Genomic DNA, 57,671 nt, shown 5'->3' with positions numbered 1-57,671 from the left:
TTTATGGATTTATTCAAGGATACGCAGAAGAAAATCAATAAATTATACAACGCAACTTCTGATTACTACTCATTAGTTGTATCTGGCTCTGGAACATCTGTAAATGAATGTGTATTGTCTTCTATATTCAATAAAGAAGATGCTGTTTTATTAGTTAGCAATGGTGTTTTTGGGGAAAGACTAGAAGAAATATTATCTGCTTATAGTGTAAAAACATATAAGCCAAAATTTGAATGGGCAGAATATCCAGATATAGACATTTTAGAAAAATACATAACTGAGAACCCTGATATAAAAGTAATTGCCATGGTATTTCATGAAACTAGCTCAGGTATGATAAATCCAGTTCCTGAACTAGGAAAACTTGCTAAAAAGTACAATAAAATATTCTTTGTGGATGCAATAAGCGCTTCTGCAGGAGAATATATTGATGTGGATGAGTTCAATATAGATATAATAACTGGTGTTGGTGGTAAAGCCCTTGGTGCATTTCCAGGATCTGCATACATTTGTGCTAAAGAAAACATTTTACAAAATATTAAAGAATATCAATGTAAAAATGTGTACCTTAGTCTTTATAAACACTACAAACTTGCAAAATCATCCTCTCAAACACCAAATACACCTAATGTCACTTTAATATTTGCTCTTAATGAAGCTTTAACTGAGTTTTTAGAAGATGACAATAAAATAGAAAGATATAGAGAATGTTCTGCTATTTTAAGAAATGGAATGGAAGAACTAGGTCTAACATTTTTACTTCCAGATAAGTATATGTCTAATACAGTTACCTCTGTGTTTTTGCCTAAAGAAATAGATATAAATAAGTTTATATTGGATTTAGAAAGGGAAAATGGTTATGTAGTATATCCTGGAAAAGGCAAATTCTTAGATGCTAATATCTTCCAAGTCGCAAACATGGGAGAAATATATCCAGAAGATTGTTACAAATTTTTAGATGTCTTAAAATCAAAACTAGAAATTAAAAAAGCTATGTAAATATTTATAAAATTGACTTATATTACTGTTTAGAATTATTGCAAAATCCTGTTTTATCATAATAGAAAAATTTATTTCAGCATGGAGTAAACATTTAATACCATTTCGTTTTAATGCTCTTTAATCTTTATTGATTAAATTCTATAGTATATCAGTACGAATCAAATAGACTGATTTTTTTTAATTTTCATTCAATAAATTAGATTTTATATTTTCTATAAGGGTGAACTCTAAATATATAAAGTTCACCCTCACATTAAATTTTATATTTTTAATACAATCATTTTTAGATTTAGTTATCTTATGTTTTTAATACAATAGTTTTAGATTTGGTTATCCTATATTTTTGATACAACATTTTTACATTTAACTATTTTATATTTTAATATAATCGTGTTTACATTTAATGTTATTTTTCAAGCTCATCAAAGTAATTATATACAACAACTTTACCTGTTTCTTTATCTGTTGTCTTTATAATTCCTTTCGCTCCATTTACTTCTTCTTTTGTAAATTCATCATCTAACACAACTTTAAATTTATCTTCCTTCCCATATCCTTGTTGGAATTCGTCTCTTAAAATTGCATTTTTTTCTTCTTTTGGCTTCAATTCAAATTCGATTCCAGATTTCATCTCATCAAAATAGTTTAATACTACTACTTCATTATTCACTTTATTAGTAGTCTTTATAATCCCTTTTGCTCCATTCACTTCTTCTTTTGTAAATTCATCATCTAATGTTATATTGAATTTGTCTTCTTTTCCATACTCCTCTTGAAAATCTCTTTTCATCTCATTGTATTTAGTCTCAAATTCCTTATTATCATTTAATTCCATAGCTGATACATTTGTCAATGATACTCCTATCATCATAATTGTTAATGCTGAGACTACACCAGTTTTAAATTTTTTTACTTTCATATCTTACCTCCTAAATTAAATATTCTCAATGCAATTATATAAAGAAAGTCATAAGTTTTACAGTTTCATTCTTGTAACTAAAATTACTATTATGTAACCAAACTTTTCATTTCAACTATTCCTTAAAAATCACTTTTTTGAGGAATAGTTGAAATGAAATAATAAGATTTTTGTGTTTATTAATATCCTTAAAATTAGATTAATCAAATATCTTTTTAATAAAATAAAAAGTTTGTATATACTTCAAGCCAACTTATTTACTTAAAATCTTATAATAATCAACTCTAAAATATCTATCTATTCTAGCAACAATTCATTTATTTTTACTATACAAAATATATCAAACATACTAAGCATAATCTTCTAAATATTCATAAAATACATACCCCATCTTAGTATATATATTTACATTTTCAAAAAAAGTTTTAAATAACGTTATATTTTTTACAACAGTTTTGTAATTAAAAACATATTGAAGCTAAAATTAAATGTACTATATACTATAAATATGTCGACAAAATAAATTAAAAAAGGAGAGATATAAGTGAAAAAAAATCTATTAATAGTAATATGCTCAGTTGTCTTAGTGTTATCAAGTATAATTACTATATTTGCATACTCCAATATCAAGAATAATAAACTAGTTTATTCTAATATGGTAGATAAGAAAATTCAAAATAATGTAAAAGAAGTTTTAGAAGAAAATAAGGTTAGTAAACAAGACATAGATACATTCATTAAAGCGATTAATAATTATAACAAACATCAAGTTAAAATACTCCAAAATAATATAAACATATCTAAATCAGGATATTCTTCAACTGATGAAAAGCAAGTTCCATACAACCTTGAAAAACTACAAGATAATTGGATGAAAAAATACACTGATTATATGGACGTAAATTGTAGAATAACAGCTTTTAGACTTTTCAAAGATTTTATAAATTCAAATAAGAAATTTACTGGAGACTCTATTGATTTAAATATAGACTTAGATACTATAACGAACAATAAAGATGCTAAATTTAGTCCCAAAGATGTAGAAAAATTTATTAACTTTTTTTCTGCAATACCAACTAAAGACACAGATGACATAAGCAAAAATGCAGAACAAATAAAAAGTGAATGGAAAAAGAGAAAAATATCTTTTAGAGATAATAAAAATATGTCTATTATATGTGGATTTATTCGCTATCCAGAAACTAAGAATGTATTTATAGGTCATACAGGTATATGTATTAAGACTAGTAATGATATTTTATTTATAGAAAAGTATGGAGTTACAGCTCCTTATCAAGTTACTAAATTTAAAAGTAAAAAAGATGTAAAGAATTATATGTTCAATAGATTGAAAATGTCAGAAGGAGGAGGAGAATTACTTGACCCAATAATAATGGAAAATGATAAACTTATGAAGTAATTGCTTTAAACACAAAATAACATTTCTAATTACTAAATTAACATAAGAACATACAGATAAAATATATTAGTTTTAATTTCCATTATTATTTTAAATTAGTCAAACTTACAAAAGACTGTAGATAAATTTATTTTATACAAACTTATCTACAGTCTTTTATGTGAATATCGCTAAAAAATATTATAGTTATTTATTTCCTCTGCACAATGAGAATCTGACCCTAGAACTAGCGGAATATCATATTCTTTTACTAATTTTAATAAGTATCCATCTATATAAGGTTCTTTACAGTACTCTTTTCTATTACCAGAAACATTGTAGTCAAGTTCATATCCTTTTTCTTTGACTAACTTTATTAAATCTTCAAGAATCTTATTTCCTTCATAATCATATGGAAATACTTGATTAAACTTTCTAACTAAATTTAAATGCCCTATTCTTCTTGGCTTATATATTCCTAAATCCGAATTTACAGCTTTTATCAACGTCTCATAATACTTATTATAAACATCTTCAATACTTCCTAGTTTGTCAATCAAATTTTGAAACTCTTCCACACTATAATCCACACAATAATAACCATCATCAATCTTAATTATATGTACTGATAAAAGAGAATCCTCTAATTCTTCTCCATATTTATCTAAGTTTTGTTTTATTCCTTCTTCATACCCTTCTATAAAATCTACTTCCGACCCTACATTTATCTTAATTTCATCCTTATATTTTTCCTTCAATTTCTTAACATCATTGAGATACTTTGGTAAGTCTTCAATACTCATACAACTATCATTTTCAGGAGCAGGGTCTTTAAATCCATCTGCATATGGAAAATGCTCTGTAAATGTCATTTCTGTTATGCCAACAGCAATTGCTCTTTGTATATATTTTTTAAAATCATCCTTACTTCCATGAGGACAATAAGGCGAATGTATATGACCGTCTTTCATAAATAACTCATCTCCTTTTTAAATAAAAACTTCTTATAAACATATAAATTCTTTAAACTCTAAAATAAAATCTTTTAATCATACTAATCTTTATTATATCTAATATCGAAGTAATTTTAAACAGTCTTAAGAGTATCTTAACATTAATATTCGTTTTAAATAGTAATACACAGTATATTAACATTGAACACCCCAATTTTACAGTAAAATTTACTCATTAAGATATATTACAAATTTAACAGAAATTTCAATAATTAAATATCAAAAACGTAAAAATCGCCTATATCAAATATATAAGCGATTAATCATATTTACATATGTTTTTTGGCCTCTAGCAACATCTTATTAGCTTCTTCCATACACTCTATAGCTTTTTCAATACTCTTTGCTGTCTCTTCTTTTCCAATTGCTCTAGCCTTTTCAACCCACTCTCTAAATCCTTCTTCATGAGTTTCATTGTGATTTATCCAATGTACTAAAAGTATTTTTAAAGTTTTTTCATCCTTAGACTCTGATGATTCCTCATGACTATGTTCGTGGTCGTGGTCATGAGCATGGTCATGTGGATGTTCATGACATATATCTCCATGAATATGTTCGTGGCAGTGGTCATGGTCATGATTGCCATGATGATATCTTACAATCTCTCTATCAAAAATCATTAGTTATTCCCCCTGTTATTTTATATTAAATTCTTTCTTTATAAGACTTACAGAATCTTTTACAAGTAGTGCTAATGGTTTACCTTCTAATCCAACTAACTCTATATTTTCAGGCATAATAGGTAACAGTATCTTTAGTGCCTCACTATCTGCAATAGCTTCACTTATATTACAAGTAACTTCTCCCATCATAGAATTAGGTATTATTACAGAAATAGGTGCAACTACTATATTTGCTTTTTTGGCTGACACTACTATAGCATTTTCCCCTGTAGCTCCTTTATTAGCATGAGCTTTCATCATAGAACTAGTTGCTATAGAATTAGTCCCTAGTGCATAAATTTCTACATATGTAGGTAATTCTTCTCTCAGAGAAGAAACTATCTGGGCTCCAATACCTCCACCCATTCCATCTATCACTGCTATTATCATATGAAATTCCCCTATTAATTAATTTTCTTGTATTATTATCTTATGGTCCATCAATCTTATTTCTTTAATTATCCCATCTATTATCTTTTGCTCTCCTAATAAATCAGTTAAATAAATCTTTCCATCACAAGGGTCTATATTAACCACATTTTCCATAACCTTTTCTAACTCATTATTACTTTTACAAATGAAAGCTGATGATTCACACATATAAATCTCCTCCTAATATGATTTTTATTAAAAATCAAAAAAAGATTTCCTTAGGTATTTCAATACACCAAAGAAATCTTCATGATTTCAATTTTCGTATATTATTATACCTTAAGTATAGCACTTTAATTTATATAAAGTCAATTAAAGTTAACGCTTTTTATTGTACTCTTCATTCTTATATTTTTCATATAATTCTTTAGCTAATTGCTTCTCATAATCAGTCAAATCTTCCTCTACAAATTCAACATTAAATTGGTCAGCTAATCCTTTTACTATGTTTTCTTGCAGAGTATCTATGTCTATTTTTTTGCCAAGTTCATTTTCTATTCCACTAGCCTTCTTAGCTGTAAACTTCATAGCCCTTTCCTTGAGTTCTGGTGTTTTAGTTTTTATTAATTTGAATAATTTTTCTACATCGAAATTCAATATTATTGAGCCATGTTGCAATAAAACTCCATCTTTTCTGCTTTGAGCACTTCCAATAACCTTCTTATTATTAATAGTAACTTCATATGATGCATGTGCATTAAAACATGCAGCTGATATATTTTCCCTACTTATTCTCTCGCCTTTATTTAAATTATCAGTTTCTATACCACCCAAATTCAAGCCTTTAACTAGACCTTCACTTATATATCTATAAGATAGATTAATACTCTTATCTATTAAAGGGTTCTCTTCTCCTATAATTATACTATAAGTTAGCTCATTATCATGTAATACAGCCCTTCCCCCTGTAATTCTTCTGGTGTAATCTATATTCATACATCTACACTTATCCAAATCTATCTCATCTTCCAATTTCTGAAAATATCCTATACTTAAACAAGCTGGCTTCCATGTATAAAATCTAAGTGTTGGCTTATTATGTCCTTTCTTATATGCAGTAAATATAGCTTCATCAATTGCCATATTCATTGCACCATCATATGATTTATTATGTATAACTCTCCACTGATTCATGATTATTACGCCTCCATCTTTAGTACAAATATATCCTAGAAATCATTTATAAATTTATTTCTTTTATAGCTAAATCTATCTCACTTTGATTTAAAGGTCTTGAATAGTTGTATATAGTACTTCCTGGTCTTTCATTATAATATGGTCTATTGCAATCCTTACATCCTCTTATTTCAAAAGGATAACCTTTGTTTATGTCTTTTATAATATCATTATCAAGTTTGATATTATCTAAATATCCATTTTTAAATTCAAAACATTCTTTTGAGTAGCCTTTATTTATCATATAAGACATTAATTGTACTCTTCTATAACTTTCTATATTTGGTTGGCTTATTTTTTCCATTTTAGTTCCTCTAACTGGAGTAAATGCAAATAAGCTAATCGTTATGTTATTTTCCTTTAAATAATTATATAGATTATATATATCCTCATGACTTTCACCCATACCAACTATTATATGAGTACTTATTTTATTAGGATATGATTTTGACATCTCAGTTATAAACTTTAACTTCTCATCATAATTATTTCCTTTTATTTTTTCATACAATTCTTTATTTGCTGCATCTATTGCTATTCCTATTTTATCTACTCCTGCTGAAAAAAACTTATTTATTTCTTCATCACTCTCTAACTTTGCAGACAATGAAATCGGCATATCTATTTTTTCATTTATATAATTTATAAAATCTAAAACAGACTTATGAGCTTCTTCACTTGCCATTGATTGAATACATATTCTCTTTATATTTTTCTTTTTATAAATTCTTAAAGCATCCAATATTTCTTCTTTAGAAAACTCTGGCCAAACTACTCTTGATAACTTATCTTTTCTAGTGCTACTTTCTATTGATTGAGAACAAAAACTGCATTTGTTTATACACTTTTCTCCAATCATTATATATGCTGTAGTAGGAGGTATATCGCTTTTTTTGTTTAATATCCCAAGTTCTATCGCTGTCCCAGATGATAGTCTAATCATAAAACGCAACACTCCTTACATTCAGTTATTATCATATTCATTTCTATAGCCTTATTCTTAGCAGATTTTGATGGTAATACTATTCTATTAACTCCACACATTATAGATAACTGGTCTAACTCTTTTCTATATGTTCCTCTTGGTCTCATACAACCTAGATTAATTTCAGTATATGGCAAATTAATTCTAGCTTCACATAAGATATCTGCTACTTCTTCTAGCTCAGGAGGCTCTACATTCTCATACTCAGTCCCTTTTGTTGGAATAAGTACTATAAATGTAAGTTTATTAGGAGGATTTTTTTGTAGGTATTCTATAATTTCATATTCACCCTTTATTTGCCCTCCTTTTAAACCAATACATATATGTGGTGCTACTTCTGTATTTTCTCTTATTGTATTGTAAGCTTCAATGTAGTCTTCTTTACTCTTTTCAATCTTATAAACTTCTCTTATTGTTTCTCTATCAAATACTAAATCAAAAGAAACTACATCTAAATACTTACACAACTCTATAATTCTATCTTTGTCCATAAGCCCTAAATGAGCATTCAATCTATATCCCTGCTCTTTTAAATCTTTAATAGCCTTGATATGAGTATTTATTGGTACATCTCCTTCATAGCTACAACCACCACTTAATAAAAAACTAGTTATATTTCTTGATTGTACTTTTTCTTTATAATCTTCTATTGGCACCATATTGTTTAAGTAGTGACCATTACAATGAGCACACTTTAAGCTACATTTATTACTTGTAGTACTAAGTGCTAATGTCTGATTAGGATAGGCAAAATCTATTTTATTACCAAAATTATTTAGTCTAATATCAAAAGCGATTTTCATTTTTTCAGATAAATTTTTATTCATAATTTATTCCTTTTAAGTTATGTTTTACTCTTCAAGTAATCTTTTTGCTGTTGGGAACTGCTCTATATTTGTATGTGGTAAGAAGCATGCAGATATAAATTCATCCATATAGCTTGGATATACACTAAGTTCAACATAAGTCATCTGATTACCTATTTCTTCAAGCTTATTTTTTGCATCTTTACTTATAAGAGCTAAGTAGGAACCAACAAGCGAACTATTTCCAATATAAGTGAATTTTTCTCTGTCAATATCAGGAAGTAATCCTATAATTATTGAGTTTTCTATGTCTAAGTTATTTCCTATACCACCTGCTATATAAACTCTATCTAATATGCTAAAATCCATACCTAAGCTATCTACAAGAGTATATGCACCTGAATATATAGCTCCTTTAGCTCTTATAAAGTTATCTATATCAACTTCATTTACTACTATATCATTTTCTAAGTCAAATTCTTCTTTAAATGCTAATACATATTCTCCTATCTCATGCTCATTAAATCTAACTCTCTTATTATCCAAATCTCTGTATATCTTACCTCTTCTATCTATTACACCTTTAGTAATCATTTGGCAAATTAAATCGATTATACCAGAACCACATATACCAACTGGAGCACATTCATCAATAATCTTTAGTGTTGGCTCTAGAGTTTCTTTATCAATAGCTACTTTTTCTATTGCTCCTGCTGATGCTCTCATTCCACAGCTTATACCTCCACCCTCAAAGGCAGGTCCTGCTGAACATGCACAACTCATCATATAGTCTTGATTACCAAATACTATCTCTCCATTAGTTCCTAAATCTATAAATAAAACATTTTCTTCACTTGACCATATACCTGCTGATAATACACCTGCTGTTATATCTCCTCCTACATAACTTGCAACAGATGGAGCTAAGTACACATATGCACTATCATTTACGAAAAGACCCACATTTTCACCCATAAGTTTTGGAGATTTTAAAAATGGAGGTATGTAAGGCTCTTGTCTTAAGAAGTCTGTATACACACCTAAGAATAAACTTGTCATGGTTGTATTTCCAGCAGCTACTAATGTAACTACATCCTCTTTATTTATGCCATTTCTTTCGTATATTGTTTTCAATAGAGGATTTATAGTTTCTTCAACTATAGCCTTATTAAGTGTCTCTAACCCATTTTTCTTAGTTGAATATATAATTCTATTTATAACATCTGCCCCATATTTTATCTGTGCATTTCCAGAAGAAGCTTTATCTACTACTTCTTTTGAATATAAGTCAACTAGGCATACAACTACTGAAGTTGTACCAATATCTATTGCAACTCCATACAATGAATTTTCTTTGTTGCCTTCTTCTATATTTATAATTGTAAGCTTCTTTTGTTTTTGGACATAAGTTATTGTAACTTTAAAATCACTCTTTCTAAATATTGTTGGCATCTTTCTAAGTATATCTAGTCTAAAATCGATTTCATTATATCCTAGATTATTTCTAACATATCTCTCTAATCTATCTACATCACTTATATTATCGTCTAAGTTCGGCTCTTCCATTTCTATGTATTTCTTTTTTATATTTGTTTTAAATTGAAGATTATGCTCTTCAATTATCTTTTTAGCTCTTTCAAAAATTTCTCTATCTTCTTTTTTATTACTACCTTCTATCTTCATACCATGCATAGAAGATGATAGTTTAGAAGGAACTTCAATTTCTATATCTGAAACTACTTTTGTACAACAAGCTAATATATAACCTTGCTCCCACTCGTCATCCGTTATATGTCTTGTTTTTTCTGTATCAACTTTCCCATTCAATAATTTTACCTTACATTTACCACAGGATACATTTCCATTACAAGGAGCATCTATAAATACATCTGCATTTCTTGCAACCTCTAATAACACATCCCCCTCATTGCAATAAACTTCTTTATTGTTTGGTGTAAAAGTTACTTTTATCATACTATCCCTCCCAATTTGTTCTATATATTATAAAAGGAAAGTATAGCTAAATTTGCGTGCACTCAAATTTTACTATACTTTCCCCAATTATAATAATATACTAATCTTTAATTATTCTAATCCAGCCTCGTATTCTTTATCACTTAATAACGTATCAAGTTCAGCAACATCAGCTAGTTTTACTTTTAATATCCAGTTTTCATATGGGTCTTCATTTATACATTCTGGCTCATCTTCTAATTTTTCATTAACTTCTAATACCTCACCATTAACAGGAGATATTAAGTCAGAAGCTACTTTAGAAGATTCAACTACTCCAAAATCTACTCCCTTAGTTACAGTATCTTCTACTTCTGGTGTTTCAACAAATAATATTTCTCCTAATTGATCTTGAGCATAATCTGTTATACCTATATATACAACATCTCCATCAATTACTTTCACCCACTCATGATCTTTAGAGTATTTTAATTCTGGTAATAATTTCATTTCGATAGACCCCCAATATTATATTATTGATTAAATTATTTAAATCATATTAATATTATATCACACTATTTTAAATTTTCCATCAATTACATTACACTTTCCATAGCTAATGCTGGATGACCTTTTTCTTCTAAGAAAGCTAATACGCCTTCAGAATCGTCAGCTATAGTTTCATCACAAACCATATCACAGAAGTTTTCTATTCCAGTCATTTCTTTAACTGTAGCATTTAATTTATCAGCTACATAATCTTTTAATTCTTTTGGCATCCAAACTATTCTTTCTGGTCCACCTTCTGCATAAGCAAACTTTTTAGAAGATATGAAATGTCTTCCATGTCCCATGAATCCTGGAGTTTGAACTCCTCCACCTGTCATAGAAGCAAGTTCTCCGAAAGTCATACCAACTGGAGTAACACTTGGGAACTCTCTATTAACTACAACAAATCCATTTGCTTCTGGCATTATACCACAGATACACTCGAAGCATCCACAAGAAGTCATAGGGTCTTCTAATATAGAGTATAATGTAACAGCTTCAACTGCACCTTGAGATATTTGGTTTACAGTTTCATTTACTGAATTCCATACACCTGTTCTATCGTCTAAGCACTCGCCTTTTTCTATTGGTTGACAAGGACCTGTTGGGTCTAGTTCTTTAGTAGCCTTAGCATCTAACCAGCTAACTGCTCCACAAAGACCAAGTCTTTCAGGAGTAACAACACAAACGTGAGCTGGTGCAAATGATTGACATAAGTTACAAGAATAGAAAGTATCAACACTTTCATCAATTAATGAAGCTAATCTTTCATCTCTAGCATTGTACTTAGCTATTGCTTCACCTTTTAATTCAGAAACTTTTTCAGCATCTGTAATTATAGTTATTTCACACTTATCAACTACTGATTCAAATTCATCTAACATTTTAGCATATAAAACTTCTCCTATATGCTCAAGTCTAAATCCTTTATCAAATGCATCTTTAGATATTCTTACCCAAGCCATATCTCTTTGTCCAACGTGCATTACACCTTCTATATAGTTTAAGAAGTAGTGGAAACGTCTCTCAAGAACTGGCTCGAAATCTTCTTGCATGTTTTTACCAGCTATCTTAACTATTACAGCAAGTGGTAATCTCAATACACCATCTGCCTCAACTTCATCTATATTTGGTCCTATTATTTCTATCTTATGGTCTTCAACTTCTGCTGCTTCTTTCTTAACAACAAGTTCCCAAGCTTCAGTTCTATTTCCACCAAACTCAGCAAACATATCGCTCTTTCTAATTCTCTCACCTTCAAATGCTGCTGCAAATGAAACTGGTATAGGTATTTCAGTAACTTTTATTTTTATTCCTCTAGCTTCTAATGAAGTAGCTACTATCTTATCGTAATCTTTTTGAGTTAATAAGTTCATTGGAACTTCAAGAACTGTTTGGTCAGTTACAACTGGGAATCCTAAAGCTATTGCTCCAGCACCTGCAGATACAACTAATTCACTTAATGGTCCAAATGCATTAACAAATGCAGGAACTCTATTAGATGTGTACTCTAATAATCCATTTAAATCACCAGGAGTTAATCCACCGAATATTAATGCTGCTCTTACTGCAACAGATACAACGTGTATAACAGAAGTTACATCGTATCCTAGAGGTATAACTCTTAGTTCAAGACCCATTTTTACTCCAGCTTCTATAGCTTGGTCTATAACTTTACCAACTAAGAAAGTTAATAAACCTTTAGATTGGTAATCTTTTATAACTTTTGCTGCTGATTCAGCATCAGGACATTCACCAAGAACAACTGCAACACCAGGTATATCTCCTGTAACTAGTGGTACACCAAGTGATCTGATTATAGGGTCAGTTATATGACCTGCACATGGCTCACTATATGGAGCATCCATAGTTGAGTATTTTAATGCTTCAATTACTTCTGCGGCTAAAGCTGTAGCTAAACCAGCATTAAAAGCATGTTCTAATAAATGAGTTCTGTTTATTAAAGATTTTACTACTTCTAAAGCAGCTTCTAAGTCCCCTAAAGTGTTCATTTTTTGTCCTGTTGCAGCATATATACAAGGTAATGAATATGCTGTATCAGGGAAAGCAACTTTATGTTCTTTTCCGTTTTTTTCTATAGCTTCAGCTAGCATAGCTTGAGCTGCACCTAAAGCTTGTTCTGACCCTGTAAAGATTATATTATATAGATTCATTCTATTTCCCCCTTTAATATTTACACCTATTTTTTATTAACTATACCCTAAAAACCCTAGAAAGCAAATCCACCTTCATTTAACTCTAAGAAAGAGTCTGCATATAAAGATGCCCCATTGATTATGTCACAAGATTTTACAGTTTTCATTAATTCTGGGTCACATGGATTCATTATAGCTGAACTAAATCCATTAGCCATTGCCATTGCTAAGAATGCACTATCTAAAACAGGTCTAACATGTTTAGGACATCCATTAGATACGTTAGATAATCCTCCTGTAGTTAAAAGTCCCATTTCAGTCATCATTTTTATAGCTTCTAAAACTTCTACTTGTTTTTCTTGCATACCTTTTATAACTAAGCATAATGGGTCGAATAATATATCAGTTGGTTCCATTCCTAACATTAAGCCTTTTTCTAATATTTCTTGGCAGTAAGCCATACGCTCATCATTATCTCTTGGGATACCTTCTTTTGCACATAAACCTATAACCATTGATTCATATTCAGCTGCTATATCTATTAAATCAAATCTTGAGCCAGCATCAGCAGAGTTTATTATTGGTTTTGCATTAGTTCTATCATAAACTTTAAGTCCAGCTTCGATAGCTTTTTTATTAGCTGTATCTAGAGCTATAGGAACATTGTTGAACTCAGATTGAAGTAATTTGATTCCCCATGTCATTATTTCTTCGCCATCTCTTTCAGCAGGTCCTATGTTGAAATCTATATAATGTGCTCCTGCTTCTAATTGTTCTTTTGCTCTTTTTAATATTGGAGCTGGATCTCTTTCTGCTAATGCCTTTCTTATTGAAGGTGAGATACAGTGTATTCTTTCACCTATAATCATAAATTTTTCCATTTATAATGTCCCCCTTTAAATTTAATATTAATAGTTAGTTAATATTTTATTAGTTTGTTTGGCATGCTTTTTCTTGGTATCCTTTTAAGAACTTAGGTAATTCCATAGATTCTTCTGGTCCTATAACTACACTCCATCCTGGTAAGTTGTCTTCTATATCACCTTTAAGTACTGCAACTTTTCCTGGAATGATAAGGTCTTTACAATTAGTTACTTCTTCTACTTTACTTTCTTTAATGAAAGCAGAGATTGAATTTCCACCAAATTTACCAGCAGCCCAAGATGTAAGAACTGAATATCCACCTGCATCTGGTATTACTAACCATACTGGAACTTTTGATCTTTCTATGTCTCCAGCAACTATGAAGTAAGTTAATGCAAAGTCAACAGTAACTAATACTGGAGAATTTTCATCTGGGTTATTGATTGGGTAAATCTTTGGTTCAACTCTCATTGGTCTTTGTGGGTCAGTGTATATATTTTGTCTTAGTGCAAATAATGGTAACGCCTTAGCGTAACTGATATCATCTATTACTATTATAGAACCGTATTTTATAGTAAATATTGATGATAAGGCAATTTCCATCATAGGGTTAGAATTAGATAATCTATTTGCAAATACTATTGAAGGATATCCAAATGTTCTATCTTGCTCTTTTAAAGCTATTCTTCTAACTTGTATAGCATTAGTGTAAGTATCTTTTATGTTTTCTCCAGTTACATCTAATACTAATTCTTTATATCCAGCAGCTTGAACTAATTCAACTGTTTCATATAATTCTTCTAGGCTACCAGCTTTTACACCTAATGGTAAACTTGCTCCTTTAACTACTTCTATCATATCTTTGTAGTTCTCTTTAGTTGCTCCATATACCATTGGTCTAGCATCTTTTAATACTTCAGCAGCTTCTTTAACTACTTGCGCATCATCACAAGCTAAAATGTAAGCTACTTCTAATCCACTGCCTTTTATCTTATCTATTAATTTTAAGTATGCATCTTTATCTCCACAGTACTCTAAAACAACCATTTCAACTTTCATTTGTTCACCAATTCTTACATAGTCAACTTTTTTCATGTTAGCTATTTTAGAATCTACTGCCTCATCACTCATACAAGTACAGAATGAAACTGCATATCTATTTCTACTTACTAATGTTTTTTCATGTCTAAATAATACTGTTTCTCCACCTAGTTCATATTCAGATGCACCAGTACCAACTTTTAAAGCTTTCATTAAAGGTGCTGTAGCTTCTGATAATTTCGCTATAGCGTCATCAGACATGTGTGGGCATTTACCTACTTCTACAGCTCCTGAAGCAACCTTCATAGAGAAAGCCATACAAGTTGGGAATCCACAATCCTTACAGTTTTTCTTTGGTGTTAATTTAAATATATCTAAAGCTTTTAATGCCATTATTTTTTCCCCCTAACCTTAACAATTTAATTAAGCTAATGCGTTAACCAATTCTTTTATAGTTTCTATTGATTTTGGATGACGAAGTATAACTGCGTTTGAACCACCTACTAAAACACTTGCTGCAGTTGAAACTTCCATTGCTATAGTTCTTTCTTCTGGACAACCCCAATCTGGCTCATCTTCTATTGGAGCTATAGCTTCTTTAACATGACCTACTTCAAAAGCTACTGGTGTTATGATAGGCATTTGTAATGTCTTATCATTTTGACCAAATGCTGCAAGTCTAATTCTATCCATAGTAGATGCAACATACTCATATCCATAACCAACTGCTGAACATCCAACATTCATAACTATATTTTCACCTTTAACGCCTAATTGAGTTAACAGTACGTTTAATTGTTTAGCTAGGTTTATATCAACAGAAGATTCAGCTCCAACTTTGTGTGCATAAGCCATACCAGCTGATGCTCCTACTCCTTTGTAGTTATCTTCTACTGCTGACATAAATAAGCAGTTATGCCCATCTAATGTTTGAGCTAATTTTTCAAACAATTTACCATCTTTTTCATGATTTCCTGAACCTGCTACAACTAAAGGTAATTCTATTGCTTCAATTACTGCTTTAGCTACATCAGCACATTCATCAACTGACTTATCTAATCCATTTGGGTCAGAACCATCAAATTTTAAGCAAATAAAGTCTGCTTGTGTATTAGCTTCAACATATTTAGCCCATTCTACCGGACACTTAGCTACATCTTTGTATAACTCTTTATATGAATCAGTCCAGCTTTCAGGATAAACGTCTGATATTTCTATACCTATTTTTGGAGAATGCCCTACTTCTCCATCAAAACTATAAAAAGGTAATACATTTTCCCCACCTAATTTAATTGCCTTTTCCCCTATTCCTACTTCAACTTCTGATATTTTTCCAGAATATTTTTGAGTAGACATTTTAAATGCCATATTTTTTTCCCCCTTAAACCTATTTTAATTCTAATTTAGCAAAAATCTCTTTCATAGCCACTTTAGATTTTGAATCTTCAGGTAAATTAACTAAAGGAATACCTGTAGAATCATATTCATATATCAATTCATCCATAGGTACAACACCGATTAACTCTAGGTTATGTTTTTCAATTTCTTCTTTAACACCATCATTCATAACCCCATCTGGAACTTTATTTACAATTAGAAGTATTCTTCCAACATTTAACTTTAGTTCCTCAGCTAAATCTCTTATTCTAGCAACAGCTTGTATGCTACGTCTTGAGCAATCACTAACCAATAAAAGTGTATCAACATGTCTAGTGACTTTTCTACTTAGATGTTCCATACCAGCTTCGTTGTCCATGACTAAGTATTTGTAATGACCAGATATTTTATTTACTTGTTCTCTAAGTATTCCATTTACAAAACAGTAACATCCTTCACCTTCTGATCTACCCATTACTAATAAGTCATATCCTTCGCCTTCTTCAATTATAGAGTTCAATCTAAATTGTAGATATTGTGCTTTTGTCATACCACCAGGGAATGCATTGCCTAACTTTTCTCTTTGATTTACTTCTTCTCTTATTTCTCCTATTGTTGCTTCAACTTCGATACCTAATACTTCATTTATGTTAGCATTAGCATCAGCATCTACAACTAATACTGGTCCCTTATTGTCCTTAACCAAATAATCAATCAAAAGCCCTGTGAGACTTGTTTTACCAGTTCCACCTTTTCCTGCAACAGCTATATTGTATCCCATTTTAAGACTTCCCCCTTAAATCAGCCACAGAGCCTTATGTACTCTGTTTACGTATTATAATTTAGGTACAGAATGAACACATTCACCATGTACATCATGAAGAGCTTCCATTAGTCCTTCTGATAAACTTGGATGTGGATGTATTGCATCCCCTACTTGTTCTACTGTTAATCCTAGATGAACAGCTAGTGACAACTCAGTTAATAAATCTGTAGCATGAGGCCCTACTACTGCTGCACCTATTATTTTATCTGTTTCTTTATCAGCTATAATCTTTACAAATCCTTGGAAATGTCCTATAGCTTGTGCTTTTCCAAGACCTCTAAAGTCAAATTGACCTACATTGTATTCTACACCTTCAGCTTCAAGTTGCTTTTCAGTTTTACCAACACCAGCAACTTCAGGCTCTGTATAAACACATCTTGGAATTGCTCTATAATCTACTACCTTAGTCTTACCTAAAGCATTTTCAACTGCTACGATACCTTCCTTAGAAGCAACATGTGCTAAGAAAGGAGTATCTATTATATCACCTATTGCGTATATACCTTCTACATTAGTTTCAAGATGCTCATTAACTACTACTTTTCCTCTTTCCATTTCAATTCCTATATCTTCTACTCCAGAATTATCAAGGTTAGGTCTTCTACCAACACATACTAGTGCATATTGTGCTTCTATAACCTTTCCATTAGAAAGAGTTGCAACAGCTTTGCCATCAACTACTTCACAAGTTTGTACTCCAATACCTGTGATAACTTTAATTTTATCTTTCTTAAATTGTCTAAGCAGTTGTTTAGCTACATCTTTATCTTCATTTAATAGTATTTGGTCAACCATCTCAACTATAGTTACTTCTGTTCCTAAGGCTCTAAAGAACTGCCCTATTTCACATCCTATAACTCCACCACCTACTATTAACATAGATTCAGGTATCTCTTCAAGTCCAAGAACTTCATCACTAGTTATTACTATTTTTCCATCATATGGGAACATTCTTGGTACAACTGGAACAGAACCATTTGCTAGTATTATCTTGTCAGCTTTTATAGTCTCTACTGTTCCATCTTCTTTTGTTACCTCTATAGTATTCTTATCAATTAATTTTCCAAAACCATTAACTAGTTTTACTCCTCTTTTTTCAAATAGGAATTCTATACCACTTATTAATTGATTTACAACTTTATTTTTTCTTTCCATTATGGCAGTGAAGTTTGGTGTAACTGTTCCATCTATTTCTATACCAAAATCTTTTGCTTCTCTTACAGTGTTTAATACTCCAGAAGAAGCAAGAAGTGCTTTAGTTGGTATACATCCTGCATTTAAACAAGTTCCTCCAACTCTTCTTTTTTCAATAACTGTTACCTCTGCACCAAGCATAGAAGCTTTTATAGCTGCTACATATCCACCTGGTCCACCACCTACTACTACTATCTTCATCCTTAATTCCCCCAAACCTTATATAATCTATAATATTACAATACTATAAACCTGCGGCATCTAGTATAGCAGGTATATTCTCTTCTGCCCCAATTGCCATTATATGAACACCATCACATAAATCTTCTTCTTTTAATTGTTTGATAAGTTCTCCTGCCATTTTTATTCCTTCACTTACCCAGTTTTCTTTTCCAACTGCTCTTAATCTTTCGATTTGTTCATCTGGAACAAATATTCCTGGTACATTTGCAGTCATAAATTTGGCCATTCCTGGTGATTTTAAAGGTACTATCCCTGCTAATACCTTGCAATCCATATCCCTTGTTAATTCTCTAAACTTTCTCATTGTATTTATGTCATAAAGTGCTTGAGTTTGGAAAAATTTAGCTCCTGCTTTTATTTTCTTTTGCATTTTTAATAATTGAACTTCTATTGGAGAATATTCTGGAGTTACTGATGCTCCTAGATAAAAATCTGGAGAACCCTTTAATTTATTACCAGCCATGTCCGTACCTGCCATTAAAGTCTCAGCAGTTTGAAGTATCCCTACAGAGTCTAAATCAAAGACTCCCTTAGCTTGTGGATGGTCTCCTACGCTAGTATGGTCTCCTGTTAGTGCCAACAAATTGTTTATCCCAAATACACCTGCTGACAACATTTCCCCTTGTATAGCTATTCTATTTCTATCTCTCCCTGTTATTTGAATAACTGGCTCTAATCCAGCATCTTTTAGTAATTTACATGTAGCAAGAGAAGTTGCTCTCATAACTGCTGATTGAAAGTCTGTTACATTTGCTGCATGAACCCTTCCAACTAATGGCTTTGCACATTCTATTAAATGTGAAAGGTCAGTCCCTTTTGGAGGAGCCATTTCAGTAGTAACTGCAAATTTTCCACTTTCTAATGTTTCTCTTAATAAGCTCATCTCTAATCCCCCTTTTAACCTTCTAAAAAAAACTTTTATGAATTTGCTGCTGCTTCTTTCTTTTTCTTTGCACTTAAACTTCTTGGATTATTTTGCTTAGAATAGTCTTTTGGTGGTCTTATTTCTGCTAAGTTGCCTAATTGTCCTATAGCTTCTAATCTTTCATATATCTTTATCCAAGCACAATCATTCTCTGCATTTACTTCACACTTACCATTTTTAGCTCCACCACAAGCTCCATTCATAAGACCTTTAGCACACATAGTTACTGGACATATCCCACCTGTCCAACCAAGTTCGCAATCTCCACAAGCTTTACAAGCTTCTTCATATTCTCCAACCCTTTGTACTTCCCCTATGAACAAAGTATTGTTCGCTGGATAAACTGGTTTATCTTTTAGGTTCTTAACTATTGTCTGTGTACCATCTCCACATGCTAAAGATAAAACTGCATCAGCTTCTTTAGTCTCTTCTTTTAGAGCCTTTAAATCCTTTTTAGACTTTAAAAGGTTACAAGCAGGGTCAAGCATTACATATCCTAAGATTTTTTTGCCTTCACCTTCAAGAGTTTCTTTCATTTTTAGAACTTCTTCTTCTCCACCACTTTTACAAGTCGCTGCACATTGATTACAACCCACTAAAACTAGCTTGTCAAAATTCTTTAAGTACCCTAGTACTTCTTCTAATGGTTTATTTTCAGAAATTATCATATCTACTTCCCCCCTAAACCTTCCACTTATATATATCTATTTATTATTTTGTAATTTACAAGCTTTAACTACATGTTTTGCAAGTATAGATGTTGTAACTGAACCAACCCCCGCTGGAACTGGAGTTATCATTGATACTTTATCTAAAACTGCATTTGTATCAACATCTCCACATAAATTTCCTTCTTCATCAACATTTATACCAACGTCTATAACTACTGCCCCATCTTTAACAAAAGTTTCATCAACCATCTTAGCTCTACCAATAGCTGCTATTAATACATCCGCGTCTGCTGCTACACCTGATAAATTTTTAGTCTTTGAGTGACATATTGTAACAGTTGCATGTTCACTTAATAAAAGCATTGATACTGGCTTCCCAACAACCATTGATCTTCCAAGAACTGTTACCTTACTTCCTTTTAAATCAACATTATAATGTTTTAATATTTCTACTACTGCTGTAGGAGTACATGGTGGGAATCCACTCTTATCACCTTCCATGACTTTAGCAGAGTTTATTGGACTAAAACAGTCTACATCTTTTTCTGGTGCAATAACATATTTTATAACTTCTTCATTTAAGTGTTTTGGAAGAGGTCTAAAACATAATATACCATTAACATTTTTGTCATCATTAACTCTCTTTAATACATCAATGTATTCTTCTTGAGTTATATCTTCAGCTAACTCTAACACTTCTGTTGTTATACCAATGTTTTGACATCTTTTTAATGCGCCTCTTTCATATGACAAATCGTCACTTCTTGCTCCAACTCTAACTATTGTTAGTTTAGGATTTATACCTTCTTTAACTAATAACTCAACTTCTTTTATTAACTCTTCACTAATCTTATCAGCTACAGGTTTTCCTTTTATAATTTGTCCTTTAGTTGACATTCCTTCCATATATTCACAACTCCCCTACAAGCAAACTTAAATTAATTTATTCTATATACTACATATTAACAACATAGTATTTACTTTCGTCATTTAAAAATTATTTTCCAAGAGCTTTTTCAACCTTAGCATAAACTTCATCACAAGTTTTTACGCCTTCTTCAACTAATTTATCTACTTCTGTTTTTACTTTATCAACATATTCCTTGTCTTGTATAGAATTTATATTTATAACTACATTTAATTGTCCACCAAGTATAGCAGCTCTTAGACATTGAACTCCTACACCAACATCGCTTATAGCAAGTCTTGAACCTTTATCAACTAAATCTTCATGTAACTTAATAGCTTCATAGCAAACTCTTACTATATTTAATGGTACTTCACAAGCAACTTTAAGCGCTTTTTCCATTGTCTCTGCTTTTATTCTTTTTTCTTCTTCAGTTTCTTTAGGAAGCCCATAAGCTTTTGATAATGGTAAGAAACATTCTGCATCATCATCTATCATTTTTAACAAATCTTTTTCTAGTTTTCCAGCTTTACTTAATATCTCTTTTACGCTTTCTTCATACTCAGCATACTTTTTCTTTCCTATTGTAAGATTACATACCATACTGCCTAGAGCCATACCAATTGCACCAACTAGTGCAGCAGCTCCACCGCCACCTGGTACTGCTTCTTTAGAAGATAGTACCTCTACAAAATCAACACAAGTTTTATCTGCTATTTTCATGATAATCCTCCTTAAAAGGATGTAGGAAAATATCTCAAATTATTCGAGATATTTTACGAACTATTTTAAGATATCTCCTACTCTTTATTTATAAATTAATGTGTTTAGAATAATCCAGCTATTACTCCATTTTCATCAACATCTATTTTTTCTGCTGCTGGAACTTTTGGTAATCCTGGCATCTTCATGATTTCTCCAGTAAGTGCAACTATAAATCCAGCTCCTGCTGAGATTGCTGCTTGTCTTACAGTTATTCTAAATCCTGTTGGTCTACCTAATTTAGTTTGGTCATCAGTTAAAGAATACTGAGTCTTAGCCATACATACTGGAACCTTAGTAAATCCAAGTTTTTCTAAGTTAGCTATTTCTTTATCAGCTTCTGGAGTATAATCTACACCATCTGCTCCATAAATCTTAGTAGCTATAGCATTTATCTTGTCTTTTATAGATAAATCATCTTCATAGCAGAATCTAAAGTTATTTTCTTCTTCATCTAATAATCTTAGAACTTCTTTAGCTACTGCAACTCCACCTTCTCCACCTTTTGCCCATACTTCAGAAAGAGCAACATTTACACCTAACTCTTTACACTTGTCTTCAACAAGTTTAAGTTCAGCTTCAGTATCAAGTGGGAATCTGTTTATTGCAACAACTGCTGGTAATCCATATACTTGAGTTATATTTTCAACATGTTTTAATAAGTTTGGAAGTCCTTTTTCAAGAGCTTCTAGGTTTTCGTTATTTAAGTCTGCTTTAGCAACTCCACCATTGTATTTTAATGCTCTTACAGTAGCAACTATTATAACAGCATCTGGTTTTAAGTTTGCCATTCTACATTTTATATCTAAGAATTTTTCTGCTCCAAGGTCAGCACCGAAACCAGCCTCAGTTATTACATAGTCTGCAAAGTGCATAGCCATTCTTGTAGCTATAACAGAGTTACATCCATGAGCGATATTTGCGAATGGTCCACCATGTACAAATGATGGTGTTCCTTCAAGAGTTTGAACTAAGTTTGGTTTTAAAGCATCTTTTAATAATGCAGCCATAGCACCATTAGCTTTTAATTGTCTAGCTGTTACAGGGTCACCCTCATAGCTATATCCTACTATTATGTTTCCTAATCTTTCTTTTAAGTCAGATATATCACTTGCCAAACAGAATGCTGCCATTATCTCAGAAGCAACAGTTATATCAAATCCGTCTTGTCTAACTGCTCCATCACCTTTTTTACCCATACCATCAACGATATTTCTAAGTTGTCTATCGTTCATGTCTACACATCTTCTCCAAGTTATTTTCTTAGGGTCTATTCTAAGAGTATTTCCTTGGTGAATATGGTTATCAAGCATAGCAGCTAAAAGGTTATTAGCAGCTCCTATAGCATGGAAATCACCTGTAAAGTGTAAGTTTATATCTTCCATAGGAACAACTTGTGCATATCCTCCACCAGCTGCTCCACCTTTAACACCAAATACTGGTCCTAGAGATGGTTCTCTTAAAGCAACTAATACATTTTTATCTAATTTTGCAAATGCATCAGCCACACCTATAGTAGTAGTAGTTTTTCCTTCACCTGCTGGAGTTGGGTTTATAGCTGTAGTTAATATTAACTTAGCTTTTTTACCAGTGTCTCTTTTTAGTAGATTGTAGTCAACTTTGGCTTTGTATTTACCATAAAGTTCTACATCATCTTCACCTAGTCCTAATTTTTTTGCAACCTCTCTAATATCTTGAGGTTTAGCTTCTTGAGCTATTTCAATATCAGATTTAAATCCCATAACTGAATCTCCTCCCACAACCTAAATAGATTTAAAATATAATTTTTGTAAAAATTGTATTAATATGTAAAAATTATATTTTATAAGATAATTATACATGTAAAATTGCTTAAAAACTAGCTACTAAGCTATTAAAATATTCAAACTTAATAGCTAGTTATTTATCTAATTACTTATTTATTACCTATCTATTACCTATGTCTAACCTTTAACCAACCTAAAATCCCAAATCAAAATTCTATTTATCTTTAAGTGACATTAATTTATCTTTTATTGCTTTAATTTGTGCTTTTGTTGTTTCACTAGAATCATATGGAGATTGATTTGCTCTATCAGAATCTATAACATCTTGATTGTAATAAATAAATCCTAAAGATTCTCCATCTTCTAAGTTTTTGATTATAAATTCTTCATCTTCTTTGTTTCTAATTTTATTTCCTACAACAAATACCTTATTTACTCCTATATCATGTCCAAGTTTTTTTACTTTTCTATAAGTCTGTAAACTTCTTTCTCCTGGTTCTACAACTACTATAAAAGCATCTACACCTTGGGCTGTTCCTCTTCCTAAGTGTTCAATTCCTGCTTCCATATCCATAACAACTACATCTTTATTTTGTAGTATTAAATGTGAACATAATCTTTTTAAAAGAACATGCTCTGGACATACACATCCAGTGCCACCAGAATCTACTGTCCCTAATGTAAGTAATCTTACTCCATTATATTCTTTACAGAAATTTTCAGGGATATCGTCAACTTTAGGATTCATCTTAAACATTTTTCCAAATGAACCTACAGAAGCAGCTGTTCTATCTGAAACTAATTTTTTCATTTCTGATATAGGTACTATTGATTCATATACTTCTTTTGGAAAACCTAGTGCTAAAGCTAAATTAGCATCTGGGTCAGCGTCAACAGCAACAACTCTGTATCCGTCTTCAGCAAACATTCTAGAGAGCATTGAAGAAAAAGTCGTTTTACCTACTCCACCTTTACCTGTTATTGCTATCTTCATAATCCCTACCACCTTTATTACTATTTGCTTTTTATGCAGTTAATTTTATAGTTGTTTATTTTTTGTACACTAAAAATAAACTACAGCTAGTCCTTACAGGAACCAATTACATTTACCTTACTAGCTTTTCAAAGCAGCATGTATAGTTTTATTATTCTTCATTATATTGTTTATATTTTATTTATTCAGTATATTCGTTATATTTCGATGTTCTTTGCCTTAACATTTGACTTTATTCACCCATAAAATTTCTTGTAAAATCGTTTTTTCTATGGTTTCTATCTTTCTTAAGCTTCAGCCTTTTCTGCCATTTTTTCTTCAACTAATGCTTCAAAGTGAACACGTTTTTTCTCTATATCTTCTATTATTGTAGCTGCTAATTCTTTTGGATTAGTATTTACAGTAAATGTTGCTCCAACTTTATCTTTTAATTCGCTAGTTAATATGTCTACTGTTCTTGAAGAACCAGTTATTGGAGGCATTATTCCTAAATAAGTGTCTATACCAGAAGCTACAACATAACATCCTATAGCAACCGCTTTTTCTGACATCCACTCTGGAGCTATACCTACAACTGGAAGGTCACACATATCCATATCTAAGTAATTAGCTGCTGCTCCAACTAAATCTAATATACGGCTTATATCAACGCAAGAACCCATATGTAGTACTGGTGGGATTCCTACTAGTTTACAGACAGTTGCAAGACCTTTACCTGCATATTTTTCTGCTGCATCAGTTTCCATTAAACCAAATTTAGCTGCTGCTGAAGCACCACATCCTGTAGTAACTACTATTATGTCATTTTTAATTAATTCTTTCATTATTGTTACGTGAGCCTCATTTGAAACTCCTTTAGCATTGTTACATCCAACTACACCAGCTGCTCCTCTTAATACTCCAGATTTTAAACAGTCTGTTAATGGCTTAACTGTTCCTGCTGGGTCTATATGAGAGTTTACAACTCTATCTAATTGGTTTACTACTGCTTCTACACTATACCCAACTGTTGCCCCTGATTTTAATTCAGGTATAAGTACTTTTGATTTATCTCTATTTTTAAAGTTTAAAATAGCTTCTTTAACTATTGCTTTAGCATCATCAAGTGCTTGTTCTTCTCTAAATTCAATATAAGTTGAACCTGTTATTTTAGCTTTTGGAGAAGTTGTTACAAATTTAGTATGGTAACAATCTGCAACTCTAGCTAATGCAGGGAATATACATTGAACGTCAACTATTACAGCTTCAACTGCTCCAGTTATTATTGCAAGTTCTTGTTGATGGAAGTCTCCTGCTATTCTTACACCATGTCTCATTGTAATCTCATTACCTGTACAACACATACCAGCTAAGTTTATTCCATCAGCTCCAACTTCTTTAGCTAAAGCTACTAAGTCTGGCTCTTCTGAAGCTAAAACTATCATTTCAGATAATGCTGGCTCATGTCCATGTAATATTATATTAACTTTATTTTCTTCTAATACTGCTAAGTTAGCCTCTGTTCTTCTTGGCACTGGAGTTCCAAATAAGATATCGCTTAGACGAGTACCTATCATAGAACCTCCCCAACCATCAGCCATAGAAGTTCTAAGACTCATGTGTATTAAACTATCTATATCACCAGTACATCCGATATGAGTAGAGTGCATTATTGTTGCAATTTCTCTATCTATAGCTCTTGGTTCTATAGCGTATTCTTTCCATATTTTTTGTCTTGGTTCTGGTGCATTTTTTATAAATCTTAATGTTCCAAAAGGCTTCCCAAACTCCATTAATGCAATTTCTGCCACTTCATGTGCTACATCATAGATATCTCTACCTTCTGTCTCTACATCCCATTCTTTAGCTAAAGTTATTAACTTAGCTTCATCTCTTATTTTATAGTTTCCATTTGGATCAGCTAATGCTAATGTATGTGCGATATCTCTAGCATGGTCTGAATGGGCAGCTGTCCCACCAGCAACCATTCTTGCAAAGTTTCTACCTACTATAGTGTGTTCATCTGCTCCACATAACCCTCTTGGAGTCTTAGGACTTATTCTACATGGTCCCATTCCACATATTCTACAGCAAACACCTTGAAGACCAAAACCACATTGTGCCTTGAAGCCTTCTTTTCTATCATACATTGTTTCTACGCCTTCTTCTCTAGCTTTTGCTATCATTTTCTGGCTGTTTAAATCAATTGTTAACATTTTTTCATCCATATTCCTATCCCCTTTTTTTGATTTTTAAAATCCCCCAGGTGACTGACTTCATGTCATAAAATAATAAAATAAATGCTTTCTAAGTTGATTATATACTAATTTCCAACACTTTGCTTTAGATTTAAATATTTTTTTAACAAAATTAGATAATACATAAAAATTTAATTTTTGGTACCTAATTTAAGTTAATTTTACTTACTGTTTTTGGCTATTTTTTAATACTTAAACCTATTTTTTGATACTTTAGTTTAATTAAATTATGTTTTGATTTTTTTTAAATCAAGTTTGAATTATTTCTAGTCATTTTTTCGTTTTTATATGTTGATTGTGTATTTATTATTTTTCATTACTTTTAGACTTGTTACAGATTTTTACTCCCTAAACTTAATTAGTAAAAACTTCTTAGAATAGCATTTTTTGGACTAATTTTTTTGAATTTTTTTATTTTTCCTACTTTAATATTAATTATAGCTTCAAATTGAACATTTGTATATATTCATTTGAAGCCATAATTATTTTTTATATAAAATTTTTTTAATATTGCATTAATTTAGACATTTTGACTGTTTTTTCTATTTTTATTCATTTATTTCATACTCTTAGCCACAATAGCACCATATGCAATAGAATACAATTTAGATTCATGTGAATCGGCTCTTGATACTAAAACTATAGGAGCTTTTGCACCCATAATTATACCTGCTGATTTAGAGTCTGCCATATATGTAAAAGCTTTCCCTATTCCATTACCAACCTCAATTGTTGGAACCAACATAATATCTACATCACCAGATACTTCACTCTTAAATCCTTTTATTTCACTAGCTTCTTTTGAAACAGCTAAATCAAAAGCTAAAGGTCCTTCTACGATTACATTGTCTCCAAACTCTCCTTCTTTACAAGCTTTTGCTAGCATATCTGCATCTACAGTTGCTTGCATCTTAGGATTTACTTTTTCTTTAGCTGCTAAGCATGCAACTTTTACAGTTTCCATACCTAAAGCTTTTGCAGCCTTTATTGAATTTTTTAATATTTTTGCCTTTTGTTCATAATCAGGAGCTATGTTCATACCTCCATCTGTAGTTATAAGTAATTTATGATATCTTTCTAACTCATATACCATTACATGACTTAATAAGCTATCAGTTCTAAGACCATAGTCTTTATTTAACACTTCTTTTAAGATAACTGATGTATCTAATAACCCTTTCATTACAAAATCAGCTTCTTTACTTGATACTAGTTTAACTGCTATTTCTGCACAATCTTTGATATCATCCTTATCCACTATTTTGATACCATTTAAATCAAATCCTATTTCTTTTGATATATCTCTTATCTTTTCTTCATTTCCAACTAATATAGGAGTAATTATATTTCTTTCTACAGCATCTTTTATTGCCATCAAAACCTCTTTGTCATGAGCTGCTGCTACAGAAAGTACTATTTTCTCTCCTCCCTTAAGTTGCTCTAAAATATCATCTAATTTTTTTATCAAAAGTAACCCCTCCCTTATATATATTTAACTAAATAATACCATATTTGCTATACCTTTTCTCAATTTATTTTTTATGTTATAAAAAATTTGTATAACTAAATAATAGTTTAATATTTTATTCTGGGATTTAATCAATAACCCTTAAAAGCTTTGCAGGAACACCACCTACAATAGTATTTTCTGCAACATTTTTGGTTACAACTGCTCCAGCAGCAATAATTGCATTATCGCCAATAGTGACCCCTGAAACAATAGTTACATTAGCACCAATCCATACATTTTTTCCTATTATGATTGGAGAAGGATAGGTTGTACTGCGTTTATCTGGCATAATACCATGGTTAAGTGTAGCCAATACCACATTATGCCCTATTTGAGTATTATCTCCAATCTCAATACCTCCTTGGTCTTGAAAATGACAACTGCTGTTTATAAAAACATTTTTTCCTATGGTAATATTCTTTCCACAATCTGTATAAAATGGTGGAAACATAAAAAATGATTCATCTACTTTCTTTCCAATCAACTCAGAAAATAAACTACGCACTTCTTCTGGTTCATGATAAGAGGAATTTAGCCTGCTTGTGATTTTCATTGCCTCATTACTTAACTTAACCATAAATTCATGTATTTCTGATTCACTAGAAACAGGTTTTCTTTGATTCACATGCTTTAAAAATTCATTGATATTCATTTTATACATCCTTTCAATATACATTTTAGTTTATTTGTATTTTCTAAATAACATTTTAATAAAAATTAGCTTAATTAATTTTATAAGTAATATGATTACTACTTTTAGTGTAATATACTAATTTTTTTATATCAAATACCTATATTAAATACTTACATATACTTAAAAGGCATAAAAATTGATATAATTATATAATAAATAAGTTAGTAAAGGATGATTAACTATGGAATTAAGAGTATTAAGATATTTTTTAGCAATCGCAAGAGAGGAAAGTATATCTGGTGCAGCAACCTTTTTACATATAACACAACCAACACTTTCTAGACAGATTATAGAACTTGAAGAAGAGTTGGGAGTTAAATTATTGGTTAGAGGAAATAGAAAAGTTTCCTTAACAAACGAAGGTAGACTTTTGCATAAAAGAGCAGAGGAAATTGTATCATTAGTTGATAAGGTAGAATTGGAATTTGGTAATCCCAATGAAATTATTAGTGGTGATATATATATAGGTGGTGGAGAAACTGAGGCTATGCGACTTATAGCTAGAACTGCATATCATTTTCATAAAAAATACCCTAATGTAAGATACCACCTTTTTAGTGGAAATGCTGATGATGTAACTGAAAAATTAGACAAAGGACTTCTTGATTTTGGTATTTTAATTGAACCTGCAAATATACAGAAGTATGATTACATACAAATCCCTGCTACTGATGTTTGGGGCTTACTAATGCATAAAGACAGTGTCCTTGCCTCACAAAATGCGATAAATCCAAAAGATTTATGTAATATACCACTTATTATTTCAAGACAAACACTAGTTGATAAAGCAATCTCTAAATGGCTTGAAGATAGTACTGAAAAACTAAATATTGTTGCAACATATAATTTAGTTTATAATGCTTCTCTTATGGTAGAAGAAGGGCTAGGTTATGCTTTATGTTTAGATAGACTTGTTAATACTACAGAAAATAGTAATCTTTGTTTTAGACCTCTATATCCCCCTTTAGAAGCTAAATTAAATATTATATGGAAAAAACATCAAATATTTTCAAAAGCATCAGAAAAATTTTTACTTCAAATACAAAAAGATTTTTCTTCTATCACGTTGAATACATCTGAAGAAAAATAAGTAAAAAATAAAAAACGGTATAACATGATAAATGTTATACCGCCTAACCAATAAAATCAAATACAACTTAACAATATTCTTACTTATTTATTCCAAGCTCTTTTAAACAAGCAATTGTAATCTCATCTTGTGGATTCAATTCATAAGCTCTTTCTATATAATAAGTTGCATCATCAATATCACCATTATTTAAATAAGCCATCCCTAAATTACAAAGTATCTCTGGGTCTTCCTTTATCTTAGCAGCTTGTTCAAAATATTCTATTGCTTTATCTAAATTATTTTTATAAGCCTCACAAAGCCCTAATTCCACTATAGCATCCACTTGCTCAGGCTTTATTATCAATATCTTCTCCAAATACATCTCAGCCTGTTCTATCTCGCCCATACCCTTATATCCAAGTGCTATCATGAACAATAAGTTCCACCAATCCATATGTTCTTCTTCTAATGGCAGTAGTTTCTCTAATCCTTCTTTAAATTTACCTTGGAATACAAGTGTATATCCTTCTTCATACTGAACTTTAAAGTCCATCTTTCCTAAGTTATCTTGTATCTCAGCTACCAAATCAGCATCTAGCCCAAGTCTTAATGCATCTTCCCAAGTTAGCTTAGTCTTTAGATATTGACCTTGATTATAGTAATGGTAACCTAAATGGTAATAACCTAATGCAAAACTCTCATCAACATCAATTATCTTTTCAAGCTTGGCCATTGCTTCAAGTAAAAAGGCATTCATTGCCTTCTCATCCATATCTTTTTGATACTGTTTTGCTATCTCTTGGCAAACTATTGCATAATTATACATGGCATCTAAATCATCTGGATACATTGTTATAAATGCTTTTATATATATTAAAGCATCTGTATGTTCCCCAATCTCAAAGTATTTTCTTGACATATATCCCATGTATGCCTTTAAATCCAGATTAATATCTTCAGATAAAGCATTTAAAAACTTTTCATATTCTCCATTGTTTTTAAATTTACTATCTATACCAATTATATATATCATAGCATCTGCTATAGACATTGAATTTAACTTATCCTGAGCAGTCTTTTCTTTTATTCCTTTTACCAATACCTCATTTTTTATAGGTACATCTAATCCACCTTTTGGCACATCATAGCTCTTTAATTTAAACTCGCCACCATGCTTTATAGTAATAAAAGCTAGTTCCTCTGCCTTTTTCAGCAAATATTTTTCTATTTTAAAATCCATTTTTCCCTCCTAAATATTTAAATCTCTACTTTATGAGTTTTAGATTTCTCAAATACTTTTTTATCATCATATTCAAATAATACTACATTTTTTTCTTCTCTTATTTCTATATTTATATCACTTTTTAAATCAACAACATTGAATTTAAATGGCTCGAAATGAACATATTTTATTATATGTTTAGCTGGCTTATCAACAAAACTAGGTAAATATGTTGATAAATTACCATTATCCTGTAAAAATACATGGCATCTATTCTTAAAATCATCCACATCTAACTTATTAAAAAACTGTGGTATATTCGATGTTTTACCAAGTGATATATAGTCATACTTTAATATATCATTGAATACATCATTATCCATATTTATATTTTCATTATAAAAATCCATCAATATTTTATACAGTTGATTCTTTCCTTGTGCCAAATCAAAATATCCATTTTCATCAAAATACTTAGCAAAAGTCTCAAAGAATTTAAAAGGACTTTGTTTATAAAATCTACCTATAATATATCTCATGGACAACACAAAGTTTTTAGAATTATAGTACCTCTCCAATATATCTTCTATATCCTTTAGCTTCAATGTTTCCTCATAACTTATATAATTATTATATAAAAATTCATATGGAGCATAATCTTTATATTTAAAACCATGTTCATCTGCCACTTTTCTCATGCCTGTACCTTTAATCATCTTTAAAAAACCTAATTGTAGATGCTCTATACCTAGATTAAATACATCATTAAAGGAATTCTCAAAACTCTTATAATCTTCATAAGGAAGCCCTGCAATTAAGTCTAAGTGCTGATGTATATTTCTATACGATGCTACAGTCTGAACAACATGAGACAATTTTTTAAAATCATCCCTTCTACCTACTGCATCAAGTGTTTTTTCATTTGTCGATTGCACTCCTATTTCAAACTGAAAAAGGCCTTCTTTACAATCAGCTAAAAATTCAAGCATCTTATCATCTATCAAATACGCTGTAACTTCAAAATGATAAGTAGTATATCCATTATCATTTTTCATAAGAAAATCCATAATTTCCATAGCCACTTTTTTATTTGCATTAAAAGTTCTATCAATAAACTTTATCTGTGATACTCTTGCATCTATTAAAGCTTTTAAATCACTCTTTATTCTATCTAAGCTAAAATATCTTAGACCTGGAATAGTAGATGATAAGCAGTACTGACAGTTAAAAGGACAACCTCTTGATGATTCATAATACACTATTCTATTTTCATATTCTTTTGGATTTAAATTTTCATAAGGACTAGGAATCTCGTCCAGGTTTTGAAGTAATTCCATTGGCTTATTCACGATTATCTCATTGCCTTGTCTATATACAAGTCCATTTACATCATTTATGTCTTTTTTACCTTGTAAATGAAGTACCAAGTCTTTAAAAATTAATTCTCCTTCTCCATAAAGTATATAATCCACAAAATCGTACTTTTTCATTGCCTCATAACTATCATAACTAACTTCTGGTCCGCCCAAAGCTATTTTAGTATTAGGTCTAATTTTCTTTAGATTATCACAAAGCTTAACTATATCCCCCACATTCCAAATATATGTGGAGAATAATATTATATCATACTCGTTTTTGTATATATCCTTCAAAATATAGTCCAAATCATTATTTATTGTATATTCTTTCATATCAACTTCTATCAAATCTCTTACAAATTCTTTTAGGTATCTTATAGCTAAATTTGTATGAATAAACTTAGAATTTAATGTTGTTAATAAAATTTTCAAATATTTCTCACCTCTTTTTAATATTATACTGTCTTTTTGTACCCCTTATAGGTTAGAATAGTATATGTAAAGTTTTAATAATATCTATATAATTAATTTATTAATTTCAAGTAATGTGAGGAAAGGAAGTTTTTTATGGAATTAATTGAAAAAGTATCTATCAACTCTTTATCAAAAAGAGATCTACTACTTATTATAAAGTCTCTTGAATACACTAATGAAAATACTCAAATTAGTGATTTCATCGACCTTAGAAATAATATTGTAAAGGAATTATGTTTTTTAACTGACACTAAGGAAAAAGATTTTTTGGATTATCTAGAGAAAAATAGCACACTCTGATAGCCTAAACTTTTTTAAATTTCAATATATGAATACCTGATTTAGAATTTATTTTTATGCTTAATATGTTATCATTAAAAGTTTTTGATATAACTGTTATTTGATTAAATATGGGGTCTATTAAAGTATTCCCTTCTTCAAGTCTTATAAAACTTCTTGGGTCTATTTTTTTATTGTATGCCTTGACTCCAATTTTATATTTTCTCAATTTAACAACATATTCTGACATAGAAAAAATAAAATCTATATTATCTTCATTTAATTCACTATCTTCACCCAAAATGGATAATATAGATTTTTTTATGCTCTTAATTCCTTCATTTTCTACAATCCTATCTTCCATATATACATCGTATAAGACGTTTAACACGTTTAATAGAACACTTTCTTCATCATACTCTTCAAACTTTGAATCAATATATTTATCAATTAATTGTATTGCTTTAATCCTTGCCATCTGAAACTTTACAATATCTGATTTGTCTAATTCTATAGAAAATCCTATTATCTTGTCTTTGATACTCTGTAGTAATTCGACATATTCTATTTTACTATTATTTATAAGATTGTGCATAACAGAATTATACGCTACAGAACCTAATAAATAATCAAATAAAGATTCTTCTTTTTTAAAATAATTCACATATTTTTTTATTAGTCTAACAACCTCGTCTTCACTTTTTTGGATATTAGTATTTGATAAAATTAATGGTAATAAAATATTTAAAAAATTAATATTCCCTATTTTCTCTCCATAAAATCTATAGTAAATAAGTTCATCTCTCAGTCTATTTTCGTCTATATATACACATCTTTGTGTTTTATCATCTATTAAGGATTTCGTATTTATTATAATTAAATCTTTAAGAGCCCTACTTGCACTACTAAAAGAAGATGTATAGACTTTTTTTAGTAATTCATCATTCATAAATATATCCTTTCTAAAAAATTGAATCTAAATATCTTGCTATTAAAAAAAAAGAGACAGCCCGTTTAAGAAGCTGTCATATATAGGGGGATAGTAGTGTACAAAAATCATTGTAATCTACTATCTATATATTATTATACGATACTACTTTTTTATATGTAAAGCATCAGTTTTCGACATCCCTATATTTTACAGTTATACAAATTGCGTACTAAGTTCAATTTTATTCTTTTTATTTCAACATTTTATCGTATTACATTCTTTCTGGAGCGTGCATTCCCAACAGTTTCAGAGAATTTTCTAAAGTTTGTTTTGTAGCTAGAACTAATGCAAGTCTAGCTTTTCTAATTTCCAAATTTTCTACTAAAATTGGATTGTCATGATAAAATTTATTAAACGCTTGAGCCAAATCTAACATAAATCTAGTCACTATATGTGGTTCATTTTTCTTTAGAGCAAGTAAAATATTTTTATTAAATGATTCTATAACTCTAAGAACTTCTGCACTATCTTCATCAGCTAACAGACTATAATCTATATCAGAAGTTATTTCTTCTTCTGCTTTTCTTAAAACTGCACAACATCTAGCATGTGTATATTGAACATATGGTCCAGTCTCACCATCAAAGCTCAATGTTCTTTCCCATGAGAATGTGTAATCTTTAATTCTACTATTAGACAATTCTTGGAATACTACTGCACCAACACCTACTTGTTTAGATATTTCATCTACGTTTTTGGCATTTGGATTTTTAGCTAGTATAATATCCTTAGTCTTATCTATAGCTTGATTTAAAGCATCTTCTAAAAATACTACTCTTCCTTTTCTAGTTGACATAGTCCCTTCTTCAAGAGCCACCATACCAAACCCAACATGAACTAAATCTTTTGCCCAATCGTATCCCATAAGCTCAATTACTTTAAACCATTGTTGGAAATGTAAGTTTTGTTGAGAACCAACTACATATATACACTTGTCAAAATTATAAGTTTCTTTTCTATATATTGCAGCAGCTAAATCTCTTGTCATATATAATGTTGAACCATCATTCTTAGTAATAAGTGCTGGTGGCATTTTATATTCTTCTAAATCAACAATCTTTGCACCTTTAGACTCTATTAGAAGCTTTTTCTCTTCTAATAACTCAATAACTTCACCCATCTTATCAGAATAGAAACTTTCCCCTGCCAAAGAATCAAATTCTATATCTAAAAGCTTATACACTCGGTTAAATTCTTTTAAACTCTCATCTCTAAACCATTGCCATAATTCTTTTGCTTCTTCATCGCCATTTTCTAATTTAGTAAACCACGCTCTTGCTTCATCTTCCATTTCTGGATATTGTTCAGCTTCATCGTGGAATCTTACATATAATTTTAGTAATTCTGGAATTGGATTAGATTCTACTACTTCCTTTTCTCCCCACTTTTTAAAGGCCACTATTAACTTACCAAATTGAGTTCCATAGTCACCTAAATGATTTATTCTTATAGTCTTGTATCCTTGTGAGTCATATATCTTATATAAGGCATTACCTATCACTGTAGTTCTTATATGTCCTATATGGAAAGGTTTTGCTATATTTGGAGAAGAATACTCAACTATTACAGTTTTATCTTTACCAAAATCACTATGACCATAATTTTCTTTTTCCTCTAATACTTTTTTGATTACAGTTTCTGCCAATTGAGACTTATTTACAAAAAAGTTTACATATCCGCCTAATTGTATCACCTTTGTTATCTCTCCACTTGGCTCTATACTTTCTGCCAATTCATTTGCTATCATGTTTGGAGCTTTTCTAAACACTTTAGCTAATTTAAAGCATGGAAAAGCATAGTCACCCATGTCCTTGTTTGGTGGAACTTCTATAAGTGCCTCTATCTCTTCTTTCGATAAATCTTCTATTTTTTCTTTAAGGCAATTTGATATTGCTACCTTGAAATCTTGCATCTTGTTGCTCCTCTCTACATTGTACCTGGTTTATATTGTGCTTATCTCTTTATGTTAAATCAAATTTCGTGTTTTTTCAAGTATTTCATTATGTGATAAAGTACTTTAGAAATTGTACCTTTTATACAAATTCTGCATACATTAAAAATACTATTTTTACATGCAATTTTTTATTCCTGTATTGGTTTTCTACAAATCTTTTTCACTTTTAACTTTTATGCCTTCTTCCTCAAGTAGTTTTGCTGTGACGCCTTTTCCTGAAATTTTTTTACCAGAAAAACTTCCATCATAAATTAAATTACATCCACAAGATGGACTACCTTCTTTTAATATTGCTTCGCTACATACATATAATTTTGCTATTTTTAAGGTCTCTTTAGCACCCTTTACGAAGTTTTCTGTCACATCCTTATTATCTTTGGTAATTACCTTATTATCGACTATTTCAGCAGGTGGTCTTGGTGTAGATAGACCACCTAACTGTTCTGGGCATACAAGTGTAAATTCTTTGTCTTTTAAATATTCCTTAACTTTTTCATTTTCATTATTATCGCCACTATATTTACAATTTATTCCTATTAAACATGCAGATACTAATATCATAAAAATGTGCTCCCATACAAATTATTTTAGTTTAACAATTGTTACTCCTGCTCCACCTTCTCCATATTGACCACCTCTTTGTGATTTTACATGTCTATTCCTTCTTAATACGTCTTGTAGTCCTGCTTTTAGTACTCCTGTACCAATTCCATGTATTACTGTTACAGATTCCAATCCTGCCACATATGCATCGTCAAGATATTTTTCAACTTCCATTATAGCTTCTTCTAGATTTAACCCTCTAAGGTCAACTTCATTTTTTATATTACCAGATTTTGACCTTATTATATTTCTTGTTGATTTAGTTACATTTGTTGAAACATCCTTGCGAGTTTTTTGTAAAGATTTAAAAGGTAGGGTCATCTTCATTATACCAATTTGCACTACTGCTTCTTTTCTCTTTTTATCCACTGACACTACACTACCATTTTGGTTTAGAGTTATTACCTTGACTTCTTCTCCTGGCTTTAGGTCTTTTATCTCTTTATTTGAAACCTTTGGAACTATCATGCTTTTTACTGTTGGTTGAAGACTTCCCATAGAACTAGTCAATTCTTTTCTAAGTTCTTCTATCTTACGATTCTTTTCTTTTGAAGCTCTTTCCTGTTCAAGATTTCTAAGTTCCTTTATTATAATGTCTACTTCTTCTTTAGCTTGTCTTATAATTGAAAACGCTTCTGACTTAGCTTTTTCAACCATCTTATCTCTTTGGCTAATCAATTTTTCAAGCTTTTCATCATATTCTACCTTTAGTCTTTCAATCTCTTCTTTTAATCTTTCCGCTTCTTCTCTGTCTTCTACTGCTTTGATTCTATTCTTTTCAACATTCTGTAATACATCTTCTAAAGCTATGTTATCTGTATTTATATATTCTTTAGCACGTGAAATTACATAGTCACTTAGTCCAAGTTTTCTAGAAATTTCAAAAGCATTCGATTTTCCTGGAACACCTATAAGTAGTTTATATGTTGGACTTAATGTTTCTATATCAAATTCAACTGCTGCATTTTCTACACCAGATTTAGTAAGAGCATAGTTTTTAAGCTCACTATAGTGAGTGGTTGCTATACATTTAGCTCCTACAGAATTTATATCTTCTAATACTGCTATTGCAAGGGCAGCTCCTTCAACAGGGTCTGTCCCTGCTCCTAATTCGTCAAATATAACTAAAGAGTCTGCTGTTACGTTTTGTAGTATTGATACTATATTCGTCATATGAGATGAAAATGTTGATAGACTCTGCTCAATACTTTGTTCATCTCCTATATCTGCAAATACATTATCATATACACACATACTACTTCCATAATCAGCAGGTATATGAAGTCCACTTTGTGTCATAAGTGCAAATAGACCCACAGTTTTTATTGTAACAGTCTTACCGCCTGTGTTTGGACCTGTTATTACTAACGTGTGGAAGTCTCTTCCTAAATAAATTGTATTTGCTACTACTTTTTTCTTATCTAACAAAGGATGTCTTCCATTTTTTATATTTAAATATTTATCCTCATTTAAAGTTGGTTCTATACCTCTCATTTGTATCGAAAGTTTTCCTTTTGAAAATGCAAAGTCCAATCTTCCTAGTATCTCCTGATTAGAAATTAAGTGTTCACTCACTTCTCCAACCATAGCAGAAAGCTCTGATAAAATTCTTTCTATCTCTTCTTGTTCTCCTAATTTCAACTGTCTCAATTCATTGTTCATTTCTACTATAGTCATTGGCTCTATAAAAAGTGTCGCACCAGAAGATGACTGGTCATGTACTATACCAGCAACTTGCGACCTATATTCAGCTTTTACAGGCACTACAAATCTATCACCTCTTAGAGAAATTATGGCATCTTGTAAGTATTTTTGATAAGTAGTTGAACTTATTATTGAATTTAGTTTCGACCTAATGGATTGATTTTTCTGAGATATTCTTCTTCTGATATCTCTAAGTGTACTTGAGGCATTGTCAGATATCTCTACTTCACTAATTATCGCATTGTATATCTGGTCTTCTATGTCTTTATACACATATAGAGAATTTGATAGAGATTGTATTATTGGATAATTGAAATCTTCTTCATCACTGCTGGATAGACTATTTTTCAATCTCCTAGCTACTCTTAAAGTATCTGCTATCATAATTAGACTTCCTGGGTCAAGAGATGCTCCTATATACGCTCTCTTTACCTTGTCTTCTATATCATGGATACCTTCCAAACCTACTGAACCTCTCTTTATAATAATTGATTGAGCTTCACTAGTTTCTTCTAGCATAGATTTTACTTCTATAAAATCAGTATTTGGGACTAAACTTTCTATATATTTTAGACCTAAAGAAGATGAGGCTTTCTTCTTTAATAAGTCTATTATTTTATTGTATTCTAGAACTCTTAACGATTTCTCATTCATTTTCTATATTCACCATCCTCGATATTTTAACTTTTTTATTTAATTTTAAAAATGTATGTTTTCAAGCATTTCCAATAAAAACTGCAAGTTTTATTTCTTTTTCATTTCTAAAATTATTATATTTTTTCTCTTTTAGATATATTTTACACATATTTTGTATTATACTATGTATGTAGCTATCTATATATTATACATAAACATGCTTTATTTGTAATATAATCTGTTAAAAAATCTTCTTTAATATTTTTAAAGTAGTTTGTTTTAGCATGTTTTTAAAGAATAGCTACTTATATAGATAAACTAAGGAGGAACATAAGTCATGGGAAACGTATTAGAAGGATTAAAACCAGAAAATGTTTTTAAAAACTTTGAGAAAATATCTCAAATTCCTAGAGGTTCTGGAAATGAAAAAGGTATAAGTGATTATTTACTTAACTTTGGCAAAGATTTAGGTCTTGAAACTATTCAAGATGAAAGCTTAAACATAATAATAAGAAAGCCTGCTACAAAAGGATATGAGAATTGTCCAGGCGTAGTTCTTCAAGGACACATGGACATGGTTTGTGAAAAAGAAAAGAATGTTGAACATGATTTTCTTAAAGACCCTATAAAATTAAGAATCGATGGTGACATGATATATGCTACTGGAACTACTTTAGGAGCTGACAATGGTATAGCTGTTGCTATGGGTATGGCTATATTAGAAGACAACACTTTAGAGCATCCAGCATTAGAAGTTTTAGTTACTGTTAATGAAGAAGATGGTATGAATGGTGCTGATGCATTAGAGCCTAGCTTAATTAAAGGTCAATATATCCTAAATATGGACTCCGAGGAGGAAGGATACTTATTAGTTAGTTGTGCTGGTGGTAAAACTTGTGTTGTTAGTTTACCTGTTGAATACAAAGAAGTTGAAGCTGACAAGCAAGGTTTATTAGTTGAAGTTACTGGACTATTAGGTGGACACTCTGGTATGGAAATTGTTTTACAAAGAGCAAATGCTAATAAAGCAATAGCTAGAGTATTAAGCGTATTAGATGTTGACTATGATTTAGCTTCAGTTGATGGTGGAACTAAGCACAATGCTATACCTCGTGAAGCTAAGTGTGTAATAGCTGTTAATAAAGCTGATGTTGAAGTTGCTAAAAAACAAATAAATGAAATTTTAACTGCATTTAAACATGAGTTCACTACTTCTGACCCTGGTATGACTTATTCAGTAGCTGAAACTTCTGTAGAAAAAGTTCTTGCTAAAGATTGTAAAGAAAAAGTTGTTCAAATGTCAAGCTTAACTCCTCATGGTGTTCAATCTGTGAGCCTTGATATAGAAGGATTAGTTGAAAGTTCTACTAACTTCGCTATAATTGAAACTAAAGAATCTACTATTGAATTCTTAACTTCTGTTAGAAGTTCTGTTATGTCTATTAGAGATGAGATAGCTGATAGAATAAGACTTTTAGCTCAAGCTTTAGGTGCTGATTATGGTCTTACTTCTCAATATCCAGCTTGGGAGTTCAAAAAAGGTTCTAAATTAGAAAAAATATGTAGTGAAACTTATGAAAAATTAACTGGTAAAGTTCCTACTGTTATGGCTCTACATGCTGGTCTTGAGTGTGGATTATTACTTGATAAACTTCCTCATGCTGAAGCTATATCTATAGGACCAGATATGTTTGATGTTCATACTCCAAATGAACATGTTAGTATCCCTTCTATAGCTAATGTTTGGGATTATGTTATAGAAATATTAAAATCTATGAACCAATATTAAATCTAAAGTTTATTTGGATTGAGTCTTGGATACAATTATAGATTATAAATAAATCTATATTACGCTTAGTCTATAAATTAACATTATAAAAGTTTATAGGAATAAAGCCTAATGATGCATTTTTATATTTGTCATTAGGCTTTATTATTTTACTATATATTTTTATTTGATAGATTTTTTATTCTTTAAATGTATATAAAAAATTTTCCTATTCAGTAATTTTAAATCGATTTCTACCCTGCTTCTTCGAATTATAAAGTGCATCATCTGCCATTTTGTATATCTCATCATATGTCTGTCCTTGCTTTGATATTACACCGCCCATACTTACAGATATACTATTTCCATTTGGTAATTTAATGCCATGGATTTTATCATATAAAATATTACACTTTTCTATAAGACTTTCTGTATCCTTTACATTTTTAACATATATGCTAAATTCGTCACCCCCTAGGCGACCTACTATGTCACATTCATCAAAACATTTAACAAGAATATTTGCAACTGCAATCAGCATCTTATCTCCAACAAGATGACCATAAGTATCATTTATATCTTTAAAATAGTCAATATCTAAGATAAGTAAAGCTCCCCTTTCATTATGAGATAAATCATCTAAACTTTTTGTAGCCATATCCCTTATAGAAGCAGCATTAAAAATATTTGTTAAACTATCTCTTTGCGCTTTATCTAACAACCTCATTTTTTCCTCTTTTTCACAATCAATATTATGTAATTTGCCTATTGAATACACAGGAACATTCTTTTCATTATGAATTATCTTTGATGTAATTCTAACCCAATGAAACTCTCCATCAGGACAAACACAATACATTTCTGTTGAACCATTTTCTTGTTCCCTAATCAACTTAAAAAATTGTTCCCTATACTCTTTTTCAATTTCATTTTCATGTTCATCTTTACTATGACTTAAACCATTAAAGACATTAACTCCATTTTCTTGCATAGCAATCGTAATTTTATCTGCTTGATAATCATATTCAAAGAAATACTCACTTGCCATCTCATATACTTCAGTATGTTTTTTAAGTTCTAAAGAAATTCTCTGATTCATACTTGTACGAGTACGAAGACTCCAAGCCATAATTATAATAATACATAATGATATACTAGAGACTATAAGAATAGTTTGAATTGGATTTTCCTGCATAATATGAATTAGAGAAAAATTTGATATATATGTAGTATTCTTATAAATAATTGATTGCATGTTTTCAGTAGGCATACTATTAATAGCCTTATTTAATATACTATATAATTCCTGTTTGTTCTGTTTAGCTACACCAAAACAAAAACGATGTGGTTCATAGTTTTGTTGAATTAGACGAACATACTTATACTTGGGTTGATTGACATAATACTGTATAGCATATCCTTCACCATATGTATAATCGGCTCTTCCACTATTTACAGCTTCAATACACTCCTCTAATGTATCATACCAAATAATATTATTAGATGAATATTCTTTATAAGAAGTATCTTTTGTAAGAGCTAAACGTTTATTTTCTAGACTATCTTCATTAATCTTATTATTAATCATCATAATATACTGTGTAGAAATAAATGGGCGAGTCATGGCTACATGACGTTCACGTGCCCTTTCATAATCATAAGACATACCAGCTACAATATCAATCTTAGAATCTTTTATCATATTGTCCAATTCTTTCTGAGATTTCACAGGTATCATATCAAACTTTAAGCCAGTTTTATCTGAGATATAATTAAGTAAGTCTATTGAAATTCCCTTTAATTTACCTGTTTTATCATCTACATATTGAAATGGTGGATTTTTTAGTAAAACTCCTACTTGCAAAGTTTCTATATTTTTTATATATTCAGATTCCTTATTGGATAAAACTAACTCTTTATTTTCTGGTGTAAAATATTTCTCATATAATGTCTGTGAAAAATATGGGTCTGTTTGCTCAATATTAGAGATTGCTGAGTTGAGTTGTTGAGATAATTCTTTATTGCCTTTATATGTAATAAAATAGAATGGTTTAGGAGAAAATTTAGCTATAGTTCGAACACCATCTATATGATTCATACTGACATTAAGCATTGCATCTGCCTTTCCATCCTTTAATGCCTGTAACTGTTCTTCTCCTGTCTTACAAGGCACCAATTCAGGAGATATTTGATTCATTTCACAATATCTATCTAATTCTTTAATCTTATTAATTCCATTCTCTGGCACTGCAATACGCATGGTCTTTGTAACTTGTGAACTCACACTGTCAATATCTACATTGTCTTTAAGCACTTGTAATACTGTATTTACAGTCCCATAACTAGAACCTGCATAATCATATATTTTCTCTAATTGTTCATCGTATAACATTCCACCCATTAAGTCAACTTCGCCTTTTTCTAACATCTCCATAGATTTAAGAAGAGAAGTGTTTGTATCTCCTCCAACCCGAACAAACTCATAATTCCATCCAGTATACTGAGCAATTTCTTGTAAGTATTCATAGTTATATCCAGAGTATCTACCTTGTTCATCTACTTCATTTAGACCTTCTTGAATAGGATAAGCAACACGTATAGTACGATTATCATTATTCATGGCATTAATATCAAAAGGAAATATACAAAAAGTGAATATGGACACAATTATAAAAGTTAAAGAAAATAACTTTTTCAAATTCACTACCGCTTCCTCCATATAATAATATTTACAGTGTATACACTGTATAATTTTCTGGGTTTTAAAATATAAGTTAGTATAAAAAAGGACATAAAATTTCGTAAAAAATTTAATATCCTCATTCATACATAATATAATTTGATTATACTCCATTTAACTTGCCTTTACAATAAATTTGATATATTAGCAAATTATTTATCTTAATTTGATATATAATATTATTTTTAATTTATATTATATCAAGTTTAGCATCATTTCTATTTACAGTTCTTTTATATTTTACATTTGGATAACCTAATATAAATGAAGTTATAACTGCCTCATTATCATTCATTCCTAATAACTCTTTTATCTTTGGCTCTATATTTGATGCCATAACAAAGAATCCATTATAACACATTCCTAATCCTTGTGAATAAGCCATAAGCTCCATATTAGATGCAGCTAATCCTCCATCTACATATACACTTCCACCTAAAGAAATATCACCAACAACTACCATAAGTAATGGTGCATCGTAAAATAAAGAATCAATTCCCTTTTCTTTATATCCTTTATACATTCTCTTAAATGTGTTTTTGTATATAGAACGAACAGGGTCTTCATCATCAGTATTTAGTGCCATATTGTAAAGCCCTTCTATTGCCAATTCTTTTACTTCTTTTAATTTATCTTTTACCAATATGTATCTTAGAGGCTGTCTATTTCCACCTGTTGGCGTATATCTACCAGCTTCTACTATATTTCTTATTTTTTCTTCTTCTACTTCTATGTCTTTGTAGTCTCTTATACTTCTTCTAAATTTTATGAAATTCATTAAGTTTTCAGATTCTAAGTCAAAAGTCTCATGATTGTATTCTAATACTTCACTCTTATCAAATCCCTGCATTTCTATAGAGTCTGTTGGGCAAATTGCCATACAGTGACCACAATTAATACAGAGAATATTTTTTACCTTTGCTTTATTTTCTCTAACTTTTATTGCATTTACAAGGCAGTCTGATTCACACAAGCCACAACCTACGCATGTTTCTAAATTTATGTCTATCATTCTAGATTTTTCCTCCATTTAAAAATTTTACTTTAGTATAAAGCAAATAGTTGTCTAAGTCAATTTTTATTTTTTTAACAATATTAACTCCAAATCAAGTCTAAATTGAAAATATGTATACAAATTAAGTTAAGAAATTTACACTATAATCTTCCAATTTTCCGTTATTGTATATTATCTTTGCACTAAAAACTTTACCAGTCTTAGCCCAATTCAAAAACAATCTGTCACCTTCCCACATATTTAAGTCAAATATTTTATCATTGTCTACCCAAATTAATTTTCCTTCTTTACAATCATCCAAATCTTTTTCGGATAAGTCACCTTCAAAATCATCTGAAAAATATAAGAACATGTACCAGTCCTCATCATTCTTAAACTTTGGAAAAGTTATCAATCCTTTATATGTTAGCGAGTTAAGAGTAAGCCCAGTTTCTTCTTTAACTTCTCTAATTACACAATCTTCAGGAGTCTCTCCTTGCTCAAACTTTCCTCCAACTCCTACATATTTACCTTCATGTATATCATCTTTCTTTTTATTTCTATATAACATTAAAGTCTTTCCATCTTTTTCTATATAACAAATAGTTGTAAGCTTCATACATCCCGCCTTACTTTCTTTTCCTATTTTTTATTCGTATATTATTGGTATTATTCATTTTCATTACTCTCAAGAACATCACTGATATTCTTCATTGCATTAAGAGAAAGCTCTGCAAATTCATCAAATGGAATCCCTATATCTTCTATACTTCTCATTGCATCTCTATTTACATTTGAAGCAAATCTTGTTTCTTTCATTCTTTTAATTACAGACTTTGTTTTTACACTAGTAAGCTTTTTATCTGGATAAACTAACGCTATAGCAGTTATAAAACCAGTTATAGGGTCTGCTGCATATATAGCTTTTTCCATTAGACTAGTTCTTGTAACTCCCATTCCATCATGATGACCAAGTATTGCTCTATACATCTCTTCATCACCAAAGTTTTCTTTTTTAAGCAGTTCCACTGTTGTTGTAGCATGTCCTTCACAGATTTCCCCTGGCTTTCTCCCAACTATATCTGAATCTAAATCATGTAAAAGGCCTGCAACTGCCCACTCTTCTTCTTTTTCTGGCTCTAATCTTTTAGCTAAGTCTCTCATAACTGCTTCAACAGCATAACAATGTTTTCTCATTCTATCAGTCTCTAAATACTTAAATAAAATTTCTAAAGCTTCTTCTCTCATTTTCATTATTCCCCCTATTTTTTCATGTATATGATATTTTTATATTTTAATACACATAAATTTAAGTTTATTTATATATTTATGTATATTTTTCATATTATATCTATTCTACACCTTTATAGTAGTGTCCTGCAACTGTTCCAATTTCATCCAATTTCTTATATAAATTAGTGGCCTTTTCTCCAAGCTTAAAATCATTACTCAAAACCTCAATATGGGCTTCAATAACCTTTTTAACCATCTCACTATCTTCTACTGTAAAATCTATTCTAAACACATCTATTCCAATTTCATCTAACTCATATAGATTATCCAACATACAAGTTACCTTTGAATTGTAAATCGTACTTCTACAGAATATATCTTGTGTTATTCTATAACTTGCATCTGTAAAATCTCTTAAGGCATAGCTACTTTCCTTACATTTAGCAACTCTCTTGTCCTTTTTACAATCCCTAACAACAACTCCCATAGGGCAGTATTCCGTAATCATCATAGGAGTATATCCATATATTACTGCTTCAATTTCTACATCTGTATATTTTAAAGTTTGTTTGATTTCATTTAAATTTAATTCTTGTGATAAACAAACTGTACCTGCTCCCTCATCTTTGAAGTGATTTATACTTTCACTATTAAATGCATTTAAATAGCAATCTATATTTAAATCTTTTCCTTTAAAATATTCCATAGAACCCCAGTTACCAATTTGAACCTTATTGATTCCTTTTATATTATCTAATGTTTCAAATTGCTTATATTCCTTATTTCTAATAATTCGTGGTACTGAATATATTAATCTACTTTCAGTATTTTCAACACTAGAACTCTTTTCACCAGAAGTATTTATGTTATTTACATTTGAAACTATTGATTCTTTAGAAATATTTGATACCATTTCTAAGGCTTTTGATAATGTATTTATATCTTCATAATAAATTAAATCCACATTGTACTTTAATACTGCTTCTAATTGCTCTAAGTTCTTGACTTTAACTCTAATTTTAGGGACTGTATTAAGTTTTTTCTGTTTATTTACTCTGTCTGGTTGGTATTTTAATCTATTCTCCTTAAACTTTCTACCTTTTATTTTTATTCTTTCTTGGTCTAAAAGCTCAATACAATCTCTTCTCATTTGATTTAGAACACTTATAGGCATACTTACACCTTCATCCAAATCAATTTCTATATCTTTTGATGTATAAGGAGTATTACCAAGCTTTTGGATTTGTGTCTCTATTTTCTCCTTGCTTAAAGCTACTTTTATAGCTTTTTCAACTATCTTTTCTCCCTCTACAATTGATGTATTCCCACAGAAATCACTTATAGAAAGCACAGGCTTTTTACCTAGTTTAATACTTGCTTTTGCTTTTATATTAGTTTTTATTAACTCCTTATCTTGTTGGAATGTAGCTTGTACTCTATCCATCAACTCACTATCTGAAGTCTTAAATATAAGCTGATTTCTCTTTGCTTCTCCAACAAAATCTAATTCTATCAAATCGCCTTTATGTGCTATTGTAGTTATATCTCCATCTTTTATTATCCTTCCAATAGTACCTCCACCTAGATTGATTCCATCACCTTTTTTAAGTGTGTTTTCTAATATGACTCTAAGCCTTTTGCTTCTTCTATTGTAATCTAAAACTTTTCCAACATATAGACCTTGATTATTAGGTCTATTGGAGTTCATTACATCCTTACCAACTTCACCTAGTATATATCCTTTTGTAAACTTTCTATTAAATATAGTATACAAATTATTTATTATTTCATCAGAAATACTTATTTTATTCTTATCTACAAATTCATTAATTGCTTCTCTATATCCTGAAACTACAGTAGCTACATATTCAGGCTTTTTCATTCTTCCTTCTATTTTTAGAGATAATACACCTGCTTCAATTATTTTATCTAATTCCTCTATAGTACTTAAATCTCTAGGACTCAACAAATAATCTCCATCACTCTTTACTACTTCACCTGTATTTATATCTATCAACTCATATTTTTGTCTACATGGTTGTGCACATCTACCCCTATTTCCAGACCTATTCCCTATCATACTACTCATAAGGCACTGACCTGAGTAACATACACATAAAGCCCCATGCACAAAGACCTCTATATCTACAGTCGTATTCTCACAAATCCATTTTATCTCATCCACATTTAATTCTCTTGCTAAAACAACTCTATCAAAGCCAACACTTTGAAGATACTTAACATCTTCTAATGAATGAGCTACCATTTGAGTACTTGCATGTAGTTCAAAATCAGGTAATAGTTTTTTTATAAGCCTTGCCATTCCTATATCTTGCACTATTAAAGCATCAATATCTATATCATATAAAAATTTTACATATTCTACAAAATCCTCTATTTCATACTGTTTTATCAATGTATTCACTGTGACAAAAACTTGTACTCCCCTTATATGAGAGTATTTAACAGCATCAATTAGCTCATTTCTATCAAAGTTGTTTGCAGATGCTCTTGCACTAAAGTCTTTACCACCTAAGTACACAGCATTTGCTCCATTTTGTACTGCTGCTTTTAATGAATCAAAAGAGCCAACTGGTGCAAGTAATTCTATTTTTTTCATATTTTTCTCCTCTATTTATACTTATTAGATTAATATAATTATCTATAACACACACTTACATTAAATTTATACACTACTTACTATATTTAACTTGATATACTATTTACCATATACAGTATATCAAATAATAAATCATTTTTTATCAATTTATACTAAGTTAGTTTTCGTTAAATGAATCATCCTTATTGATAAACATAACTCCAAAGACTACTGCCAAAATAAAGAAACATACTAGGATTGACTTTTCCACAAAAATCTTTGTAAAAAAAGTTCCTAAAATAGCCCCAGATATAAAGAATACAATAATTGCATAGTACTGCAAACTCTTTTTTATCATAAAAACATTCTTGGTCTGTATATAATGAAATAATGTTTCTGTAGCGCTTCTTAAATTTCCAGTACACATTGTAGTTGCAAAACTGTTTCCATTTACTTTTCTAAAACTCTCTACCTGCATTGAACAAATAAAAGATATAGCAACATTTACAAACATATTGAATCGTCCTCTAGGTACAAAAGAAACTACAAGTATTGTAATCATTTCAATTATAATGATAACTTGACGCCAATGAATCTTAGAGTTATCTTTAAAGTACTTTCTTATCTTCTCTGCTATAAATACACCTAACATAAATGCCAAAATAGGAATCAAGTAATAAAAAGATTTTTTTATATTCCCTTCTGCTATATTAAGCCCTAATAAAACTATGTTTCCAGTCTGTGCATTGGCAAAGACCTTTCCTCTTACTACATAAGTATAAATATCTAAAAATCCTCCTGTTATTGCCAATAAAGAACATAAGAAGAATGATTCAGACATCTGGCTCTGGCTTGTCATATATAAAACATCTCACTTTCTAATGATAGATACCAAATCAAAATTATTTTAGATACTATTTTTTATTAATATTAAAAAAACTTTTATCTGTATAAATATTTGTATTTATACATTAAAAGAAGCTGTCTCAACAAACAATAGAGACAGCAAATCTTTTAATTTTATTTCACATTTTTTTCATCATTATTTAACCCTGTACATTTTAGCTGTAAATCATAAGCTTTGTTTTGAAACTCAGAAGCTAAATTCTCAGCTATTGTAGCTCTCTCATTTGCCTCTTCAAGTTGAGCACTTAGTTCCTCAATCTTGCTTTTATAAGCATCTAACTCGGCTCTAGAACCTTCTGTCGTATTACTAAGTTCGAATATTTCTTGCTTTTTATTTTCTATAATATCAATTAACTCTTTCATCTTAGCCTCAGTTTCACGACTTTCTGCTTCTTTTTCTGCTATTGTAAGCTTTAGAGACTTGATTTCTAATTGAAGTTCTTCATTAGATGCCCCAACTTTTTTACTCAATTCTTCATTAGCTTTAATCAACTTTTCATTCTCATCTGAACATTCAAATAAAAGGTCTGATATATTTAATGCAGTTAATATCGCAGCAACTGATAAGCTTAATTTCGGGTTTTGACGTGTTATTTTATCCATTTCTTTGTCAACAAAATCAGCAATACTAATCATAAACTTCTCTGACTTATCTCCAACCATTGGATATTCAACGCCATGGATTTTAACCATTACTTTGTTCATCCTAACCTCCCCCGACATTAGTTGTTAATTTGATCTTAAGTTAGCATTCAATTTTTCGCTTAATTCACTTAATATCTTATCATGCACCTTAGCTACATCTTCGTCTGTTAGAGTTTTATCCTTACTTCTATAAGTTATTGAATATGCAATTGACTTGTATCCAGCCTCTATTTGAGAACCTTTGTAAACGTCAAATAACTTGTAACTTTCTACTAATCCTTGACCATTTTCCTTTATTATATCTTCTATTTGTTTTACAAATACATCCTCTTTAACAATAAGAGCTATATCTCTTGATGTAGATGGATATTTTGGTAATGGTACATAATTCTTTGTTCTATCAGAATTATCAAATACAAAGTCAATATCTATTTCAGCGACATAAACTCTTTGACCTAGATTGTAATTTTCTATAACATCTGGATGCAATTCACCTAATGTACCTACATATTTATTATTATACACTATTTTAGCACATCTACCAGGGTGGAAGGTAGTATTATTATCTTGAGGTTCAATTTCATATCCTTTAAATCCTACATTTACAAGTATTGTTTCTATAGCACCTTTTAATGCAAAGAAATCAACATCTTTACCATACATACCTACACACATTCTATTTTCTTCTTTAGGTAACTCTGAATCTTGTGGTATGAATATATGTCCACACTCAAATGCATATACTTCTTCTATTTTATGAGATACATTAGTTGATAAAACATCTAACATGTTTGGTATTAGAGTAGTTCTCATTACAGAAGTTTCTTCTCCTAATGGGTTAAGTAATTTAACAAAGTTTCTCTTAGCATTACCTTCTGGTACTCTTATCTTATCTACTCCCTTAGGGCTTACAAATGAATATGTTAATATTTCGTTTAATCCTACAGCAGTTGAATTATCTTTTAAAGAGTCCATGAATTTTTGTTTTGAAGTTTTGATTCCTGCTGTTGTATTTCCTTCTAATTGTACAGAAGGTATGTTTTCAAATCCATAAATTCTAGCTATTTCTTCCCATACATCAGCTTCTTGCTCCATATCTGTTCTAAAACTTGGTACATCTATTTCTAATTTATCATTAGCTATTAAATTACATTTAAATTCTAATGATTCTAAAATTCCCACAAACTGTTCCATTGGTACATCTACACCTAGAAGATGATTAATTCTTTGAGGATTTACTACCAATTTTTTAGGCTCTGGTTTATTTGGATATACATCTACAACACCTTTTAAAACTTTACCTGCTCCTAACATCTCAACAAGTTGTACAGCTCTATTTGCTGCTATCTCTGCAATATTAGGGTCTAAATCTTTTTCATTTCTTGAAGATGCTTCTGATCTAATTCCAACTTTTTTAGCTGTCATTCTTATGTTTTCTGGTTTGAAATTAGCACTCTCGAAAAGTACAGTCTTTGTACTGTTAGTTATTTCTGAGTTAGCACCACCCATTACACCAGCTATACCAAGCGATTTTTCTCCATTTGTTATAACTAGCACATCTTTATCTAATGTTCTTTCAACATCATCTAATGTTACAAGTTTTTCTCCATCTTTAGCAGTTCTTACTACTATTCTTCCAGTCTCTACTTGATTTATATCAAAAGCATGAAGTGGTTGACCAAGCTCTAACATTACGAAGTTTGTTATATCAACTATGTTACTTATAGGTCTTACACCTGCTTCTGTAAGTCTTCTTTGCATCCAATATGGAGAAGGTTCTATTTTTACATCAGTAACCATTCTAGCAAAATATCTTCTACATAAGTCTGGATTGTCTATTTCAACTTTGAAGTCTATCTCTTCATCACTTTCTTCTACTTCAATTTCAGGATATTTTACTTTTGTTCCTATAGTTGCAGCTGCTTCTCTAGCTATACCTATCATACATTTGCAGTCAGGTCTATTTGAAGTTAATTCAAAATCTATTAAAGCATCTTTTAATCCTAAAACATCTTTTATATCTTTTCCCAATTCATATGAATCTTCGTGGTCTAAAATATATATACCACCTCTTTTGTACTCTTCAATGTAATGTTCATCTATACCTAATTCAGCTGCTGAACACATCATACCATCTGATAATTCACCTCTGAAGTCAGTTTGTTTGATTTCAACTCCTCCAGGTAATTTAGAACCATTTACAGCTACTGGAATATAATCTCCTTCTGATATATTTGTAGCTCCTGTAACTATTTGAACAACTTTATCTCCAATATCTACCTTAGTTATAACTAACTTATCAGCATTTGGATGTTGTTTTATTTCTAAAATCTTTCCAACCAATATATTTTCTATCTCTTCACCATAATAATCTATTGTTTCAACTTTAGTTCCTGTCATTGTCATTTTATCAGCGAACTCTTTTACATCCATGTCTATATCAACATAGTCTCTAAGCCATTTTAAAGATACTAACATCTACATACCCTCCTAATTAAAATTGATTTAAGAATCTCATATCATTTTCGAATAATAATCTAATATCATCTATTTCATATTTAAGCATTGCAAGTCTTTCAACCCCAACTCCAAATGCAAATCCACTGTAAACCTCTGGGTCTATTCCACAATTTCTAAGAACGTTTGGATGAACCATACCTGAACCTAATATTTCTATCCAACCTTCATACTTACACATTGGGCAACCTTTACCACCACATTTGAAACAAGTAACATCAACTTCTGCACTTGGCTCTGTAAATGGGAAGTTGTGAGGTCTAAACTTCGTTTTGATATCAGAACCAAACAATTTTTCAACGAAGATATCCATAGTTCCTTTAAATTCTGCCATAGTAACATCTTTCCCAACAACAAGCCCTTCTATCTGATGGAACATTGGTGAATGTGTTGCATCTGGCGAATCTGATCTAAAGCATCTACCTGGTGCAATTACTTTTATTGGTAACTCTTGACTTCTCATAGTTCTTACTTGAACTGGAGATGTTTGAGTTCTAAGTAATACACCATCATTCATATAGAATGTATCACTCATATCTCTTGATGGATGGTCTTTAGGAGCATTTAAAGCATCAAAGTTATTATCAACAGTCTCAACTTCTGGACCTTCTGCTACAGAGAATCCCATTCCAATAAATATGTCTGTTACTTCATCTATGATTTGAGTTATTGGATGTCTCTTTCCAACCTTTAGAATTTTTCCTGGTTGAGTAACATCTATTACTTCTTCTTTTAATTTTCTTTCTTTTTCAATAGCATTTAATTCTTCTTTCTTAGAATTTATGCTAAGTTCAATATTCTCTCTTACATCATTAGCAACCTTACCAACTACTGGTCTTTCCTCAGCAGATAATTTTCCCATCTCTTTAAGTATGGCAGTTATCTCACCTTTTTTTCCTAAATACTTAACTCTTAAACTTTCTACACTTTCTATGCTTTGTGCCTCTTTTATTTCAGCTAAAGCTGCTTCACGTAAAGCAAGTAATTTTTCTTGCACACATATCACCCTTTCGTTTTTTTGTATAAAAAAAGCCCCTCAATCCCTGTCTAGGGACGAAAGGCTATAGTTTCGCGGTACCACCCTAGTAGTTTAACAATTAAAAAATCATCAAACCACCTCTAACAAACTTAACGCGTTTTTCACGTCAAAGCCTACTATCAAGTTTCAGCTCTGTTACTCCAGAGGGAACTTCTCCTGACCTCTTAGAAAACACTCCCAGCCTAGGTGTTTATCTCTTTACTAAGTTTAATCAAAATACTTTCCTCTTTCATTGTATCTACAATATTATATTGTTTATTTTAGTATTATATCATTTCCATTCAAATTATGTGACTATTTTTAATATACATCTAATACATAATTAATTCAATTATTTTTTAAATATATTGACTATTTTTGATATTCTACTATTTAATTCAAGATTATAACATGACATTATATTTATTACAATACATTAAATCAAGTATTTTTTTATTTCATACATCAATATAGCAGAGCTTATTGCTGCATTTAACGACTCAGCTTTACCATATATAGGTATCTTAACCAAAATATCAGACTTTGATACAAGTTCTTCATTTATTCCATTAGCTTCATTTCCTATCACCAAAGCAACTTTTGAACCATAATCTATTTTATCATAAAAATTATCTGTATTTAGATAGCTTGAAACTATATTAAAACCCAATGATTTAATCATATCCACAGTATCATCTTGAGAGGCATTAATTATATTCATATCAAAAATAGAGCCCATAGTCGACCTAATTACCTTTGGATTATATATATCAACACATCCCTTTAGTGCTATTATGGCATCCACTCCAGCAGAATCAGCAGTTCTTATTATAGTTCCCATATTTCCTGGGTCCTGTATTCTGTCCAAAATTAACACAAATTTATCTTTGTTATTTATATTTTCTTTTAAATTTTTTTCTTTAAATGAAACCACACCTATTATACCTTGGGTGTTTTCTGTATCTATAAGTTCCTTAAAGTTTTTATTACTAGTCTTATATATCTTTGTATGTTTTTTATCTAAATCTTCTAATAGTTCCACATGTTCCTTCTTATTTTCAAAGTCATCATTGATAAATACATAATCAAGACTTGCCCCACATTCAAGTGCAAGTACTACTATTCTATATCCTTCTACTATGAACTTTGATTCTTTATTTCTGTTTTTTGACTTCAATAGTGCTTTTGTATACTTTAACTTTTCATTATCCTTACTGCTTATATTCGTAATCATTTTATCTAAATGCTAAACTTATCTTAGCATAACCTCCTTACTTTACTTTTAATTAAAATCATACTCTTCCAAATCCTACTTTTGATTAAATAAAAATAGTATCATATAACTATTCATAATTATATGATACTATCTACTTTTATTGCAATTAAATATATATTAAATAATAAATTATCTTCTTCTAATTATCCCCTTATTTCCAGATGTTATGGCTGTTATACTAGTATTTTGACCAATTATAACTAGAATGCTTCCAGCTGTAAGTTCTTCATCTGGAGAAGGTGTAACATTTATATTTTTACCTGTTTTTATAGCAAGTACAGTTATCTCATATCTAGCTCTTAATTCAAGCTCTACTAAAGTCTTACCAACCCAACCATTTGGAGTTACGATTTCAACAATTGAGTACTCTGGGTCAAGCTCTATATGGTCTAATATGTTATCAGAAACTAAATTGTGTGCAACTCTTACTCCCATATCTCTTTCTGGGAATACAACTCTATCTGCACCAATTTTATAAAGTACTTTAGCTTGTAATTCATCCTTTGCCTTACATATTATCAGCTCTACACCCATCTCTTTAGCTATAAGAGTCGCCATTATAGATGCTCTTATATCAGAACCTATTGCAACTACTGCCACATCAAAGTTACCTAAACCTAATGATCTTAATGCTTGTTCATCAGTAACATCTACTATAAGTGAGTGAGTTACCTTATCAGATACACTTTGAACTGAATCTTCATTTTTGTCTATTGCCATTACTTGATGTCCTAAAAGATGCATAGTAGATGCAACAGAGCTTCCAAATCTCCCACACCCAATGACTATATATTGCTTCATCTCGAAACTTCCTCCCTAATACACAATTTGTATAATATCATTTAAATTACTTGTTATGCATATAAATTTTATATATAACGTATAATTTTTATATATACATAAATTAATTTTAATTTACTATTTTTATTTATGTTTTATTTATTAATCAAACTTATTTGTTCACACTACTATATCTAATTCCATTACTTTATTAATAAATTTATATTTTAACCAACCATAATCTTACCTTCTGCGTATCTGACTGGTTGGCTCTTTCTTCTACCTCCAGAAAGTATTGCCATAAATAAAGTAAGAGAACCAACTCTACCCATAAACATAAAGATTATTATTATAATCTTTCCTAAAGCATTTAGGTTTGGACTTCCAGCTAAACTTGAACCTACTGTAGCAAGTGCTGATGTAACCTCAAATGCTGATTGAACTAATGTAAAATTAGGCTGAGTTATTGAAATAATCAAAGTTCCAAAAATAACTGCTGATATACTAATTACAAATATACCCAGAGATTTTTTTATAGTTGCTGGAGCTAATCTTCTTTCAAAGGCTTCTATATCTGATTTTCCTGATAGAAAACTTCTAACAGTAATTATCAAAACAGCCAGTGTCGTAGTTTTTATACCTCCTCCAGTAGATGCAGGTGATGCTCCAATAAACATCAAAATTATCATTATAAATATACTACTTTCTTGTAAAGTAGCTAAATCAAGTGTATTAAATCCAGCAGTTCTTGCCGTTACTGATTGAAATATTGCTGATAATACTTTTCCCTTTAGAGGCAAGTCCGCCATAGTGGCTTTTTGATTAAATTCTATAATAAAAATGAATAATGCACCTACTATAATAAGTGTCGCAGTTGAAAATAAGACAACTTTAGAATGCACATTTAATTTTGATAATCTTCTTTTTCTTACAATATCAAGCACGACTGGGAATCCTAGCCCCCCAAACACTATAAGTGTAGAAATAGTCATTGATATTGTGAAGTTATTTACATATGAATTTAGTGATGTAAATGGTCCACTTACACTTCCCATTAAATCAAATCCGGCATTACAAAATGCTGATATTGCGTGAAATACACTATACCATATTCCTCTAGATAAACCAAATTGCGGAATAAAGACAGTTGATAAAATCAATGCACCTATTCCTTCTATTGTTATGGTTATTATTAATACAAATCTTGTAAGTTTTACAAGACCTGACAAATCAGCTTGATTCAGTGATTCTTGTATTAATAACCTTTCTCTTAGTTGTATTTTTTTTCGTGCCATAAGTGAAAACATTGTGGCTACAGTCATAAATCCAAGTCCACCAATTTGTATCAACGTTATTATAACTATCTGTCCAAATAAACTCCAATAAGTTGCCGTATCTACCATAACTAGACCAGTGACACAAACCGCTGAGGTAGCCGTAAATAGAGCATTCAATAACCCTATACTTTCTCTACTCTGCGACGCTATCGGGAGTGTCAACAACAATGCTCCAATTACAATAATCGCTGCAAACCCAGATACCATTATTTGAGTAGGTCGCATTCCATCTGCGTAGAGAATAAGTCTTCTAACTATTGTTTTCAACTTTCTTTATACCTCCTTAACATAAAATCACTACTGTTAAGACCCTTAATTTGTTTATTTTTAGAGCTTTCCTCTAAATTATTATTCTATTATAGTATAAATATTGTATAAAGACAATGATATGAATCTTTATAATTCTTGTTTGGAATATTGCAAATTTTTATATATATCTTTTAATTTGAATTTTACCAAAAACATCCATATTTTTCACATATAATAGGTCTAAGACTATCAT

At 30.4% G+C, this 57,671-nt stretch carries 48 protein-coding genes and 1 other annotated feature (1 of these 49 running past the window's edge); of the genes, 5 read left to right on the top strand and 43 right to left on the bottom strand.

Annotated elements, in window-relative coordinates; genetic code table 11:
- Positions 1-999 carry the 3' portion of a pyridoxal-phosphate-dependent aminotransferase family protein gene (locus KGF38_RS10505; RefSeq protein WP_074179181.1) on the top strand. 99 nt of this gene lie to the left of the window's left edge, so only the last 999 of its 1,098 coding nucleotides appear in the window; its start codon lies beyond the left edge, outside the window; the stop codon is at positions 997-999.
- 409 nt (positions 1,000-1,408) lie between these two features.
- Here KGF38_RS10505 and KGF38_RS10500 read toward each other — a convergent pair whose 3' ends face one another.
- The gene (locus KGF38_RS10500; RefSeq protein WP_054269265.1) at positions 1,409-1,921 is read right to left on the bottom strand and encodes a hypothetical protein; all 513 of its coding nucleotides are present in this window, start codon (positions 1,919-1,921) and stop codon (positions 1,409-1,411) included.
- 544 nt (positions 1,922-2,465) lie between these two features.
- Here KGF38_RS10500 and KGF38_RS10495 point away from each other — a divergent pair.
- On the top strand, positions 2,466-3,341 hold the full coding sequence (locus KGF38_RS10495) for a DUF4300 family protein (RefSeq protein WP_074179180.1): 876 nt from the start codon (positions 2,466-2,468) through the stop codon (positions 3,339-3,341).
- Between the two features lie 170 nt (positions 3,342-3,511).
- Here the strand turns inward: KGF38_RS10495 and hisJ are convergent, their stop codons facing one another.
- The 24 genes from hisJ to KGF38_RS10375 all read right to left on the bottom strand — a co-directional run bounded on the left by hisJ (position 3,512) and on the right by KGF38_RS10375 (position 29,021).
- Positions 3,512-4,291 (bottom strand): histidinol-phosphatase HisJ, encoded by a 780-nt coding sequence (gene hisJ, locus KGF38_RS10490; protein ID WP_054269263.1) that lies wholly within the window; start codon positions 4,289-4,291, stop codon positions 3,512-3,514.
- Between the two features lie 311 nt (positions 4,292-4,602).
- Positions 4,603-4,953 carry a hypothetical protein gene (locus KGF38_RS10485; protein ID WP_054269262.1) on the bottom strand — a complete coding sequence of 117 codons (351 nt, stop codon included), beginning with the start codon at positions 4,951-4,953 and terminating at the stop codon, positions 4,603-4,605.
- Between the two features lie 15 nt (positions 4,954-4,968).
- The gene (locus KGF38_RS10480) at positions 4,969-5,385 is read right to left on the bottom strand and encodes a DUF3842 family protein (RefSeq protein ID WP_054269261.1); all 417 of its coding nucleotides are present in this window, start codon (positions 5,383-5,385) and stop codon (positions 4,969-4,971) included.
- An 18-nt stretch (positions 5,386-5,403) separates the two neighbouring features.
- Complete coding sequence (locus tag KGF38_RS10475) at positions 5,404-5,595, bottom strand: CooT family nickel-binding protein (RefSeq protein WP_003418375.1); 192 nt, start codon at positions 5,593-5,595, stop codon at positions 5,404-5,406.
- Between the two features lie 150 nt (positions 5,596-5,745).
- Positions 5,746-6,561 (bottom strand): biotin/lipoate A/B protein ligase family protein, encoded by an 816-nt coding sequence (locus KGF38_RS10470; RefSeq protein ID WP_054269260.1) that lies wholly within the window; start codon positions 6,559-6,561, stop codon positions 5,746-5,748.
- A gap of 46 nt (positions 6,562-6,607) precedes the next feature.
- On the bottom strand, positions 6,608-7,546 hold the full coding sequence (locus tag KGF38_RS10465; protein WP_074179179.1) for a radical SAM protein: 939 nt from the start codon (positions 7,544-7,546) through the stop codon (positions 6,608-6,610).
- Positions 7,543-8,415: a radical SAM protein gene (locus KGF38_RS10460; protein WP_054269258.1), complete on the bottom strand. Its 873-nt coding sequence runs from the start codon at positions 8,413-8,415 to the stop codon at positions 7,543-7,545. Before KGF38_RS10460 ends, KGF38_RS10465 begins: the two co-directional genes overlap by 4 nt.
- A gap of 24 nt (positions 8,416-8,439) precedes the next feature.
- Entirely contained in the window at positions 8,440-10,368 is a 1,929-nt protein-coding gene (gene acsV / locus KGF38_RS10455) for a corrinoid activation/regeneration protein AcsV (protein ID WP_054269257.1), read from the bottom strand.
- Between the two features lie 111 nt (positions 10,369-10,479).
- The gene (gene gcvH / locus KGF38_RS10450; RefSeq protein WP_003418363.1) at positions 10,480-10,857 is read right to left on the bottom strand and encodes a glycine cleavage system protein GcvH; all 378 of its coding nucleotides are present in this window, start codon (positions 10,855-10,857) and stop codon (positions 10,480-10,482) included.
- A gap of 86 nt (positions 10,858-10,943) precedes the next feature.
- The gene (gene acsB / locus KGF38_RS10445) at positions 10,944-13,070 is read right to left on the bottom strand and encodes an acetyl-CoA decarbonylase/synthase complex subunit alpha/beta (protein ID WP_054269256.1); all 2,127 of its coding nucleotides are present in this window, start codon (positions 13,068-13,070) and stop codon (positions 10,944-10,946) included.
- 56 nt (positions 13,071-13,126) lie between these two features.
- Positions 13,127-13,933: a carbon monoxide dehydrogenase/acetyl-CoA synthase methytransferase subunit gene (gene acsE, locus KGF38_RS10440; RefSeq protein WP_021383485.1), complete on the bottom strand. Its 807-nt coding sequence runs from the start codon at positions 13,931-13,933 to the stop codon at positions 13,127-13,129.
- 49 nt (positions 13,934-13,982) lie between these two features.
- Entirely contained in the window at positions 13,983-15,350 is a 1,368-nt protein-coding gene (acsC, locus tag KGF38_RS10435) for an acetyl-CoA decarbonylase/synthase complex subunit gamma (protein WP_054269255.1), read from the bottom strand.
- A 30-nt stretch (positions 15,351-15,380) separates the two neighbouring features.
- On the bottom strand, positions 15,381-16,325 hold the full coding sequence (acsD, locus tag KGF38_RS10430) for an acetyl-CoA decarbonylase/synthase complex subunit delta (RefSeq protein WP_054269254.1): 945 nt from the start codon (positions 16,323-16,325) through the stop codon (positions 15,381-15,383).
- Between the two features lie 19 nt (positions 16,326-16,344).
- The gene (locus KGF38_RS10425; RefSeq protein ID WP_074179178.1) at positions 16,345-17,115 is read right to left on the bottom strand and encodes a carbon monoxide dehydrogenase accessory protein CooC; all 771 of its coding nucleotides are present in this window, start codon (positions 17,113-17,115) and stop codon (positions 16,345-16,347) included.
- A gap of 54 nt (positions 17,116-17,169) precedes the next feature.
- Positions 17,170-18,555 (bottom strand): dihydrolipoyl dehydrogenase, encoded by a 1,386-nt coding sequence (gene lpdA, locus KGF38_RS10420; RefSeq protein WP_021383534.1) that lies wholly within the window; start codon positions 18,553-18,555, stop codon positions 17,170-17,172.
- A 43-nt stretch (positions 18,556-18,598) separates the two neighbouring features.
- Positions 18,599-19,480: a methylenetetrahydrofolate reductase gene (locus tag KGF38_RS10415; protein WP_021383473.1), complete on the bottom strand. Its 882-nt coding sequence runs from the start codon at positions 19,478-19,480 to the stop codon at positions 18,599-18,601.
- Positions 19,481-19,515: 35 nt separating this feature from the next.
- On the bottom strand, positions 19,516-20,190 hold the full coding sequence (locus tag KGF38_RS10410) for a methylenetetrahydrofolate reductase C-terminal domain-containing protein (RefSeq protein ID WP_021383443.1): 675 nt from the start codon (positions 20,188-20,190) through the stop codon (positions 19,516-19,518).
- A gap of 36 nt (positions 20,191-20,226) precedes the next feature.
- The gene (locus KGF38_RS10405; RefSeq protein ID WP_054276053.1) at positions 20,227-21,099 is read right to left on the bottom strand and encodes a bifunctional 5,10-methylenetetrahydrofolate dehydrogenase/5,10-methenyltetrahydrofolate cyclohydrolase; all 873 of its coding nucleotides are present in this window, start codon (positions 21,097-21,099) and stop codon (positions 20,227-20,229) included.
- A 91-nt stretch (positions 21,100-21,190) separates the two neighbouring features.
- Complete coding sequence (locus KGF38_RS10400; protein ID WP_054269252.1) at positions 21,191-21,823, bottom strand: cyclodeaminase/cyclohydrolase family protein; 633 nt, start codon at positions 21,821-21,823, stop codon at positions 21,191-21,193.
- Between the two features lie 104 nt (positions 21,824-21,927).
- Positions 21,928-23,604: a formate--tetrahydrofolate ligase gene (locus KGF38_RS10395; protein WP_074179177.1), complete on the bottom strand. Its 1,677-nt coding sequence runs from the start codon at positions 23,602-23,604 to the stop codon at positions 21,928-21,930.
- Positions 23,605-23,842: 238 nt separating this feature from the next.
- Positions 23,843-24,622 carry an AAA family ATPase gene (locus KGF38_RS10390; RefSeq protein ID WP_054269251.1) on the bottom strand — a complete coding sequence of 260 codons (780 nt, stop codon included), beginning with the start codon at positions 24,620-24,622 and terminating at the stop codon, positions 23,843-23,845.
- Between the two features lie 287 nt (positions 24,623-24,909).
- Entirely contained in the window at positions 24,910-26,829 is a 1,920-nt protein-coding gene (gene cooS / locus KGF38_RS10385; protein ID WP_054269250.1) for an anaerobic carbon-monoxide dehydrogenase catalytic subunit, read from the bottom strand.
- Positions 26,830-27,415: 586 nt separating this feature from the next.
- Positions 27,416-28,327, bottom strand: a complete 912-nt coding sequence (locus KGF38_RS10380) for a bifunctional enoyl-CoA hydratase/phosphate acetyltransferase (RefSeq protein ID WP_054269249.1) — start codon at positions 28,325-28,327, stop codon at positions 27,416-27,418.
- A gap of 127 nt (positions 28,328-28,454) precedes the next feature.
- Entirely contained in the window at positions 28,455-29,021 is a 567-nt protein-coding gene (locus KGF38_RS10375; RefSeq protein WP_054269248.1) for a DapH/DapD/GlmU-related protein, read from the bottom strand.
- Positions 29,022-29,244: 223 nt separating this feature from the next.
- On the opposite strand from KGF38_RS10375, the gene KGF38_RS10370 reads away from it, so the two are divergent.
- The gene (locus KGF38_RS10370) at positions 29,245-30,153 is read left to right on the top strand and encodes a LysR family transcriptional regulator (RefSeq protein ID WP_074179176.1); all 909 of its coding nucleotides are present in this window, start codon (positions 29,245-29,247) and stop codon (positions 30,151-30,153) included.
- Positions 30,154-30,232: 79 nt separating this feature from the next.
- Here the strand turns inward: KGF38_RS10370 and KGF38_RS10365 are convergent, their stop codons facing one another.
- The gene (locus KGF38_RS10365; RefSeq protein WP_074179175.1) at positions 30,233-31,375 is read right to left on the bottom strand and encodes a tetratricopeptide repeat protein; all 1,143 of its coding nucleotides are present in this window, start codon (positions 31,373-31,375) and stop codon (positions 30,233-30,235) included.
- A 17-nt stretch (positions 31,376-31,392) separates the two neighbouring features.
- Positions 31,393-33,147: a B12-binding domain-containing radical SAM protein gene (locus KGF38_RS10360; RefSeq protein ID WP_054276049.1), complete on the bottom strand. Its 1,755-nt coding sequence runs from the start codon at positions 33,145-33,147 to the stop codon at positions 31,393-31,395.
- A 135-nt stretch (positions 33,148-33,282) separates the two neighbouring features.
- Between KGF38_RS10360 and KGF38_RS10355 the strand changes: the two genes are divergently transcribed.
- Entirely contained in the window at positions 33,283-33,489 is a 207-nt protein-coding gene (locus tag KGF38_RS10355; protein ID WP_003418305.1) for a hypothetical protein, read from the top strand.
- A 4-nt stretch (positions 33,490-33,493) separates the two neighbouring features.
- Here KGF38_RS10355 and KGF38_RS10350 read toward each other — a convergent pair whose 3' ends face one another.
- From KGF38_RS10350 to KGF38_RS10335, 4 genes are all read right to left on the bottom strand, one after another.
- Positions 33,494-34,417, bottom strand: a complete 924-nt coding sequence (locus KGF38_RS10350) for a hypothetical protein (RefSeq protein ID WP_054276048.1) — start codon at positions 34,415-34,417, stop codon at positions 33,494-33,496.
- 253 nt (positions 34,418-34,670) lie between these two features.
- A complete protein-coding gene (gene argS / locus KGF38_RS10345; RefSeq protein ID WP_227832338.1) occupies positions 34,671-36,371 on the bottom strand; it encodes an arginine--tRNA ligase in 1,701 nt (566 codons plus the stop codon).
- A 189-nt stretch (positions 36,372-36,560) separates the two neighbouring features.
- Positions 36,561-36,974, bottom strand: coding sequence for a DUF523 domain-containing protein (locus KGF38_RS10340; protein WP_054269242.1), 414 nt, complete (start codon positions 36,972-36,974; stop codon positions 36,561-36,563).
- Between the two features lie 21 nt (positions 36,975-36,995).
- Positions 36,996-39,374, bottom strand: coding sequence for an endonuclease MutS2 (locus KGF38_RS10335; protein ID WP_054269241.1), 2,379 nt, complete (start codon positions 39,372-39,374; stop codon positions 36,996-36,998).
- 319 nt (positions 39,375-39,693) lie between these two features.
- Here KGF38_RS10335 and KGF38_RS10330 point away from each other — a divergent pair, with 319 nt between their 5' ends.
- Positions 39,694-41,145, top strand: coding sequence for an aminoacyl-histidine dipeptidase (locus KGF38_RS10330; RefSeq protein WP_054269240.1), 1,452 nt, complete (start codon positions 39,694-39,696; stop codon positions 41,143-41,145).
- A gap of 208 nt (positions 41,146-41,353) precedes the next feature.
- Here KGF38_RS10330 and KGF38_RS10325 read toward each other — a convergent pair whose 3' ends face one another.
- The 12 genes from KGF38_RS10325 to KGF38_RS10270 form a co-directional block, all read right to left on the bottom strand.
- Entirely contained in the window at positions 41,354-43,828 is a 2,475-nt protein-coding gene (locus KGF38_RS10325; RefSeq protein WP_227832335.1) for a diguanylate cyclase domain-containing protein, read from the bottom strand.
- Between the two features lie 226 nt (positions 43,829-44,054).
- Positions 44,055-44,876 (bottom strand): nitroreductase family protein, encoded by an 822-nt coding sequence (locus tag KGF38_RS10320; RefSeq protein WP_054269239.1) that lies wholly within the window; start codon positions 44,874-44,876, stop codon positions 44,055-44,057.
- 124 nt (positions 44,877-45,000) lie between these two features.
- Positions 45,001-45,477 carry an NUDIX hydrolase gene (locus KGF38_RS10315; RefSeq protein ID WP_054269238.1) on the bottom strand — a complete coding sequence of 159 codons (477 nt, stop codon included), beginning with the start codon at positions 45,475-45,477 and terminating at the stop codon, positions 45,001-45,003.
- A gap of 50 nt (positions 45,478-45,527) precedes the next feature.
- Positions 45,528-46,112 carry an HD domain-containing protein gene (locus tag KGF38_RS10310; protein WP_054269237.1) on the bottom strand — a complete coding sequence of 195 codons (585 nt, stop codon included), beginning with the start codon at positions 46,110-46,112 and terminating at the stop codon, positions 45,528-45,530.
- A gap of 97 nt (positions 46,113-46,209) precedes the next feature.
- Positions 46,210-48,711, bottom strand: a complete 2,502-nt coding sequence (locus KGF38_RS10305) for a U32 family peptidase (protein ID WP_223152678.1) — start codon at positions 48,709-48,711, stop codon at positions 46,210-46,212.
- A gap of 157 nt (positions 48,712-48,868) precedes the next feature.
- The gene (locus tag KGF38_RS10300) at positions 48,869-49,531 is read right to left on the bottom strand and encodes a YoaK family protein (RefSeq protein ID WP_413926753.1); all 663 of its coding nucleotides are present in this window, start codon (positions 49,529-49,531) and stop codon (positions 48,869-48,871) included.
- 179 nt (positions 49,532-49,710) lie between these two features.
- Positions 49,711-50,301 (bottom strand): cell division protein ZapA, encoded by a 591-nt coding sequence (gene zapA, locus KGF38_RS10295; RefSeq protein ID WP_054269234.1) that lies wholly within the window; start codon positions 50,299-50,301, stop codon positions 49,711-49,713.
- Between the two features lie 24 nt (positions 50,302-50,325).
- Positions 50,326-52,719 (bottom strand): phenylalanine--tRNA ligase subunit beta, encoded by a 2,394-nt coding sequence (pheT, locus tag KGF38_RS10290; protein ID WP_227832333.1) that lies wholly within the window; start codon positions 52,717-52,719, stop codon positions 50,326-50,328.
- 16 nt (positions 52,720-52,735) lie between these two features.
- Entirely contained in the window at positions 52,736-53,755 is a 1,020-nt protein-coding gene (pheS, locus tag KGF38_RS10285; protein ID WP_021383457.1) for a phenylalanine--tRNA ligase subunit alpha, read from the bottom strand.
- A 49-nt stretch (positions 53,756-53,804) separates the two neighbouring features.
- Positions 53,805-54,039, bottom strand: a binding site (T-box leader).
- Between the two features lie 173 nt (positions 54,040-54,212).
- Positions 54,213-55,010 (bottom strand): TrmH family RNA methyltransferase, encoded by a 798-nt coding sequence (locus KGF38_RS10280; RefSeq protein ID WP_227832331.1) that lies wholly within the window; start codon positions 55,008-55,010, stop codon positions 54,213-54,215.
- Positions 55,011-55,181: 171 nt separating this feature from the next.
- Positions 55,182-55,853: a potassium channel family protein gene (locus KGF38_RS10275; RefSeq protein ID WP_054269231.1), complete on the bottom strand. Its 672-nt coding sequence runs from the start codon at positions 55,851-55,853 to the stop codon at positions 55,182-55,184.
- Positions 55,854-56,059: 206 nt separating this feature from the next.
- Positions 56,060-57,436, bottom strand: a complete 1,377-nt coding sequence (locus KGF38_RS10270) for a TrkH family potassium uptake protein (RefSeq protein WP_054269230.1) — start codon at positions 57,434-57,436, stop codon at positions 56,060-56,062.
- Between the last annotated feature and the right edge of the window lie 235 nt (positions 57,437-57,671).

This window comes from Clostridioides sp. ZZV14-6387 (assembly GCF_020657835.1).
GTDB lineage: Bacteria > Bacillota > Clostridia > Peptostreptococcales > Peptostreptococcaceae > Clostridioides > Clostridioides difficile_A.
The sequence above is the reverse complement of the archived record's forward strand: the minus strand, read 5'-3'. Positions and strand labels throughout refer to the sequence as shown.

What these genes read in the sequence shown, in the direction of transcription:
- KGF38_RS10500 (WP_054269265.1), bottom strand. Translation starts at nt 1,921, where the DNA reads ATGAAAGTAAAAAAATTTAAAACTGGTGTAGTCTCAGCATTAACAATT.
- hisJ (WP_054269263.1), bottom strand. Translation starts at nt 4,291, where the DNA reads ATGAAAGACGGTCATATACATTCGCCTTATTGTCCTCATGGAAGTAAG.
- KGF38_RS10485 (WP_054269262.1), bottom strand. Translation starts at nt 4,953, where the DNA reads ATGATTTTTGATAGAGAGATTGTAAGATATCATCATGGCAATCATGAC.
- KGF38_RS10480 (WP_054269261.1), bottom strand. Translation starts at nt 5,385, where the DNA reads ATGATAATAGCAGTGATAGATGGAATGGGTGGAGGTATTGGAGCCCAG.
- KGF38_RS10475 (WP_003418375.1), bottom strand. Translation starts at nt 5,595, where the DNA reads ATGTGTGAATCATCAGCTTTCATTTGTAAAAGTAATAATGAGTTAGAA.
- KGF38_RS10470 (WP_054269260.1), bottom strand. Translation starts at nt 6,561, where the DNA reads ATGAATCAGTGGAGAGTTATACATAATAAATCATATGATGGTGCAATG.
- KGF38_RS10465 (WP_074179179.1), bottom strand. Translation starts at nt 7,546, where the DNA reads ATGATTAGACTATCATCTGGGACAGCGATAGAACTTGGGATATTAAAC.
- KGF38_RS10460 (WP_054269258.1), bottom strand. Translation starts at nt 8,415, where the DNA reads ATGAATAAAAATTTATCTGAAAAAATGAAAATCGCTTTTGATATTAGA.
- acsV (WP_054269257.1), bottom strand. Translation starts at nt 10,368, where the DNA reads ATGATAAAAGTAACTTTTACACCAAACAATAAAGAAGTTTATTGCAAT.
- gcvH (WP_003418363.1), bottom strand. Translation starts at nt 10,857, where the DNA reads ATGAAATTATTACCAGAATTAAAATACTCTAAAGATCATGAGTGGGTG.
- acsB (WP_054269256.1), bottom strand. Translation starts at nt 13,070, where the DNA reads ATGAATCTATATAATATAATCTTTACAGGGTCAGAACAAGCTTTAGGT.
- acsE (WP_021383485.1), bottom strand. Translation starts at nt 13,933, where the DNA reads ATGGAAAAATTTATGATTATAGGTGAAAGAATACACTGTATCTCACCT.
- acsC (WP_054269255.1), bottom strand. Translation starts at nt 15,350, where the DNA reads ATGGCATTAAAAGCTTTAGATATATTTAAATTAACACCAAAGAAAAAC.
- acsD (WP_054269254.1), bottom strand. Translation starts at nt 16,325, where the DNA reads ATGGCATTTAAAATGTCTACTCAAAAATATTCTGGAAAAATATCAGAA.
- KGF38_RS10425 (WP_074179178.1), bottom strand. Translation starts at nt 17,115, where the DNA reads ATGGGATACAATATAGCTGTTGCAGGAAAAGGTGGAACTGGTAAAACA.
- lpdA (WP_021383534.1), bottom strand. Translation starts at nt 18,555, where the DNA reads ATGAAGATAGTAGTAGTAGGTGGTGGACCAGGTGGATATGTAGCAGCT.
- KGF38_RS10415 (WP_021383473.1), bottom strand. Translation starts at nt 19,480, where the DNA reads ATGAGCTTATTAAGAGAAACATTAGAAAGTGGAAAATTTGCAGTTACT.
- KGF38_RS10410 (WP_021383443.1), bottom strand. Translation starts at nt 20,190, where the DNA reads ATGATAATTTCTGAAAATAAACCATTAGAAGAAGTACTAGGGTACTTA.
- KGF38_RS10405 (WP_054276053.1), bottom strand. Translation starts at nt 21,099, where the DNA reads ATGGAAGGAATGTCAACTAAAGGACAAATTATAAAAGGAAAACCTGTA.
- KGF38_RS10400 (WP_054269252.1), bottom strand. Translation starts at nt 21,823, where the DNA reads ATGAAAATAGCAGATAAAACTTGTGTTGATTTTGTAGAGGTACTATCT.
- KGF38_RS10395 (WP_074179177.1), bottom strand. Translation starts at nt 23,604, where the DNA reads ATGGGATTTAAATCTGATATTGAAATAGCTCAAGAAGCTAAACCTCAA.
- KGF38_RS10390 (WP_054269251.1), bottom strand. Translation starts at nt 24,622, where the DNA reads ATGAAGATAGCAATAACAGGTAAAGGTGGAGTAGGTAAAACGACTTTT.
- cooS (WP_054269250.1), bottom strand. Translation starts at nt 26,829, where the DNA reads ATGGATGAAAAAATGTTAACAATTGATTTAAACAGCCAGAAAATGATA.
- KGF38_RS10375 (WP_054269248.1), bottom strand. Translation starts at nt 29,021, where the DNA reads ATGAATATCAATGAATTTTTAAAGCATGTGAATCAAAGAAAACCTGTT.
- KGF38_RS10370 (WP_074179176.1), top strand. Translation starts at nt 29,245, where the DNA reads ATGGAATTAAGAGTATTAAGATATTTTTTAGCAATCGCAAGAGAGGAA.
- KGF38_RS10365 (WP_074179175.1), bottom strand. Translation starts at nt 31,375, where the DNA reads ATGGATTTTAAAATAGAAAAATATTTGCTGAAAAAGGCAGAGGAACTA.
- KGF38_RS10355 (WP_003418305.1), top strand. Translation starts at nt 33,283, where the DNA reads ATGGAATTAATTGAAAAAGTATCTATCAACTCTTTATCAAAAAGAGAT.
- KGF38_RS10350 (WP_054276048.1), bottom strand. Translation starts at nt 34,417, where the DNA reads ATGAATGATGAATTACTAAAAAAAGTCTATACATCTTCTTTTAGTAGT.
- argS (WP_227832338.1), bottom strand. Translation starts at nt 36,371, where the DNA reads ATGCAAGATTTCAAGGTAGCAATATCAAATTGCCTTAAAGAAAAAATA.
- KGF38_RS10340 (WP_054269242.1), bottom strand. Translation starts at nt 36,974, where the DNA reads ATGATATTAGTATCTGCATGTTTAATAGGAATAAATTGTAAATATAGT.
- KGF38_RS10335 (WP_054269241.1), bottom strand. Translation starts at nt 39,374, where the DNA reads ATGAATGAGAAATCGTTAAGAGTTCTAGAATACAATAAAATAATAGAC.
- KGF38_RS10330 (WP_054269240.1), top strand. Translation starts at nt 39,694, where the DNA reads ATGGGAAACGTATTAGAAGGATTAAAACCAGAAAATGTTTTTAAAAAC.
- KGF38_RS10320 (WP_054269239.1), bottom strand. Translation starts at nt 44,876, where the DNA reads ATGATAGACATAAATTTAGAAACATGCGTAGGTTGTGGCTTGTGTGAA.
- KGF38_RS10315 (WP_054269238.1), bottom strand. Translation starts at nt 45,477, where the DNA reads ATGAAGCTTACAACTATTTGTTATATAGAAAAAGATGGAAAGACTTTA.
- KGF38_RS10310 (WP_054269237.1), bottom strand. Translation starts at nt 46,112, where the DNA reads ATGAAAATGAGAGAAGAAGCTTTAGAAATTTTATTTAAGTATTTAGAG.
- KGF38_RS10305 (WP_223152678.1), bottom strand. Translation starts at nt 48,711, where the DNA reads ATGAAAAAAATAGAATTACTTGCACCAGTTGGCTCTTTTGATTCATTA.
- KGF38_RS10300 (WP_413926753.1), bottom strand. Translation starts at nt 49,531, where the DNA reads ATGTCTGAATCATTCTTCTTATGTTCTTTATTGGCAATAACAGGAGGA.
- zapA (WP_054269234.1), bottom strand. Translation starts at nt 50,301, where the DNA reads ATGAACAAAGTAATGGTTAAAATCCATGGCGTTGAATATCCAATGGTT.
- pheT (WP_227832333.1), bottom strand. Translation starts at nt 52,719, where the DNA reads ATGTTAGTATCTTTAAAATGGCTTAGAGACTATGTTGATATAGACATG.
- KGF38_RS10280 (WP_227832331.1), bottom strand. Translation starts at nt 55,010, where the DNA reads ATGATTACGAATATAAGCAGTAAGGATAATGAAAAGTTAAAGTATACA.
- KGF38_RS10275 (WP_054269231.1), bottom strand. Translation starts at nt 55,853, where the DNA reads ATGAAGCAATATATAGTCATTGGGTGTGGGAGATTTGGAAGCTCTGTT.